Origin of the sequence: Roseovarius sp. E0-M6, from assembly GCF_037083845.1 — a bacterium.
Taxonomy (GTDB): domain Bacteria; phylum Pseudomonadota; class Alphaproteobacteria; order Rhodobacterales; family Rhodobacteraceae; genus Roseovarius.
On record NZ_JBAPLA010000007.1, the window covers coordinates 1 to 57269 of the forward strand.

Here is a 57269-nt window from a genome sequence, read left to right on the forward strand (position 1 = left end):
GCAAAGGCTGACTTCACGCCCGTTGATGTCAGCATTGCAGAGGTAATACTGGAGAAGGATTGAGGCTAAAAATCCAATCACCGCTCATCCCTCCGAGCGGCTGGTGCGTTTGATACATAAGGCCGGAAATATCCCCGCCGGAGGCATGAAAATCAGTATGCCCGCGCCTTTGTCACGCGGACGGCGCTGCATCAGGGCGCGGCCTGCTCTTCCACGCTTGACGCCACGCGGCCCCGGGGCCAACCTCGCGCCATGTTTCCGATCCGTGATCATAACCCCTCGGGGCGCACACCTTATGTGACCTGGGGTTTGATCGGGCTGAACATTGTTGTCTTTTTCCTGTATTATCCGCTTGCCCGCGATGATTACGCGCTTTTAAGCATCTATTCGGACTTCGCTCTCGTGCCGGGTTTCATCTCGGAAGGGTATCAGTTTCATACCTTCTTCACTTCGATGTTCATGCATGGCGGCTGGCTTCATCTTGCAGGCAACATGCTTTTTCTCTGGATTTTCGGAGACAACATGGAGGACGAGATGGGCCATCTGCCATATCTCTTCTTTTACCTCTCTGCGGGGCTTGGCGCGGGCGCGGTTCATTACCTCTCGGCCCCCGGCTCCATGGTGCCCACGGTTGGCGCATCGGGCGCGATCGCGGGGGTCATGGGCGGCTATCTTCTGCTTTTCCCGCGGGCGCGGGTCGACATCCTTCTCATTCTGATCATCTTCTTCAAGGTGTTCCCGGTCCCCGCATGGCTCATGCTGGGGCTGTGGTTTATCCTTCAGGTCTACAACGGCATCGGCGTAGACCCCGATATGGGCGGGGTGGCGTATTGGGCCCATGCCGGCGGATTCATCATCGGTATCCTGCTGACACTGCCACTGTTCTGGCGGCTCGGCGGCCCGGCCTTCTGGGCGCGAACAGACGGTCACCCGCCGCATCCCGAAGCGCGCTATGAGTTCGAACCATCCAATATTCCAATAGTCCGGAGACGCCGCAAATGAATGATCCCTTTCGTGATCCGGTCAAGGTCGCATGTCATTGCGGGGCGGTCGAGCTGCGCGTGACTTTGTCCGACGGGCTGGCCACCGCGCGGCGCTGCGATTGCAGCTTTTGCCGCCGCCGTGGCACGCCCGCGGTATCGGTGCCGCTTGAGGGGCTCACCGTTCTGCGTGGCGCGGACAAGCTCACGCTTTACACATGGGGCACTGGCACGGCGAAACATTACTTCTGTTCGATCTGCGGGATTTATACCCACCACCGTCGGCGCTCGAACCCGAATGAATACGGCGTCAACATGGGCGCCATCGAGGGGGTCAATCCGGCCGATCATGAACCGATCGGCTGGCACGACGGCATCAATCACCCCTCGGACCGCTGACCGCCCCGACCCGGTCTGACGCGGCTTATCGCTCAGAAGTCAAAAAGCTCGCTCAGGAAAGATTCTTTCCGACGTTTTTTGCCGCGCGACCGGTCGTCATGATCGTCGTGGCGTGGTGCGTCGCGTGGCGGCGGTGGTGGTGTTTCGCCAACTTGCCGCTCAATGATCTTGTCAAGCTCTCCCCGGTCAAGCCAGACACCGCGGCAAGCCGGGCAATAATCTATCTCGACACCGTTACGCTCGGCCATCACCAGCGTTTCGCCATCAACGGGACATTTCATGGTCGCCTCCTTGGTTGCGCACGCAATCCCGCCCGGTCAAATCTACCCAAGGTCACGGGGCCGCGTCCCCTCGATATGGGGATAAATCCATCGGGTTCAAACCCGGCGGATCGCCAAATCGTCGCACATTCGCGCACCGACGCGATACCGACGTGAATACCGACGTTCCGGTCGCTGCGTTAACCCACTCTCTCAGGCGTTGCGGATGACTTTGGCGAACTTCTCGAAAATCGGCTCGTTTGCACAGATGACCGATCCGTCTTCCAGAATGTCCCCCTCGGGGTTCATCGCTTCGATCATGCCGCCGGCCTCGCGCACGATGATCGTGCCCGCAGCCAGATCCCAAGCGTTCAACCTGCGCTCCCAGAAGCCGTCATAACGGCCCGCCGCCACATAAGCGAGATCGAGCGCCGCAGAACCCCAGCGGCGCACTCCCGCACAGGCGGGCATCAGCCGCGCCAGATCCTGAAGCGTCTGGGGCAGGTCGCTGCGCCCCCCAAAGGGAACGCCGGTGGCAAAGATCGCTTCGATCATCTTGGCCCTGCCGGACACGCGCAAGCGGCTTTCGTTCATCCAGGCGCCTTCGCCCTTCTCGGCAAAGAACATCTCGTCCTTGGCGGCGTCAAAGATAACGCCGGCGACCACTTTTCCCTTATGTTCCAATGCGATGCTGACCGCCCAATGGGGCAGGCCGTGCAGAAAGTTCGTGGTTCCGTCAAGCGGATCAACGATCCAGCGGCGGGTCGGGTCCGCGCCCTCGACTTCTCCGCCTTCCTCGGCGATCCAGCCATAGGTGGGCCGCGCGGCCATGAGCTCTTCCTTGAGAAGCGCCTCGGCAGCGATATCGGCGCGGCTCACAAAGTCGCCTGCGCCTTTCATGGAAACCTGAAGGTTCTCGACCTCGCGGAAGTCCTTGACCAGCGACCGGCCCGCCTTGCGCGCGGCTTTGATCATGATGTTGAGATTGGCGCTGCCGACCATGGCGTGAGGCTCCTTTTCGTCAAGCCGCGCGTATACGCCGGGTGGTGCCGCTTGCCAAGGGCCGATCCGGCACTGATCACCCTTCTGACGTGCGGTTTTTCGATGCGCGGCTTGCCCTCTGACCCAAGAATGCGGCGAGATGCTCGCGGGACACGAAAACCTAGAGCGAATGACTCAGCAGCAATGCCGCTTCATGCCGACGCGCGGTGCGGCGTGCGGATCGGCCATAGGCCTTTGGGCCATCTGTCTCAAGCTCGGGGAAAAGCGCGATGATTTCCGCGCGTGTCTCCTCGTCGAGCGTGGTCCACGAGGTTGCACCGGGATGAAAGCTTTCCGAAGCGATGCCAGAGGCATAGACAAGTTCGTGCTGGTCAAGAAGCAGGTGAAAATATTCGACCCGCCCGCCGGTTTCGATGATGATCGTGTCGTCGTTCACAAGGTGACGGGCAGGGATCAGGATTTCGGGTTCGCCCATGACCATCTCGGCCTGCCATCCGCGCAGAAGCATACGGTGCTGCTGTGAGACGCGCAGGTCTTGCGTATTGCCAAGCGCGTCCTTGCGTATCAGCACAGGGGCAAAATTGCCGGCCGCCGCAACCGTACGGGAGCCCGTCCAGCGCACGGGCTGAAACCCGCGATCCCGAGTCAGCACAAGGTCGCCCACCATTATCTCTTCGATCGGGCGGTTGCCGGTCTGCGTGGTGATTTCCGTGCCCCGGGTGAAACAGGTCACAAAATCCCACGATTGCCGGTCCGCTGTCGTCCCCAAGAAGGTGTTGCCTATAAGGCTGTCGAGCGTGATCGAACGGATGGGGTCGGCCTCAAGCGCGGCCTGATCCGCATTGTTCGAAAATTCGGGCGCGAGATAGGTGTTCCCGTCCACATCCTGCATCAGCACTGCGGAAATCGTCGATGTGTTTCCATCGGTATAAGTCACCGTCGCGGAATAGACCGAGGTGGCATCGAAGATCTGCGCAGGGCCGCCATCTATTGAAAAGCTCTCTGCGGGGCTGTTGTCCTGATCATAATACGATCCCGGATCGCCCACCGGTGAGAGCGTCACGAAATCGTTCACAAGCGAGTCACCCTCCCCACCAAAGGTCAGCCCGACCAAGGCGGCGGCATTCTCGGCTTGGTTATTGCCTTCAAAAGTGTCGATATCGCTGAGTTGACTCAGCGAAATCACATTAAATGTCGTCGGCACGTCAATCTCCTGCAACGGTCTGATCTGCACCCGCAGATCGACTTTGTCGAGCGGGATCAGTGATTTGTCTCTAAGCTCGCCCGAAAGCGTGTGTCACGGGGAAACTTCAAGTTGTCAAAGCACCTTGGCAATCTAAAGCCAGTTTTGCGGCGGGAATTGGAAATCAGGTGGCAACGTCCGCCGTGGCAATCTCGCGGCGTTGCAGTTTGATGGGAATGTCACGGGCAAGACGGATCAAGTGCGCCATATAGGGCTTGTTCTCGTCCTCCTCCCGGATCGCTGCGAACAAGCGTTTGGTCACGCCGGTTTCGGTCAATGGGCGCACCACGTAGTCGCCGGATTGCCGTAGCGCGCGCACCACCCAGTCGGGCAAAACCGCGACACCCCGGCCCGACGCGACAAGCAGTAGGATCACGGCCGTCAGCTCGACCTGCCGCACCGCTCGCGGTTCGACCTTGGCGGGGGTCAGAAGCTCGGTAAAGACGTCCAATCGGGAGCGGTCCACCGGATAAGTGATCAGGGTCTCGTCCCGAAAATCCTCGACCTCGACATAGGGTTTAGCGGCCATCGGGTGATCGTGTGGCGCCAGCAAGACGGGCTCATAATCGAACAAGGGTTTGAACGTGATACCTGGAAGGTTTTCGGGATCGGAGGACACGACAAGATCCACCTCTTCCTTTTGCAACGCCGGCAGCGCGTCAAAGGCAAGGCCGGGACGAATATCCACATCCACTTCGGACCAGGGCTTGCGGAACTCTTCCAGCACGGGAAACAGCCATTCGAAACAGGCATGACATTCGATGGCGATATGAAGCCGCCCGGCACTGCCCGCGCGGACGCCGCTGAATTCGGCTTCAAGGGCTTCGATCTCGGGCAGAACACGTTCTGCCACCCGCAAGAGACGATGACCCGCCGCCGACAGTTTCATTGGCTTCGACCTGCGAACGAAAAGCTCGACACCGGCCTGATCCTCCAGCCCCTTGATCTGATGGCTCAGGGCCGATTGCGTGATGTGCAAAAGCTCGGCGGCGCGGGCAAGGCCGCCGGCCTGATGGATGGCTCTTATCGTCCTCAGATGACGGAATTCGATATGCATCCCCAAGCGTGCCTCATGTTCTTAGTGAAAATTATGAATTTGTCTAACTATCGCCACCCTGCGACAAGGTACAAGACCAGTTTTGCCGAGGATAAAGCCATGACCGTTCCAAGCGTTTCCTTCGAATTCTTCCCACCCAAGACGCTTGAGGCGTCTTTCCGGCTTTGGGACACGGTGCAATCGCTTGCGCCGCTTGATCCGCGTTTCGTCTCTGTCACCTATGGGGCGGGCGGTGCCACGCGCCATCTCACGCGCGAAGCGGTTGGCGCATTGCAGGGCTCGGCCGGGCTTCGCGTCGCGGCCCATCTCACCTGTGTGGATGCAAGCCGCGACGAAACACTCGGCATCGCGCGCGAATTCGCGGCTGCGGGGGTATCCGACATCGTGGCGTTGCGGGGTGATCCGCCCAAGGGAAGCGGCGCCTTCCACCCTCATGCCGAGGGCTTTGCCGATAGCTGCGAACTGATTTCGGCACTGGCGGACGAAGGTGGCTTCAATATTCGCGTGGGCGCCTATCCCGAACGCCACCCCGAAGCGGCGGATGATCAGGCGGATATCGACTGGCTCAAGCGCAAGATCGACGCAGGCGCCACGGAGGCGATCACCCAGTTTTTCTTCGAGGCCGAAACCTTCCTGCGGTTCCGTGACCGTTGTGTTGCGGCGGGCATCGATGCGCCGATCATCCCCGGCATCCTGCCGATCGAGAACTGGCAGAACGCCAGCCGGTTCGCCACGGCGTGCGGCACAACCGTGCCTGCATGGCTCGAAGATGCGTTCACCACCGCCATTCGAGATGACCGGCATGATCTTCTGGCCACGGCCATAGCGACCGAATTGTGCAGTGATCTGCTCGACGAGGGTGTCGATACGCTCCATTTCTACACGCTGAACCGTCCTGACCTCACGCGCGATGTCTGTCATGCGCTGGGCGTCACTCCGGCGGTCGCACTGCGCGAGGTGGCCTGAGCGGCAGGAGTTGACAGCTCCGAACGCGGCTCCGATAACCGGCCCAAAGCCTTGACCGGAGCCGCGCTTGCCCGTGACCAACCCTATCGCCACCACGATTGACGACCTTCCCGATGCCGAGGCGCTTCTGTCACGGTCGGGGCTTGAGTTCATGCAGGCGGTTCTGCGCGGTGAGCTTTCCGGCCCGCCCATCGGTGAAACGCTCGGCTTTCGCCTGACCGGAGTCGAGGACGGTCAGGTCACCTTCGATGGCGCGCCGGCCTTTGCCGCAGCCAATCCGATGCGGGGTTTGCACGGTGGATGGTATGGCGCGATCCTTGATAGCTGTATGGCCTGCGCGGTGATGACCCGCGTGCCGCGTGGCGCCTATTACACGACGCTTGAATACAAAGTGAACATCACCCGCGCGATTCCCTTGGGCACCCTTGTAAGGGCCACCGGCACGGTTCAGCATTCCGGGCGAAGCACCGGCATCGCCATGGGTGAAATTCGCGGGGTGGATGATGATCGTCTCTATGCCACGGGTTCGACCACCTGTCTGATCATGCAGGCGAAATGAGCGTATTTCTTAAAGACGCAAACAGGGTCACGCACTGTCCGCATGCAATTCCGCGTTGCGCAATGCCGGGTAATCCTGGTCCCGGACGGTGTCATGAAGCCGCTCGCTCGGATCTCGTCCCACAGGTCGCGCCCGCCGCATCAGGAAAATCTTGCCCCACCCGCGCCATTTGCCCACCGATGGCGCGTCAGGATCTTGAGGATACGCGTCTTGCCAGCCCTCGGGAAGTTCAAGGCCGCAAGCCTCAGCCATTTCCAGCATCCAGACCATTGAAATGTTGGACAGGGGGCGTGCCTCGTGAAAACCGCCAAGCTGACCACCCACATCGCCATGGGTGCCCCGAAACCAGACCTGTTCGACCCGGCCGTTATGGTTCGGTGGCGTGTCCCAAATAATCGGCGTATACACGATGCGCGTCTCGTGCAGGGCAAGCGCATGAAACCCGTTGCGCACGACAGGCGCCAATTCGTGGTTATGAAACTCTTGCGCATCCTTCTGCCAGCGCCAGATCACCGGCAGACGCCAGCCCAACGCCTTGACCGTGTCCCAAACGCCGACCATCTCAACCTCTGCCGCCTCATGACAATGCGCGGCACGAAACGCGGCACAGGCTTCGGTGATCTCTTCGGCGCGATAGTGGCGATACGCAAGCCGGACGTTGCGTTCAGTCGCGTGTTCGGCTTTCAACAGCCCAACGCGATCTATCGCTCCGGCCAGAGATCGCACCGCGAAGGCCCCGCGCGAAAAGCCGAATAGGAAAATCCGGTCCCCTGCGCGATATCTGCTGGCAAGGTGCCCATAGGCGCGCCGGATCTGCCGATTGATGCCGCCGCCGGTAATGATGTCACGCGTGCTGCGCCAGTCGCACCATTGCAGCCCGGCCTCGTAATAAACCGAAAGCTCGACACCGCCGACCCGGTCCAGAAGCTTGTAGGTCAGGCCGGCGTTGCTCTCACACTCTTCGGACAGGGTGGACATCGTGCCGTCCAGAATAATGACATGCGTCATCGGTCCGCGCTGACGAATCTGTCCTCTCTGGTCTTGGCGCATTTCGGGCCGCACCAGATCGTAAACTCTTTTGAACCAGGTTTTCAGTGACATGTCAGTGGCCGGTATCCTTGTCTTCTGGCGTGGCCTTGATGTGGCACGCCATCACGCTTTTCAAGATAATGGTTTTTGCGGCGTGATGCAGTCAACGAGTTCAAACATCCCCGTGATGCGCCAAGTGAAGGCACGGCGGCTCTTAAACGACAGGGATAGGACAAAGCCCGTATTGCGGGCTCAGTAGCCGCATCTCTGACCGATTTCGCGCCGAGTGCTGGCGATCTGTGATTGGATCAGGCAGGATCGGGCGGCGACGCGCGTCACCAGGGCGGCCCGCCGCGCCGATCGTCATGGCGCAACGGTTCAGAAAAGGGAGACATGTAATGGACAAGGTCAGCTTCACCCAGATGAAGGACGGCACGAAAGAGGATTACGAATTTCTCACCGCGCACGAGATAGACCATACCAAGCACACCGCCAAACGCCTGCTCAAGGCGCTGGTCGATCTTGACGAAGGTCTGTCGGGCTATCAGATCACCCGCCTTGGCCATTCGGTGCAATCGGCCAGCCGCGCATGGCGTGACGGGGCGGACATAGACTGGGTCGTTTCGGCGCTTCTTCACGATATCGGCGATATCTATGCGCCCTATAATCATGATGAATATGCCGCCACCATCCTCAAACCCTTCGTGCGCGAACAATGCACCTGGTGCGTGGCCACACATGGCGATTTTCAGATGGTCTACTATGGTCATCACCTTGAAGGGGCGGACCCCAACAAGCGCGACCGCCATGCCGGCCATCAATATTTCGACGATTGCGCCACGTTCTGTGAGCGTTGGGATCAGGCCAGCTTTGACCCTGACTATGACGACCTTCCGCTCGAATTTTTCGCCCCGATGGTTGAACAGGTTTTTGACCGGAGGCCCTATGACCCCGAAGTGATCCGCCCCGGCACGCGCGAACCGCTGGTCAACCCCGAAGTTGCCGCCGAACGCTGATCGCCATGATCGGGACGGCGCGCTGACCTTTGGGTGTCGGTCGGAGATAAGAAACAGGGTGGCGCGCCCCGCCTCCCGGCGCGGACACTGATGCCGCAGAGCGGGCCACCCTGTGCGTGACAGTCAGCCTGAGGGTTTTTTGCCCACATCTCCGGCCCACCATGTCCGGCCGGCATGGCGATAGACGGTGACGCTCTGGCCCGGGCAAAGACCCCTGAGCGCACTGTGGGCGCGGGGCAGACTGCGGCCTGCGACACCGTCCCCGTCACGCCAGACGATCCGCGCCTGCGTGCCGCCCGGTCCCGGCATTCGCGACAGGCGAATCGCGGTCAGCCGGGCCGGGCATTGCTGCCCTTCGCGCCGTGCGCGCACTCCGGAAACGGCCCGGCCCCCAATGCGCCACAGAAGCCAGAGCGCAAGGCCCCCGAGGCCCAGTGCCGCCCGTTGCAAGCCTTGCTCATTGCCCGGTCCGGACCGGTTGGCGAGCGAAACGCGCGCCGGTGCATCGGGCAGATAACTCAGCGCGACCTTCCCCCCATGATCAAGCCGCGTGAACCGCTCGGCATCCACCCGACGCCGCACGACCACCGATTGCCCGGCGGGCGTCGCAAACAAAAGATCGACGAAATAGGTATGCGCCACCGACCCGTCCACGCGCGGCTGCGCCTGATCGACCTTTTCAACCACGCGCGCCTGCGTGCTGCGGGCTTCACCCTCGAAGCGCGCGGCCAGTTTCTCGCGGCTGTCGGCCCACAGGCTGAGGGCGGTGACCAATGCGGCAAGTACCGGCACAGACCACCCTCCCATGCGCAGGAAAAGGCGCATGGCGCTTGGCGGGGTGGGCGGAATCGGTTCTCGCATAACCTATGATGTGTCTCGGTCCGCGCGTAGGGCAAGCTCGGCCTTCCCCTTGCTCGGCACATTCGCTATTCCGGGCGCGACACCGAAATGACCGCAAGTGATGGGATCACCGCAGATGGCGATGGACAAGACTTTCAACGCAGCCGAGGCCGAGCGCCGCATTTTCGAGGCTTGGGAGCAGGCGAATGCATTCCAAGCCGGCGCCAACGCGAAACCGGGGGCCGAGTCCTTTAGCGTGATGATCCCGCCGCCCAACGTCACGGGCGTTCTGCACATGGGGCACGCGTTCAACAATACGCTTCAGGACATTCTGACCCGTTGGAAACGGATGCAGGGCTATGACACGCTCTGGCAGCCGGGCACGGACCACGCAGGGATCGCCACACAGATGGTGGTCGAACGTATGCTGGCCGAAAAAGGTGAACCGCCCCGCGCGGAAATGGGGCGCGAGAAATTCCTCGAAAAGGTCTGGGAATGGAAAGAGCAATCTGGCGGCACGATTATCCAGCAGCTCAAGCGCCTCGGCGCCTCGTGCGACTATTCGCGCACAGCGTTCACAATGGCGGGCGCGGCAGGGGACACGCGCACTGGCCATGAAAACAGCGCCAATTTCCATGACGCGGTGATCAAGGTCTTTGTCGACATGTATGAAAAAGGCCTGATTTATCGTGGCAAGCGCCTCGTCAATTGGGATCCGCATTTCGAAACCGCAATCTCGGATCTTGAGGTCGAGAATCTCGAGGTCGCGGGCCATATGTGGCATTTCAAGTATCCCTTGGCGGGCGGTGCGACATATGAGTATTTGGAGAAAGATGAAGACGGGAACGTGATCTTCCGGGAAGAGCGCGATTACATCTCGATCGCCACGACGCGCCCCGAAACGATGCTGGGCGATGGTGCGGTCGCGGTGCACCCCTCGGACGAACGCTATGCCTCGCTCGTGGGGCAGCTTTGCGAAATTCCCGTGGGCCCCAAAGAACACCGCCGCCTGATCCCGATCATTACCGATGAATATCCCGATCCCGATTTCGGCAGCGGTGCCGTCAAGATCACCGGTGCCCATGATTTCAACGACTATCAGGTTGCCAAGCGTGGCGGCATTCCGATGTACCGCCTGATGGACACACGCGGAATCATGCGTGATGACGGCGCGCCCTACGCCGAGGCGGCGGAGATCGCTTTGGCCGTCGCGCGCGGTGAGCGCGAGTTGACCGAAGCCGAGGCGGATGCCGTGAACCTCGTCCCCGACGATCTGCGCGGCCTCGACAGGTTCGAGGCGCGCGATCGCGTGGTCGATCAGATCACTGACGAAGGGTTGGCGGTGATGACCAACGCCGCCGATCCCCGGCTGGGCGGGAGCCGGGCTGAAGCCCGGCCTACGTCTGATGGCGAGAGTAGGCCGGGCTTCAGCCCGGCACCCCTCGCCCCCGAAGAGGGCGGCGAGGCGCGCACTGATGAGGAGCAACTCATCCCGCTGGTCGAATCCAAACCCATCATGCAGCCCTTCGGCGACCGCTCCAAGGTGGTGATCGAACCGATGCTGACGGATCAATGGTTCGTCGATGCCGAGAAGGTCGTCGGCCCCGCGCTTGATGCCGTGCGCAATGGCGACGTGAAGATCATGCCCGAAAGCGGCGAGAAAACCTATTTCCACTGGCTCGAGAATATCGAGCCGTGGTGCATCTCGCGGCAGCTCTGGTGGGGGCATCAGATACCGGTTTGGTATTTCCCTGTCGAAGGTGACTGGTATGCTGTCTGTGCCGCGACCGAAGAGGAGGCGTTGGAAAAAGCGCGCCGGCGCACCGCCGATGGCACGGAATTCCGCATTGTCGCGGACCAACAGGAAGCTGTGGCGATCCTTGCCGAGCAGGTCAAACTTCTTGATGTGCAGGATGAAGGTGCGATCCGCAGTTTCGATGGTCCGATGCAGGTTCCCATGTTCCGCGACCCCGACGTGCTCGACACATGGTTCTCGTCTGGTCTCTGGCCCATCGGCACGCTGGGGTGGCCCGAGGATACGCCGGAACTGCAACGCTATTTCCCCACCTCCACCCTCGTCACCGGGCAGGACATCCTCTTTTTCTGGGTGGCGCGCATGATGATGATGCAGCTTGCCGTCGTGAACGAGGTGCCGTTCGATACCGTCTATCTCCACGGCCTCGTCCGCGACGCCAAAGGCAAGAAGATGTCGAAATCCACCGGCAACGTGATCGACCCGCTCGAGGTGATCGACGAATACGGCGCCGACGCGCTGCGCTTTACCAATTGCGCCATGGCCTCGCTCGGTGGTGTTCTCAAGCTCGACATGCAACGCATCGCGGGCTATCGCAATTTCGGCACCAAGCTCTGGAACGCCGCCCGCTTCGCCGAGATGAACGGTGCCACCGGCAGCGCGGGGCAAGTGCCGCAACCGCAATCGACCGTCAACCGCTGGATCATCGGTGAGGTGGCACAGGTGCGCGAAACCGTCGATGCGGCGCTTGAAGGTTATCGCTTCAACGATGCGGCCCAAGCACTATACGCTTTCGTATGGGGCAAGGTCTGCGACTGGTATGTCGAGTTTTCCAAGCCCCTTCTGCTTGATGGCGAGGACGCGACCAAGGCCGAAACACAAGCCACGATGGCGTGGGTCATCGACCAATGTCTCATTCTGCTTCACCCCATCATGCCCTTCATCACCGAAGAGCTTTGGGACACGCTCGGCGATCGTGACAAGATGCTTGTTCACGCGGACTGGCCAACATACGGTGCCGAATTGATTGATGCCGATGCCGACCGGGAAATGAACTGGGTCATTTCCTTGATCGACGCCGTCCGCTCCGCGCGTGCGCAGATGCACGTCCCGGCGGGGGCGAAAATTCCCATGGTTGTCACATCGCTCGACATGGCCGGTCAGGCCGCGTGGGATCGCAATGAGACGATGATCAAACGCCTCACCCGCGTTGAAACACTCGACCATGTCGACAGCTTCCCGAAAGGCACCGTGACCGTGACCGTCGAGGGCGCAAACTTTGGTTTGCCGCTTGCCGATATCATCGACATCGACGAGGAAAAGGCGCGGCTCGAAAAGACACTGGGCAAGCTCGAGAAAGAACTCGGCGGGCTGCGTGGCCGGTTGAACAATCCAAAATTCGTGGCCTCCGCTCCCGAAGAGGTGGTCGAGGAAGCCCGCGACAACCTGCGCACCCGCGAAGAGGAAGAGACGAAACTGCGCGAGGCACTGGAGCGGTTGGCCGAGGTGGGGTGAGGCTATTTGGGCCTTACCTGCACTCAATCAGCGTCGTGAACTCGACCGCCCGTTCCGCAAGCGTGACGGGGCCGAGCTTTTCGCCATTGGCCGAGAGCGTGGGATCGACTCCGTGCTGCGACAGGAACAGCTTCGCGATTTCGCCACGCACGGCGAAATTGACATTCTGAGGGATGCCACCATTCGCCTCGGCGATCTTGATGGCATCAAGGCGCGAAACCACGACCCCGACGACATTGCCACGTGGCCCCATGACCGGCCCACCCGAGTTTCCGGGCTGGATCGGGGCTGTGATCTGAAACTGGGTTTCCGCCCCCGCCAAACCTTTCAGCCCCGAGACCGAACCGCGCGTCACGTTGAAACCGCCCAGAATGTCGGCATAGGGATATCCTGCCACCGTCACATCCGAATTGAGTCGGGCCGGGCCTGTCGCAAATACCGCCACCGATTTCGCGTGCGCAGCTTTTGCCTGCACCAGTGCCAGATCGAAGACGTCGGACCGGGCGATCACCTCCGCCTGTTCATTTTCAATTCGTATGTCGCGGCACCCGTCGATCACATGCGCATTGGTAAGCACGTGACCGCTCTCGGATACAAAAAACCCGGTGCCCGATCCGTTGCGCGCCGGTCCGGTCTCACCTGTTTCCGGCACCGGGGTCGAAACCGCCGCCGTACCGTCATCGTCTGACATGTCCTCGAACATCTCGAGGGTGGCCAACACGGTCCGTTCTAGGTGACCGTCTTCGGTAATGCGCAGCGGTGGCGCTTGCCCTACCGCGAGGCTTGCCGATACCGCGCTTAATAAACCCTGATCCGCCCTGTCCACCGACAGAAGAACCGTGGACCAGCTTCCATTGACGAAATTCGAACGGGCATAAAGCGTTCCGCCTGATCGGTTGCGCGCACTGGTGACCGCGAAATCGTGGCGTCGCACCGTGTACGGCGCTTCGTGCACGTCATTCCAGTCTGCAACATAGTCGTGCACGCTCTGCGCCCGCTGCCGGTCGTGCAGGCCCACAGAATAAGACAGGCTGCTGTTCCTGTGCCGCCAGTTGACGAAGGCCTCGGTTGCCGGATCGCTAACGACCGCCTTGGTCGGAAACAGGATCGTCATCCCGAGCGCGTCGAAATAACGCCGCTCCCACCCTTCGCTTTCGATCCGCCCAAGCAGGTCAAGCGCCAGCGTGGCCATATGCACATCCAAGGGTGCCATATCAAACTCGCGCTGCGAATACGCGTTGAGCGCGCGTTTGCTGCGTTGGCCCCATGCGCCATCCAGAAGGCCGTTATAATACCCTCCGAACGCCAGTGCGGTTTGTAGAAAACGGGTTTCATCCGTGGTCAGCCGACGGGCTGAAAAATCTCGAAACAACTCCTCCTGCCCCTGTGCCACCACAGAACCAGGGCCTACAATTCCGAGCAGAAACACAAGACAGAGAATTCCGGCTCGGATAATCTTCGCAAAACTTTCCATGCCAGCCAGTCTGGCAAGCAACCGGAAATTGCGCAATATCTTAACAAAGATGAATGCAAGCTCGTGTCCCGCAGAGTTCAAACCAACCGAAGGAACTCCCCATGCCCGCACCGAAAAACCGCCTCAAATCCGCTTTGCAAGACGACCGCACCCTGATTGGATGCTGGGCCGGGTTCGCTGACCCTTATCCAACCGAGGTTCTGGCGACCGCCGGCTTTGATTGGCTTGTGATCGACGGTGAGCATGCGCCGAATGATCTGCGCACGATCATGGCGCAACTCCAAGTGCTCGAAGGAACCGGGGCCAAGCCCGTGGTGCGCTTGCCCATGGTCGAACCGTGGCTGATCAAACAGGTGCTGGATATCGGGGCACAGACACTCTTGATCCCGATGGTGGAAAGCGCGGCTCAGGCGACCGACCTCGTGCGTGCTATGCGCTATCCGCCTGCGGGTATTCGCGGCTCGGGTGCGGCGCTGGCGCGCGCGTCACGCTTTTCCGGCATCTCCGATTATATCTCCACTGCCGACAATGAGATGTGCCTCATCGTTCAGGTCGAAACTCGCGCAGGTCTTGCCGCGCTGGATGACATTCTCTCGGTGGATGGAGTTGATGGCGTCTTTGTCGGGCCTTCGGACCTTGCCGCCGACATGGGGCATCAGGGCGACGCGGCACAAGAGGAGGTGCGCACCGCGATTCGTGATGCGCTGGGCCGTATCCGCGCGGCCGGAAAGGCCGCAGGTATCATCGCGGTCGATCACGCGACGGCGTGCGACTACCGCGATTGGGGGGCCAACCTTCTGGCTGTGGGCATCGACGTCGTGTTCATGGCCCGCGCCGCGCGGGAAGCGGTGGCCCGGTGGCGCGAGAATGACTGAACCGTGGCTTGTCGCGGATGTGGGCGGCACCACGACGCGACTGGGTCTTGCTGGCCCTCATGGTCTGATCCCCGAGACCACACAAAGCCTTGCCAACGACTGCGCAGCCGGTTTTGTGGAGCTTGCGAGCCGTTACCTCGCAGAGCAAGGCGCCACGCCTGCGGCCATCTGTGCCGGCGTTGCCGGGCCAGTCAAGAATGGGGCGGCGCAACTCACCAATCGTGACTGGCGAATAACTGCCAGTGCGCTTGCCGCCGCCACCGGCGCGCGGGATGTTCACCTGATCAACGACCTTCAGGCGCAGGGTTATGCGCTGAACGCGGTCTCACCACACGCGATCACGGCGCTTGCTGGGCCTCCGGCGCAGGGGGGTGCGCGTCTGGTGCTTGGCCTCGGCACCGGCTGCAACATCGCGGTGGTGCATGATCTGGGAGGCACGCTTTTTGTTCCGCCTGCCGAAGCGGGGCACAGTCGGCTGCCGTATATCCCCGCCCTTGCCGCCGCCATGGACCGGATCGACGATCCGCATTTGCCGGTCGAGGCGTTTCTCTCGGGCTCGGGGCTTGTGCGATTGCATACGGCACTGGGCGGGGCCGAGACCGACACAGGCGAAATACTCAAAGCCATCGCCGCGGGCGATCCGGTGGCCGATGCCACCATGACCGCCTTTGGTGCGGTGTTGGGTCATGTCGCGGGGAGTTTCGCGCTCATTCACATGGCCACGGGCGGGCTCTTCCTAATCGGGGGGCTCGCCCGCGCCATCGCGCCGCATCTTTCGGCGACGCCCTTCCGCGACACATTCGAGTCCAGAGGCCCCTATACCCACATCACCCGCACCATTCCCGTTTCGCTTATCTTGGATGACGATGCCGGTCTTCTGGGATGCTGGGAGGTTCTGCGCCAGAATGCCATTGGCGCAGGCCCGGCTCTTGGTCCGGTCTGACAGGCCCACGTCCCGACCTCTGCCGGGTCACGCCACGCGCGGCGCGCGAAACTCCCGGACGGGCAGGTGGACGATCGCACTGAAGGCGCCCACACCCACGCCGATCCACCACACCATCGTATAATCGCCATAGACGTCATACATCCGACCGCCCAGCCAGACCCCCATGAAACTTCCCAGTTGGTGCGAAAAGAAGACGATGCCATAAAGCGTGCCCATATAGCGCAACCCGTAAATATGGGCGATAAGCCCACTGGTCAGCGGCACGGTCGCCAGCCAGAGCGCCCCCATGCTCACCGAGAACAAGAGCACCGTTGCGGGGGTGATCGGGGTTAGGATGAACGCAGCCGCAATCAGGGTGCGCCCGGTATAGATCCCCGCCAGAAGGTATTTCTTGGAATACCGCTTGCCCAGGTAACCCGCGGTCAGGGTTCCCGCGATATTGGCAAGCCCGATCAGCGAGATCGACACGGCCCCCAGAGCGGACGTGGTGGTGATCCCGATGTTATGCAGAACCCCACCGGGCACGATCGGGCCGCACATCTCGGTCACGAAGGCCGGAAAATGCGCGGTGATAAAGGCAAGCTGATACCCGCATGAGAAAAAGCCCAGGAAAATAAGTGTGTAGGATGGATCGCGAAATGCGCGGGTCAGGAGCTGGCCCATGCTCTCCTCGATCTCCACGCGGCTCGACCCTTGTGGCGCACGCATCAGTGGCAGGCACATGAGCGAAGCGAGGACCGTGCCGGCAAAGACCAGAAACACCATCTGCCAACTCATCAGGCTCAGCAGATATTCCGCCACAGGCGCGCCGAAGACCTGACCGGCCGACCCGGCAGCGGTTGCGATGGCAAGGCTCATCGAGCGGTGCTCATCGCTGCTCGCGCGGCCGACCACGGCAAGGATCACGCCAAACCCCGTGCCGGCGATGCCGAAGCCCACGAATATCTCGTAAAGCTGATGTGCCTCGGGTGTCACCGCAAAGGACGACAGGACAAGACCTGCGGCATAGGTCAGCGCGCCCAGAATAATCGCCTTGCGATCCCCGATCTTCTCGGCCAGCGCGCCAAAGATGGGCTGCCCGATCCCCCAGGCGAGGTTCTGGATCGCGATGGCAAGGCTGAACTCGGCCCTGAGCCAGCCGAACTCTTCGGCGATGGGGATCTGAAAAACGCCAAAACTTGCGCGGATCGCAAAGGAAATCAGCATGATCACACAACCGGCAACCAAAACCGGGGTGAACAATGGTACGGATTTTTGCAAGGCGATCCCTCCTGACGGACCGCTTCACCCTAGGGGCTTCCGGCCGGGCGTCAATTTCCCAATTGTGATGGGCACAATCACACGACGCTCTGCAACGCCGTCACAAGCGCGGCCACCTCGTCGCTGGGATCGGTGGTTTTACAGATCAGTGCCGCCCCGGTCTCGACCTCACCGTCACAGGCACGCACTAGCCCCCCGTCGGTCAACGCCCGCGCCACGAGAATCCGGTGCCCCATCAGCACCCCGGCACCAAGCCGCGCCTCGTCGAGCGCCATTGCATATAGCGAATAGCGCGGCCCCTCGTCCGGGTTGGCCAAGTGGCACCCCGTGGCCTCGGACCAGCGCCGCCAGTCTCCCTCCCACGTGGCATCATGTAACCGCGTCACATGGTTCAGATCACCGGGAGATCCGATCTGCCCCGCGGTGACCGGCGCACATACAGGCAGCAATGCGTCATGGGCCAGCACTGTCTCGGTGCTGTGGCCCGTGGGGCGCCCGATGAACAAACTCAGGTCGAACATGTCCCGGCTCAGGTTCGGCGGTCGCTCCAGTGCGGTCACCGACAGGCGCAGATCGGGCAGAGCGGCGCGCAAAGCGGGAAGCCGCGGCCCAAGCCAGAGTTGCGCGACACTGGGCAGGGCGGCGATCTGAAGCACCGGATCGGGGCGCAAGGCGCGTAATCCGCGAGTCGCCTCGCCCAGACGGTCGAACGCCGCCGCAAGGCCGGGCGCGATCGCCGCCCCCGCCTGCGTCAGCCGCACGCCCTGCGCGCGCCGCTCGAAAAGAGGGATGCCGGCCCAATCCTCGACCGTCTTTATATGCTGCGAAATCGCGCCGGACGTGACGTTCAGCTCCTCGGCGGCGGCTGCAAACCCGCCAAGCCGCGCGGCAGCCTCGAATGCCCTGAGCGCATTCAGCGGTGGTCCCTTGGGGCGCGGAGGCGAGACCGACATCAGTTACCCCTAGTTTTTCTAAGCTCATTCAAAGGTAATCTCGTTTGCGCGCGGCCGCAAACCGGGTTTTCATGCCCGTGACCGAAAAGGAGATAGTCATGACCCTTGCCCGCCGTGAATGGGTGCCCGCCACCTGTGAAACCCTCGTGCAATCCATCGCGACCCGCACGCAATCCGCGGCAAGCGATACGATCCTTGACCGGCTCGACACGCTGGTTGCGGACAACCGCCGCATCCATGAATGGGATTGCTTCAACCTCAACCCCGCCACCAACGTCATGAACCCCCGCGCCGAGGCGATGCTTGCGTCCGGGCTTGGGTCGCGGCCATCGCTTGGCTATCCCGGCGACAAGTACGAAATGGGGCTCGAGGCCATCGAGGAAATCGAGGTGATCGCCGCCGACCTTTGCGCGCAGGTTTTCGATGCCCGCTTTGCGGAAATCCGGGTGCCTTCTGGCGCCATAGGCAACCTCTATGCCTTTATGGCCACCTGCAAACCGGGCGACACGATCATTGCACCCCCGGCGGATATCGGCGGCCATGTGACACACCATGACGCGGGCTGTGCCGGGCTTTATGGCCTCAACATCATGCCCGCCCCGGTGGCGCGTGATGGCTATACCGTCGACGTGGATGCGCTCCGCGATCTCGCACATCGGCGCAATCCTGCGCTTATCACCATCGGCGGAAGCCTCAACCTCACCGAACACCCGGTTTCCGACATCCGCGCCATCGCCGATGAGGTGGGCGCGAAAGTGCTTTTCGATGCAGCTCATCAATGCGGCATCATCGCCGGTCAGGCATGGCGCAACCCGTTGACCGAGGGCGCGCACATGATGACCATGAGCACTTACAAAAGCCTCGGTGGTCCTCCGGGTGGCCTCGTCCTGACCAATGACGACGATTTGGCCCGCAGGCTCGATACCATCGCCTTTCCGGGCATGACCGCCAATTTCGATGCGGCGAAATCGGCGGCACTGGCTGTCACGATGCTCGATTGGCGGGACTTCGGTGCCGAATATGCGCGCGCCATGATTGATTTGTCACAGGCGTTGGCCCACGCTCTGGCTGCCCGGGATATGCCCGTTTTCACCACATCCCACGGCGCGACCCGGTCGCATCAGTTCGCGCTTGAGGCCGCACGCTTCGGGGGCGGTCAGGCGGCGTCGAAGACCCTCCGCCGCGCGGGTTTTCTCGCCTGTGGCATCGGCCTTCCCGTTGATCCGGTTCAGGATGATATGAACGGGCTGCGCCTTGGCACACCCGAACTGGCGCGCTGGGGCGTGACCCCCGATCACGCCGAGCGTCTCGCGGACCTCATCACCGAAGCGCTTACAGGAAATGATCCCGATGCCCTCGCGCCGCGTGTCGCGGAATTTCGCGCGACATTCGACAGGCTTCATTACATCCACGGCTAAGCGCGGGCGGCGACATTCACCAATGAAGCGAAGCAAGACCATCCCCCATGGCCTTGCATTTGCTTGCGTTCCTCCGCCCTTCACGCGATCTTCTCGGGGCACAGAGGAGCCAACCCCATGCAATACCGTCCGGGTCACGATACCTGTCCGCTGCCATTCTCGCCGTTCAAAAGCTGCACGGTTCCGCGGCCCATCGGCTGGCTCTCGACCATAAGCCGCGATGGCCTTCACAACCTCGCCCCCTACAGCCAGTGGCAGAACCTGACCTTTGATCCGCCCATGGTGATGTTCGCCGCCAATCAGTATCCCGACGGGCGGCGCAAGGACACCGTGCTCAACGCCGAGGAAACCGGCTGGTTCACTTGGAACATGGCCACTTGGGATCTGCGCGAGGCGGTCAATATCTCGGCCATGGCGCTCGCCCCCGATGAGGACGAGTTCGACCGGGCCGGTGTCGACCGCGCGCCTTGTAGCATCGCGCCCGGCGCGCGTGTGGCCCAAAGCCCGGCGCATTTTGAATGCCGCTATCTCTCAACCCACCGTCTTCCCGGCAACAGCCCTGTGGGCACCGTTGATGTGGTCTTCGGACAGGTCGAAATGATCCATGTCGAGGATCGCGTGATCTCCTCCGATGGCAAACTCGACATCCCCGCGATTCAGCCGATCGCGCGAATGGGATATTACGATTACACGGTCATCCGCGACGTGTTCGAAATGCGTATACCGGGGGCCAGCGCGGACGAGGCGGCAGGTCTCGAAGGCAAGACGTGATCGGCGCGCAGTAACCTTTCGTCAAGAGGTATGAACAATGCCCGACCGCGCGGCGCCTTAACCTGCGGTCTGAGCCGTCATGCACCGACGTGATACCGACGTGAATGCCGACGTGGATGCCGACATCCCAAACTCCTGTTTTTCATGGCGTTAACCGTCGTCTTCACGAAAAAACCCCGCATGGCTGCGCACGCGGGGTTAAGTAATCTTGGACTATGCGCCGGTCAGATCGCTTTCTTGCGGCCTTCTTCAAGGTAAATCTCGCGCAACCTCTTGGCCACCGGTCCCGGTGTCCCGTCACCCAGCGTCGCACCGTCAACCTCGATCACGGGCATGACAAAGGTGCTGGCCGAGGTGACGAAAGCCTCGTCCGCCTCTTGTGCCTCGGCGATGGTGAAATTGCGCTCGACGACCTCCATCTGTGCCTCCTTGGCACACCGCAGAACCGCCGCGCGGGTGATCCCGTGCAGGATATCATTCGACAGCGCCCGCGTGATGATCTTGCCGTCCTTGACGATATAGGCATTGTTCGAGGTGCCCTCGGTCACATGGCCATCCTCGACCATCCAGGCGTCGTCTGCCCCGGCGGCCTTGGCCATCATCTTGCCCATCGACGGATAGAGAAGCTGCACCGTCTTGATATCCCTGCGGCCCCAGCGGATATCGTCTATGGATACGACACGAATACCTTTTTTCGCGGCCGGAGACTCCGCCAGCCCCGGTTTTTGCTGGGTGAACATCACAAGGCTGGGCTCGGTTGTCGCAGGGTCGGGAAAGACGAAATCGCGGTCGCCATCGCTGCCCCGTGTCACCTGAAGGTAAACCAGCCCCTCGTCGATCTCGTTCACGCGCACCAGCTCGCGGTGAATGTCCAGAAGATCGTCAAAGGCGTCGGGCTTCTTCATGTCCAACTCGGTCAACGATCGTTCAAGGCGCTTTGCATGACCTTCGAAATCGATGAGCTTTCCGTCCAGAACGCTTGTTACCTCATAGACCCCGTCGGCCATAAGGAACCCCCGGTCGAAGATCGAGATCTTCGCCTCGGTTTCCGGCAGGTATTCCCCGTTCACATAGACTGTGCGCATGTCCTTATCCCCAAAGTTCGGGCGCGGGGGGATGCACCCCGGCCTCGTCGAATGTCAGCGGCGTTTCACGGTCTTCGGCCAGAAGGAGCGGGCCGTCAAGATCCGTGACCATCGCTCCCTGCGCCACAAGCGTGGCGGGCGCCATGGCAAGGCTCGACCCAACCATACAGCCAACCATGACCTTGTAACCACCTGACAGGGCGTCTTTTTTAAGTTCAAGCGCCTCGGTCAGGCCGCCGGTTTTATCAAGCTTGATGTTGATGACGTCGTATTTGCCCTTCAGCGCCGCGAGGCTCCGGCGGTCGTGACAGGACTCGTCGGCGCAGACCGGCACGGGGCGCTCCATGCCGCGCAATGCCTCGTCGTCTCCCGCCGGCAGGGGCTGCTCCACGAGCGCCACACCAAGGCGCAGGAGATGCGGCGCAAGATCGGCATAGACATCCGCGGTCCAACCCTCGTTGGCGTCTACGATGATCTTTGCTGCAGGCGCGCCCGCGCGCACAGCCTCAAGGCGGGCCATGTCGTCGGGCGTGCCAAGCTTGATCTTGAGAAGCGGGCGATGGGCGTGTTTCACGGCCTGTTCGCGCATCTTCTCAGGTGTGTCGAGCGACAGGGTATAGGCGGTGATCTCGGGGCCCGGCACCGGCAGACCGGCAATCTCCCAGACCCTCTTGCCCGCTCGCTTGGCCTCAAGATCCCAACGCGCGCAATCGATGGCATTGCGGGCCGCGCCCGCCGGTAAGAGATCGTAAAGACTTGCCCGGGTAATCTCACCGGAAAGCGTTTCGATCTGGGCCGCGACATTCTCAAGCGTCTCGTCGTAACGGGCATAGGGCACACACTCACCACGGCCCACATGCACTCCGTCGCGCAGGGTCACGGTCAGAACCTTTGCATCGGTCCGCGACCCCCGCGAGATCGTGAAGACCTGCGCCAGCTTGAACACATCGCGCGTAACGGAAATTTCCATGCTATTTTGTCCCGGATGGGTTCCGGGACCTCCTGTTCGATTGCTTTGCCCCGGCTTTGCCGCCGGGCGCATTTGGTCAAATAGACGCCAGCGCGTCCACCAGCTTGCCCGAGCCGAAACGATACGGGTCCGTCGCCGGAATTCCCATCTCCTCCTCGACGCGGGCGAGATAGGACTTGGCGTCCTCTTCACTCATGTTCTGCGTGTTGACCGAAATACCGACGACCTTGCAATCGGGGTTCGCAACCTGCGCAAGGGGCAGGGCGGTGTCGCGCAAAGTTTCAAGCGAAGGGAGCGTGTATTCAGGCAGACCGCGCATGTGGTCGCGTGTCGGCTCATGGCTCAGGATCAGCGCGTCAGGCTGCCCGCCATGAATGAGCGCCATTGTCACACCGGAATACGAAACATGAAACAGGCTGCCTTGCCCTTCGATCAGATCCCAGTGATCGGCGTCATTATCCGGCGTAAGATACTCGACCGAACCGGCCATGAAGTCCGCAATCACCGCATCAAGCGGGACACCATGCCCGGTGATCAGTATCCCGGTCTGGCCCGTGGCGCGGAACGTGGCTTTCATGCCCCGTTCCTTCATCTCGGCCTCCATCGCCATCGCGGTATACATCTTGCCGACCGAACAGTCGGTGCCCACGGCAAGACAGCGTTTGCCGCTGCGTTTCCTGCCGTTCGCAATGGGGTAGCCGACCGTCGGAACGCGCACATCATGAAGCGTGCCGCCGTGGGTCTGTGCGGCAGCCACCAGATCACCTTCGTCACGCAGCAGATTATGCAGGCCCGACGCAATGTCATACCCCATATCAAGCGCCTCGATCAGAAGATCTTTCCACGCTTGGCTGATCACCCCGCCGCGATTTGCCACGCCGATGACAAGGGTTTTTGCGCCCGCCTCGCGCGCCTCGGCAAGGGTCATTTCCGTAAGGCCCAGATCGGCGCCACAGCCCGGAAGGCTTATCTGCCCGACCGCATGTTCGGGGCGCCAGTCGCGGATGCCGATGGCCACTTTGGCGGCCAGCATGTCGGGCGCATCACCCAGAAAAAGTAGATATGGCGTCTCGATCATCATTGCACCCCCAAGCCAGAATCGCAGTCACGGCACTATCCTATGAAACCGGTGCATAATACTATTGAACTTACCAGGAAATCCAGATCACGCCGAATATTCCCCCGAAAAGCGACGTAGGTGGGAAAGATCATTGCGCGCTTTCATCGCCTTCATCGCTTTCGCCTTCGTCGCTCTCTTCAGCCTCTTCCGCCGTGTATTCGGCCTGAAACATGCCGGGCTGCGCAATGCCAAGCACAGCTGTGGGCACCGCTTCGCCGGTGTCTTCGGGCGCCTTGCTGCTGACGCGCCGTGCGATCGCGATCATCACAACGGCCAATGCGATCACCACGATCAGCGCGGGCAGGCCGCGACCATTGACGAGGGCGACCATGTTCGGCCCGAGGAAAAGCCCGAACACCTGTCCGAACTGCATCAAGAAGGCCATCGTGCCCGAAGCGGGGACCACCTGACCGGGTTGCAACTGATCGTTGGCGTGGGCTGCAAGGATCGAATAGATCGGCAGGCTTGCCGCGCCGATGATCGCGAAGCCGATAAAGATATGCGTCAGCGTCTGGTCCAGAACCATCCACATCGCCGCCATGGCCGTGACAAGGCTCAGACCGATGACCACATAACGACGGTCGGTGTGATCCGAAATCCAGCCGACCGGATATTGCGAGACGCCCGCCGCGGTCATCGCCACAACCAACAGACCCGACGCCGTGGCATCCGAAAATCCAAGGCTAAGCGCGTAGAGCGGTAACCCGATGAACCAAGCCGAGACACCGGCGGCCATGACAACGATCCCAATCACGGCCATAGGCGAAACGCGATATAGGCGCGAGACGCTCATGCGGTCGGGCACCGAATATTCCGGCGCGCGATTGTTCGACAGCAGCAGCGGCACGATTGCCACCGATAGCAGGATCGAGGCAAGACCGAAGAGAACACTACCCGTAGGGTCGGGCAGGCCGACAAGTGCCGTTCCGATCGCGGGGCCGACCGTCTGGATGATGAAGTAAATCGACAGGACCTGAGCGCGTATACGGTTCTCGCTTTTTGCATTGAGCCAGCTTTCCGTCACCACGTAGAGGCCCGGAAAACATACGCCGGCAAGGAAGCGCATCGCGCTCCAGCTCCAGGGATCGGTGGTCAGAAGGTGGGCGATGGCCGCCACCGAAACCATCGAAGCGAAGGCCGAGAACACCCTGATATGACCCACTTTTTCAATCAAATAGGGCGCGCTTATCGTTCCGATCAACGCCCCAAGCGGATAGCAGGCCTGCATAAGCGAAATGGTGAGCGGGCTGAATCCAAGCGCCGCACCGCGAAGCGACAGAAGCGTGACAAGAAGGCCGTTCGCCACCATCAGGCCGAGCATTCCAAGAAACAGTGCCCAATTGTCCAGAAGTGCGCGTCTCATGCAAAATCCCTGCCGTTCGGTTCGCCGCCCGTGACCCAATCCTGTCTGAATCGCAATGGGGTCGAACCTTTTGAATCCGACAAGGGAGTCGTTTTCCGCTTATGCTGCAGGTGCAAAATCGCCTTGCTGAACTGGGCGCAATTTCATATCGGTTGAAGGGAACGCGACGCAATTTTCTGAAATGACCGGAGGATCACCTCATGAGTTTCCGCCTGCAACCCGCCCCACCCGCACGTCCGAACCGCTGTCAGCTTTTCGGTCCGGCGTCCAACACCAAACTGTTCGAGAAAATGGCCGGCAGCGCGGCGGACGTGATCAACATCGACCTTGAGGATAGCGTGGCCCCGACCGACAAAGACGCGGCGCGCCACAATGCCATCGAGGCGATCAATTCGATCGACTGGGGGAGCAAGACGCTGAGCGTTCGGATCAATGGTCTCGATACCGGATGGTGGTATCGCGACGTTGTCGATCTGCTCGAGCAATGCGGCGACCGGCTGGATCAGATCATGATCCCCAAGGTGGGCTGCGCCGCCGATATCTATGCCGTCGATGCGCTGGTGACCGGGATCGAGCGCGCGAAAGGACGTGAGAAGCCGATCTCGTTCGAGGTGATCATCGAAAGTGCCGCCGGCATCGCACATGTCGAAGAGATTGCGGCGGCAAGCCCGCGGATGCAGGCCATGAGCCTCGGCGCGGCCGATTTCGCGGCATCGATGGGTATGTCCACCACTGGCATCGGCGGCACGCAGGAAAACTACTACATGGTTCGTGATGGTCAGAACTACTGGCCCGACCCGTGGCATTGGGCGACCGCCGCGATCGTGGCGGCCTGCCGGACGCACGGCGTCCTGCCCGTGGATGGGCCCTTTGGCGACTTCTCGGATGACGAGGGCTTTCGGGCACAGGCGCGTCGTGCGGCCACGCTGGGCATGGTTGGCAAATGGGCCATTCACCCCAAACAGATCGCTCTGGCAAACGAGGTATTCACCCCGTCGGACGACGCCGTGGCCGAAGCGCGCGAAATCCTTGCCGCGATGGAAGAGGCCAAGGCCAAGGGCGAAGGTGCAACGGTTTACAAGGGACGTCTGGTTGATATCGCATCAATCAAGCAGGCCGAAGGCATCGTGAAACAGGCCGAGATGATCGCGGGCGACTAATCCTAATCCGGGCGCGGGCGCATTGCGCCCGGCCTTCCTGCTTGAAGCTGGCCTGGCGCCTCCGCATATAGCGGCAAACCCCAAAGGAGCGCCCCTATGTCCCACCGAGCCTGGCTGAGCGATTTTCTGGACCGTCCGTATATCCGCCAACTCATCATTGGGGTCATCCTTTTCAATGCGGTGATCCTCGGGCTTGAGACATCGCAGACCGTCATGGCCCGCGCGGGCGAATTGCTTTTCGCTTTGGATACGGCCTGTCTTGTCTTCTTCGTGGCCGAGATCGCGGCCAAGCTTTATGCCCGTGGCGCACGGTTCTTTCGTGACGGGTGGAATATCTTCGATCTTGCCATTGTCGGCGTGTCTCTGTTGCCGGCGACCGAGGGCCTTTCGGCGCTCAGGGCGCTGCGAATCCTGCGGGTGTTGCGCGTTATCTCTGTCGCGCCCCGTCTGAGGCGCGTGGTCGAGGGGTTTGTCACCGCGCTGCCGGGCATGGCGTCGGTTTTCGTGCTTATGGCGATCATTTTCTACATCGGCGCCGTGATAGCGACCAAGCTTTTCGGAACGGCCTTTCCGCAGTGGTTCGGCACGCTTGGCCGGTCCGGGTATACGCTTTTTCAGATCATGACACTCGAATCATGGTCCATGGGCATCGTGCGCCCGGTGATGGAGGTATACGAATGGGCCTGGGCCTTTTTCGTGCCCTTCATCATGGTGACGACCTTTGCCGTGGTGAACCTTCTTGTCGGTCTCATCGTCAATTCGATGCAAGCGGCTCATGGCGAAGAGGATGCCGCGAATACCGATGCCTACCGCGACGAAGTGCTTGCGCGGCTGGACGCGATGGAAGCCAAGCTGGATGCTGTCATGCGACAGGACGATGACCACCGCCGCGAGACTGATCCCGATCAGCCCGCCGAGGACGAGACCACCCTTTCCAGTGTATAGCGATAGGGGCTGGCATCGGCAGGGCAGGTTCGCCCGGTGCGCCCGCCACAGACCCGCCGCCGCTCGACCTCGAGTATATAGCTCCGCCCGGTTTCGTGCGTAAAACCAGCGATTGAATCGTAAAAGAGGTCTCCGTCCACCACGAGGCATTCTCCCGGCGCAAGGCCGACACAGGGAGCTTTCTGCGGTGCGACGGTGATGATCTGGGTCACAGCCTCGGTGTCGTCTGCGGGGCCGCAGCCGATAACCGAAGTCAAAATAACGATCAGTGGCATTATGCGCATATGGCACCTCCGGGGATCGAGCGTATCGCGCTAGGCTTTGGTTTTTTCGTGGCTCAGTCAACCACCCGCAGCGTCAGGTTGATCCGTCCACCCTGAGATAAAAGAGGGGATGTGCCAAACTTGATCCGATCGATACCATGATACACCAGCCGCGCCGCGCCCCCCATGACCACCACGTCGCCTGAGCGGAGCCAGATGGATTGGGTTTTGCCGCCGCGCTCGGTGCCGCCTACCCGAAAAAGCGCCTCATCCCCCAGCGAGATCGACAACACGGGCCAACCGAAATCGGCTTCGTCCCGGTCTTGGTGAAGGCCCATTTTCGCGGTTTCTCCATAGAAGTTGATCAGGCAGCAATCAGGTTCGCGTTCCTTACTGGCAAGCGCACGCCAGATGCCGAGGATGCGCTTGGGGATCGGGGGCCAGGACGTGCCCGAAGGGTGCGCGTCGATATAGCGATAGCCGCACGCATCGGTGAACCAGCCATATCGCCCGGCGGACGTCATGCGCACCGACATCTCTTTTCCAAAGCGCGTTTTCGGCGCAAAAAGAGGAGCCTGCGCCACCACGTCGCGAAGGTCCGAGACCAGTGCCTCCTGTGTGTCCCGGTCGAGATATCCTTCGAATATCTCAACTCCGGCAAGCGTTGTGGTGGGAACAGGGCGCGGCATGGTTTCCATCGTCGGTGTTTCACGACAGACTGCCTCCGTGGATCAGGAAATGCAAAGGGGGTTCCGATGATCAGATACCGACCGTGTGACGATGTTGGCCCGCTTGAAGATTGGGCCTTCGACAATCCCGCTAGCAACTATCGAATCCTGTCGGGTGCGCCGCGCCCGTCCGGGCGGATCGATGTCGGCGGGCCGGGGCAGGTGACGCGCAGCGGCATCTGGCGCTGCACCGAAGGCGCCTTCGAATGCACTGAGCAGGGTGACGAATTGATGACGATTCTTTCCGGGCGCTGCCGTCTCACATTGAACGAGACGGGCGCAGCCTATGAACTTGGTCCCGGAGACAGCCTGTTTGTGCGGGACCGGAGCCGCGTGACTTGGGAGATGTCAGAGACGGTTACAAAGGTGTTTTTCGGCTATAAATCCGAAGGATACTGACGGACGCCGCCCCATCCTGTGAAAATTGTGGCAAATTTGCATGATCCCCGCGCATCGCCCGGTTGCAGGGCTCAGAACCCCTCCCTATATACGCCGAGACGCGTGAAAGAGGTGTTGCACCTCGGCACGCATAACACCATCGGTGCCGGGATGCCGCAACGGGTCCGGGCCCCGGCACATCGCCTTGAAGACAGAAGGGATCGAAAACATGTCGAAAGTAATCGGGATTGACCTCGGGACCACCAACTCCTGTGTTGCCATCATGGACGGCAGCCAGGCTCGTGTGATCGAAAACTCGGAAGGGACGCGCACCACGCCGTCCATCGTCGCCTTTACGGATGACGAGCGCCTCGTCGGCCAGCCTGCCAAGCGTCAGGCCGTCACCAACCCTGAAAATACCATTTTCGGTGTCAAGCGCCTGATCGGTCGTCGCGAAGACGATCCGGATCTCGCCAAGGACAAGAAGAACATGCCGTTCACCGTGATCGACGGTGGCAACGGCGACGCGTGGGTCAAGGCCAAGGGCGAGAAATACAGCCCCTCGCAGATCAGCGCGTTCATTCTGGGTAAAATGAAGGAAACCGCCGAGAGCTATCTTGGCGAAGAGGTGACGCAGGCCGTCATCACCGTGCCCGCCTACTTCAACGACGCGCAGCGTCAGGCCACCAAGGACGCCGGCAAAATCGCGGGCCTCGAAGTGCTGCGGATCATCAACGAGCCCACAGCCGCTGCGCTCGCCTATGGTCTGGACAAGGACGAAACGCACACCATCGCGGTCTATGACCTTGGCGGTGGCACGTTCGACGTGACCATCCTCGAAATCGACGAAGGTCTCTTTGAAGTGAAATCGACCAACGGGGACACTTTCCTTGGTGGTGAAGATTTCGACATGCGGATCGTGAATTACCTCGCCGAGGAGTTCAAGAAAGAGCATGGCGTCGACCTGACCAAAGACAAGATGGCGCTTCAGCGTCTCAAGGAAGCCGCCGAAAAGGCCAAGATCGAGCTTTCCTCGTCCTCGCAGACCGAGATCAACCAGCCGTTCATCTCGATGGGGTCCGACGGCTCGCCGCTGCACATGGTCATGAAGCTCACCCGTGCCAAACTCGAGAGCCTTGTGGGCGACCTGATTAAGCAGTCGATCAAGCCGTGCAAGGATGCGCTCAAGGATGCTGGCATCTCGGCGAGCGACATTGATGAGGTCGTTCTCGTTGGTGGTATGACCCGTATGCCGAAAGTCATCGAAGAGGTGACCAAGTTCTTCGGGAAAGAGCCGCACAAGGGCGTCAACCCCGACGAGGTTGTGGCCATGGGCGCCGCCATTCAGGCCGGTGTTCTGCAAGGCGACGTGAAGGACGTGGTCCTTCTTGACGTCACGCCGCTCTCGCTCGGGATCGAAACGCTGGGTGGCGTGTTCACCCGTCTTATCGACCGCAACACGACCATTCCCACGAACAAGAGTCAGGTCTTTTCGACTGCCGAGGACAACCAGAGCGCGGTGACGATCCGCGTGTTCCAAGGTGAACGTGAGATGGCCTCAGACAACAAGATGCTCGGTCAGTTCAATCTTGAGGACATTCCACCGGCTCCGCGCGGCATGCCGCAGATCGAAGTGACCTTCGACATCGACGCCAACGGCATCGTCAACGTCAGTGCCAAGGACAAGGGCACCGGCAAAGAGCACAAGATCACTATTCAGGCTTCCGGTGGCCTCTCGGAAGAGGACATCGAAAAGATGGTCAAGGACGCCGAGGAGAATGCCGAGTCCGACAAGGAACGCCGCGAATTGGTCGAAGCGCGCAACCAGGCCGAGAGCCTCATCAACTCGACCGAGAAATCGCTCGAGGAGCATGGTGACAAGGTTGATCCGACCACGGTCGAGGCGATCGAACTGGCCATCGCCGCGCTCAAGGATGATCTTGAGAAGGACGATGCCACCGCCGAGAAGATCAAGTCCGGCATCCAGAACGTGACCGAATCGGCCATGAAGCTGGGCGAGGCGATCTACAAGTCGAGCCAAGAAGAGGCATCGGACGAGCCACAAGGCGCGGATGAACAGCGCGGTGAGTCGGGCGACGACGATATCGTCGATGCCGATTTCGAGGACCTCGATGGCGACAAGCGCGCCTGAGATGTAATCAGGGACAAACGGGGGCCGGGCCAAGCGACCGGCCCCCGATACGTCCCTAGAGAGGAATGCGCGCATGGCCAAACGTGATTACTATGAGGTGTTGGGCCTGTCCCGGGGTGCTTCCGCTGAGGAGGTCAAGAAAGCCTACCGCAAGAAGGCGAAAGAGCTTCATCCCGACCGCAACAAGGACAACCCAGACGCCGAAACCCAGTTCAAGGAAGCAGGCGAGGCATATGACGTCCTGAAGGATGCCGACAAGAAGGCGGCCTATGACCGTTTCGGTCACGCTGCGTTCGAAAACGGTATGGGAGCCGGCGGCGGCGGCGGTCCGCGCCCCGGAGCCGGCGGTCAGGGCGATTTCGCCAGCGCCTTCTCGGACGTGTTCGACGATCTTTTCGGAGATTTCATGGGCGGGCGCGGCGGAGCGGCCGGTGGCCGGCAACGGGCCTCTCGTGGCTCGGATTTGCGCTATAACCTGCGGGTAACACTCGAAGAAGCCTATTCAGGTCTTCAGAAAAGCATCACCGTGCCGACCTCAGTTCAGTGCGGTTCCTGCGAGGGAACCGGCGCTGAGGGCGGCGCGGAGCCGACCACTTGCCCGACCTGTTCGGGCATGGGCAAGGTGCGGGCGCAGCAGGGCTTTTTCACAGTCGAACGCACCTGCCCAACATGTTCCGGCATGGGACAGACGATCAAGAACCCGTGTCGCACCTGTGGTGGTGCCGGCCGGGTTGAAAAGGACCGCGCCCTGAGCGTGAACATTCCCGCCGGTGTCGAGACGGGCACCCGGATCCGTCTGTCGGGCGAAGGCGAGGCCGGCCTGAGGGGCGGGCCTGCGGGCGATCTTTATATCTTCATAGAGGTGGCCAAGCATCCGCTCTTTGAACGCGACGAGGTGAACCTGTTCTGCCACGTTCCCGTGTCGATGACCACGGCGGCACTCGGTGGTGACATCGAGGTGCCGACGATCGACGGCGGGCGTGCTCGGGTCAAGATCCCGGCAGGTAGTCAGGCAGGGCGCCAGATGCGCCTGCGGAGCAAGGGTATGCCCGCTCTTCGCGGTTCCGGCCAGGGCGACATGTTCATTGAACTTGCGGTCGAAACGCCGGTCAACCTGACCAGCCGCCAGAAAGAGTTGCTTCGCGAATTCGACGGTCTTTCCGAAGATAACAACCCCGAAAGCAAAAGCTTTTTCTCGTCGGTCAAGAAGTTCTGGGACAGCATGAAAAGCTGATCATTATCTTCGAGTTTGTCGTGACGGGCCGCGCCAATGGGCGCGGCCCGTTCTGTTTGCGGCGCCAACTTTGCGGCCGGAGTCGGTCCAGACCGCTGGCCTGAAGACGCATAAACTGACCGGACCTGAACCGTTCTGAGTGGTTCAATTCCACAATCCTGTGGGCGTCTCAGCGAGGGTCGACTGTGGCTGTCTTGCTTGGCGGCACCGGATTGCGAGACAAGTTCGGTGCCATGCTCTTTCATATTGCAATCCTGCAGGATACTATGCGCGAAACGCCCCGCTTCGAGGGCGTGGGGCAAGGGATCACGGCACATGGCGCATATCATCGTCGTCGGAAACGAGAAGGGCGGCGCAGGCAAATCGACAATGTCGATGCATGTGGCGACGGCGCTTGCGCGCTTGGGTCACACGGTCAGCGCCCTTGATCTGGACCTGCGCCAGAAGACCTTCGGGCGCTATGCGGCCAACCGATCGGCCTTCCTCAAGAAATCCGGGCTCGAGTTACCATCGCCGCACTATCACGATTTGCCCGAGGTCGATCCCGAAAGCCTTGGTCCGGGCGAAAACGTGTATGACCGCCGCTTGTCCGAGGCCGTGGCCATGCTGGAGCCCGATAGTGATTTCATCGTCATAGATTGCCCCGGCTCGCACACGCGGCTGAGCCAAGTGGCGCATAGCCTTGCTGACACATTAGTTACGCCGCTTAATGACAGTTTCGTGGATTTCGACCTTCTTGCTCATGTGGATGATGACGGGAAAAAGATTCTCGGCCCATCGGTCTATTCCGAGATGGTCTGGAACGCGCGGCAACTTCGCGCTCAGGCCGGGCTGGCGCCCATCGACTGGATCGTGCTGCGCAACCGAATGGGCGCGCAACAGATGGTCAACAAAGAGAAGATGGGCCGCGCTCTCGAACTTTTGGCAAAGCGCATCGGCTTTCGCACCGCACCCGGTTTCAACGAGAGGGTTATCTTTCGCGAATTGTTTCCGCGGGGGCTCACGCTTCTTGATCTCAAGGATGTGGGTGTCAAACAGCTCAATATCTCGAACGTGGCCGCGCGACAGGAACTCCGCGATCTGATCAAGTCACTCAGGCTGCCGGGTGTCGAGGTGACTTTTTAAAGCGTTTCGCGAAACGCCTGAATCACAGATTTCGCGAAACGCTTTAAAGACCCTCTAACATGCTCTCGGCGCGCGTCTCCGCGACAGGGCGATAAGGTTCGAGACAAGCAGGGCGCTGATCACCACTGCGCCGCCGACAAGTGCCCAACGGCCCGGATCCTCACCGATCACTGCCCAGACCACGAGCGGGGCCAGCACCGATTCGAGCAGGATAAGCAGGGCCACTTCAGCCGAACTGATATAGCGCGGACCCAGTGTCAGGAAGCATGTCGCGACGGCGATGAAAAGGCCATGTCCCAGAAAGAGGTGCCACTGACCCTCCAGTGGCACGAGCGGGTTCACAAATGGCGTAAGAACGATTGCCGCTCCGATATAGCCAATGGGAATTGCCGGGATCATCGACACGTTTCGCACCTTGCGCACCGCGGTCAGCGCGGCGGAATAGGAAAAGGCGACGCCAAGGGCGATAAGGTCACCCTGCCACGACGCAAGCTCGTTTTCCTTTGAGCCATAGGCGATGATCGCAAGACCGATCATCACAACCAGCATCGTCATCACCATCCGGCGGCTAACAGGTTCCTTCAGGAATACCCGCCCAAGAACGGCGGAAATCACAGGCATCGACGCGAATATGAAGACGACATTGGCCACGCTGGTAAGCGTGATCGCCATGACAAAGCCAGGCGCGGTCGCGCCGATCAGGATAATATAGATGGCACCCGGCCACCCGGTGCCAAGCGTCGCGCGGACGGCACTCGGCCCTTGCAAAGCAAGAACACCCACAAGGATCACCACCCCCGCCGTCAGCCCCCGCCAATAGGCGACGACAAGCGGGTCCGCCTCGATCAGGCGCACGAAGAGAGAATCCGGCACGACGAAAAGAACGCCAAGCGCCGTGATCAGTATACCTTTGAGGTGGTCATTCATGAATGCTTCATCCTGATCATCTGCCGCATCATATCGCCCCTTGCCAATCGCGTATGGCATCGACCGGGTAGAGAAGCATCAACACATTGAGCACCAGCCCGTCGCGGATGATAAATGCGGTCAGTATCTCGAAGCCGATGACAATGACCACACTTAGCCAGACCGGAAGGCGCATCGAGAGCCAGAACCCGATAAACATCGCGACAATGTCGGAGACCGAATTGAGAACGCTGTCTCCATAGTAATCAAGCGCGATTGTCACCTCACGGTATCTTTCGATGACAGCATTGCTGTTCTCCACGATTTCCCAGCCGCACTCTACCAGTGTCGCGACAAGAAGCCGCCAGCCGATCGGCACGGGCCGCGCCACAAGCCAGAGGGCAGCATAAAAAAGAAAGCCATGAATAAGATGGCTGGGCGTGTACCAGTCAAGAAGTTGCTGAGAGCCTTCTTCCGTGCCCGTCGCGCCCCACAGATCGACGTAGCCACAAGGGCAAATCGGGTTGCGCCCCATCATCAAAAGCACGGCCACGGTCGCCAGAACCGTTAATGCCGTGAGAAGGAGTGGAAATGCCGGGTTGCGCTGCATCGGCACAAGAGAGCAGAAGCCGCCATGGCTGTCCAGAAGGGTGCGCATGAAAATACCGCCGCGCGGTTTCCCGGCGCGGCGGTTACTCGTACCCGGCCATAAAGGCCATACTGATTAATCCAGATCGAGGCGGTTGACGAACTCGACGGCATAGGCGCCGATCAACGCATTATAGAAGTCTTCTTCGGAGGGCGGCCCCGAAACCCAACCTTCAGGCACCGCGCCGCCGTCACCAGTCATGGCCGTGACTATCAGCGGAGACGCTTGGATCACGTCGGGCTCCCGGTCATCCACGGCCTTCTCAACCGTGGCATCGACGCTCGCATGCACGACGACCTGACCTTCGATGAGGTTGATCTCTCCGCTATCGGGCAGAGCGGTATCACCATCTATGGCAATCTTGTTGAGTTCGACCTTGATCACGGGCATCTCGCCGTTGCCAAACTCGACAAGAGAACTGATCGCGGCACCAAGACCCTCTTCAAGAGAGGGCCAAACCTCCACGACATTACTTCTTTTATAGGCGCTGTAATCGGCGTCGACCTCAACGTCCGAGATGACAGGCGTGTCCGCAGACGCCGTGACGCCCATTGCAGACATGGTCAGGGCGAGGGCAGTGGTGCGCAAGTATTTCATCACTCGACTCCTTTCCTCATTGCCCTTCGGGTCGGAAGGAGAGGCGTCGCAACATGGCTCTTCCCGGTTATGTCTCTACAACCAACGTTTCAGATAATATGTTCCTGATAACTTTCAGAAGGGTGACCGAGGGCCGCAAACCATAAGCTGGGCGGGATCGATGATATGCGTTCCTGGCCAAACTTTCTTGTCTTTGCATGCGCCCCTAAACGCGCGCGACCTGCGCCACAATCTGACTGCGGTCCCGGAATTTTTCACTACCTGGAAGAAAAGATTTGATTAAAGGGGGCATACTCCCTATAAATGAAAATCAAAGATAAACAGCGGGCCGCGGCACCACTATGCGCCAGCGGACGGATCGCCGGACGGGTTGCCGGCGAAGATGACGGGAAAAGGAGAAGACAGATGGCCGACATGAGCGTGGATTTCTGCGGGGTCAAGTTCAAGAATCCTCTCATCATCGCTTCGCTGGAGACGACCAACAGCCCGGACCTGATGCGCCAGTGTTTTGACTACGGCGCGTCGGGCGCGATCATCAAGACGCTGACCGATATCGAGGACATGGCGCGGCTTACGCAGAACTCGAAATACTGCGTGATGAATTCCAAGGGCGACATCATTCGCGGGAAGGCGGCGCGTGACTTCGTTTTCTACAGCCGCTCGGGCTATTCCAGCACCTATTACAAGGATTGGATTCCCGACCTGATCGAGACCCAGAAGTATGCCGCCGAGCGTGGTGCGCACCTGATCGGTAGCGCTGGCGCCAAGGATGTGAACGGTTGGAAGGATATCTGCCGCACGATCGAAGATTGCGGCCTGCCGATGGTCGAGCTGAATTTCGGCTGTCCGCATCCGGCGATGATGCCCGGAGTGCATGGCGGCTCGATGATCGGGCAGGAGCCCGAAGTCGCCTTCGAAGTGACGCGGCAGGTTTGTGAAGCGGTGGACATTCCTGTGGTGGTCAAGCTGACGCCGGATCAGGCCAAGCCCCTGGAGGTGGCCGAGGCTGCAAAGAATGCCGGGGCCGCCGCCGTCACCGCGATAAATCGCTACACCGGCTTTGTCGTGGACATCGACACCGGCCAGCCGCGCATCGGCGGACCCGCCGGGATCGGCGGCACATGGGTCAAGCCGCTGTCGTTGCGCTGGGTCCACCGTATCCACGAAGAGCTTGGCATCCCGATCAGTGGGTCGAACGGCATTTTCGATCATCGCGACGTTATCGAGTTCATCATGGCCGGCGCGAATGTCGTTCAGGTTGGGTCGATCCTGATGGTCAAGGGCCTGAAATGGCTGCCCAAGATGATCGACGGTGTCGAGGCTTTCATGGACGAGCACGGCTATGAGACGGTCGAGGATATGATCGGCCTTGCTTCAAAGAAGTCGGTCAAGGATTACTCCGAACAGTTCTCCAAGAACCGTATCCATGCCGTCGTCAACGACGAAAAGTGCAAGAATCCGACCTGCAACATCTGTATTCAGGTCTGTTTCTACGAGGCGTTGTCACAGACTCAGAACGGCACGGTCGAGGTTCACGAGAATAACTGCATCGGCTGTGAGCTCTGCCTTGATGTCTGCCCCTTCGACGCGATCACCATGAACGAGACGTCGCCGCAACAGCTGGACGCCGGGTTCTTCAACATCCCCGAAGATGTCTTCGAGAAAGACAAGTTTCAGACCGCCCGGAACAATATGGAAACGATCCGCGAGAATAGCCCGAAGTTTAACAAGGAACCGGCAGAGTAACGCCAACAAAAACCAACAGATCAAGGAGACGTAAAGATGGCCGTGAATAAGGAACACCGCGAGTTCTACCAGCTTGACATGGATACGGGCTGGGAGACGCCCAAGGGCTATCCCTCGGGGATCAAGCAGAAGATCATGTCGGGTACGCTGGACATGGAGAACCGCAAGGGCGGGCATACGCGCCTGCTGAAATTCGAGCCGGGCACGTACACCACCGTTCCCTTCGAGCACGATTACTGGGAAGAGGTGTTTGTCCTTGAAGGAGACATGTGGGTTGGCAATGACGGGCCCACGGGCGGAGAGCGTTTCGGGCCCTTCACCTATTGCGTCCGTCCCCCGCACGTGCCGCATGGGCCGTTCCGCACCGAGACGGGCTGCCTCCTGCTGGAGCAGCATTACTACGAGCCGCAGTAAAACCGCCCGTAATGGGTTCCATCGGGCCGCGCCCCGGGCGCGGTCTGCCTTGACGGGTGTCCGAATGATCCAGAACATCACCGACCTCGGCCGCAAACTGCGCGCCGCCAAGCTGACTAGCACGGCCCTCGTGGGCGAAGCTTTCGAACGGCTGGATGCGACCGGAGGCGAGGCGGGAAAGATATTCCTGAAGACCTACCGCGATGAAGCGCGGACCATGTCCGAATGGCTGGATGACGGGCGCTCGCGGGGTGTCGCGCTGCCTCGGCTGGCGGGTGTTCCCGTCAGCATCAAGGATCTCTTTGACGTCAAAGGAGAGGTCACGCGTGCCGGATCGCAGGTGCTGGATGCAAACGCCCCCGCTGCCGAAGATGCCGAGATCGTCCGCCGCCTGCGCCGTGCCGGTATGGTCGTGGTGGGCAAGACCAACATGACCGAGTTCGCCTATTCCGGCCTTGGCGTGAACGCGCATTTCGGCACGCCGATCAATCCGCATGACACCGAAACGGACCGAGTGCCGGGCGGATCGTCCTCCGGCGCTGCCGTGGCGGTGGCACGGGGCATCGTGCCGGCGTCTATCGGCACGGATACCGGCGGCTCTTGCCGCATCCCTGCTGCGTTTTGCGGTATCGTTGGGTTCAAGCCCACGTCGACCCGCGTACCCCGTCAGGGCTCTGTGCCGTTGTCGCACACGCTCGACTGCGTCGGGCCCTTCGCCAATGATGTCTCGTCCGTCGCGGTCATGGATTCCCTCCTTTCGGGCGGTGACGGCGACGATGTCGAGTCCTTCCCCGAGGGTGGCATCCGCTTGGGCGTGCTCGAAGGGTATGTCACCGAAGAGATGGACGAGGGCGTGTCGCGCGCCTGGCAGGCGGTGCTCACGCGGTTGTCGCAGCGCGGGGTGCGGCTGACCCCGGTGTCGATTCCGCAACTGTCCGAGTTGCCGCGGATCAACGCCAAGGGCGGATATGTGGGCGCCGATGCCTATGCCTGGCATCGAAAATATCTCGAGACGCGGGGCGAATTCTACGACCCTTGGGTCCGCGCCCGGTTCGAGGCTGGCCAGTCACAAAGCGTCGATGAATATATACGTCTGGCCGACGAGCGCGCCCGCCTACGCGCCGTTGTGGCCGAGAAACATGCTCTTTTTGATGCACTTATCCTGCCCACGGTGCAGATCGTTCCGCCGAAGCTCGTCGATCTAGAAGATCCCGAGGTGTCGCGGCCCACGAACCTTCTTTGCCTACGCAACGCCGCCGTCGGCAACTTTCTCGATCTTCCGGCGATCTCGGTGCCTTGTCATGAAGCGGAGACCCTGCCGGTGGGTGCGATGCTGTTCGGAATGACCGGTGAGGACCGCCGCCTTCTGTCCGTGGCGCGCGGATTGGAACAGGCCATACGCGGCCGCTGACAACAGGAGAGACCATGCCAGCTCAAGTTACATTCACCGCTCGTTTTACCACCAAGGAGGGCAGCGAGGAACGCCCCGTTACCCTGACCCGTGCCATCGTCGGCGGTTGGACCGGTCGCGACAAGGCGGCGTTGCAGCACCATATCGACGAACTTGCCAAGATCGGTGTCACGCCGCCCACCTCGACCCCTGTCTTTTACCGCGTTGGCGTCTCGCGTCTGACCAGGGCGGACGAGATCGAGGTGATCGGGGACGGCTCCAGCGGTGAGGTTGAATATGCCCTGATCCGTGAGGGCGGGCGCATCTGGGTCGGTGCCGCGTCGGACCATACTGACCGGGTCTACGAGCACATGGGCATCACCGTTGCGAAACAGCTTTGCGATAAGCCCTTCGCCGCCGAGTTTTGGCCGCTTGACGAGGTCAGCGACCATTGGGACCAGCTTCAGATCCGATCCCATATCCGGGAAGACGGGGCCGAGGTGGTTTATCAGGACGGAAAAGTCTCGGGCCTCTTGTCGCCCGAGGAGTTGCTTGCATGCCTGCGTGAGGCCGGAGACGATCTGAAGGACGGGACCTTTCTTTTCGGTGGGACCTGCGGCGCTGAAGGCGGCGTGCGCTACAGCGAGATGTTTCGCTTCGCCTTGATAGACCCAGTTCTGGGACGCGAGATCAACCAAACCTACAAGGTTACGCCGATCCCGATCGAGGGCTGAACGAGACCCGGAAACAATAGGGCTTTCATTCCGATTTAATACGGAGTATACTTCCTAAAAGAGGGTGACGCATGACCTATATCGTGACCGAGAACTGCATCAACTGCAAATTTCAGGACTGTGTGACGGTCTGTCCGGTGGATTGCTTCTACGAAGGAGAGAATTTCCTCGTGATCCATCCCGAGGAATGCATCGATTGCGGCGTGTGCGAGCCCGAATGCCCCGCGGATGCGATCAAACCTGACACCGAGCCGGGGTTGGATGATTGGCTGGTGATCAACACCAAATATTCAGAGATATGGCCAAACATCGTCGAGGTGGGTGACGTGCCCGCCGACGCGGAGGAATGGAATGGCAAGCCCGACAAAGCCGCGCTGCTGATCACCGGGCAAGAGCCGTCGGAACCCGACGCGCGAAAACCCCTCTACAGTCCCGGCGATGCCCCCTCGGATGAGACCGAACACGGTTTCGAGATGGAGGGTGGCAAGTTCGCCTATCCCGAGCCCAGCGAAGGGTCTGAACCTGTTGTCCTGCAGGAACACGAGTTCCGCGAGGAGGACGGCATCGAGATAGAGGGCCTGCGGATCGCAACCGACAAGAAGGGCTGAGGCGCGCGGCGCTCGCCCCCCGCGAACAAGGAGAGAATACGATGAATGCAATCGACAAGGTCACCGCCACGCTACCTGACGCTCAGGAGGTTCTGAGCGTTCGACATTGGGACGACCGGTTATTCTCGTTCCGCGTGGCGCGGCCTGCCAGCTTCCGCTTTCGCTCGGGCGAATTCGTGATGATCGGTCTGCCGGGCGATCCGGACCCGAAGACCGGAAAGCAGAAGCCGATCCTGCGCGCCTATTCCATCGCCTCGCCGTTCTGGGACGAGGAGCTGGAATTCTACTCGATCAAGGTGCCGGATGGCCCGCTGACCTCGCGCTTGCAGGAGATTGCCCCCGGTGAACACGTCATCGTCAAGACAAAGCCGACGGGCACACTGGTGCTGGACGCGCTCTTGCCGGGCAAGCGGCTCTGGATGATCTCGACGGGCACTGGTGTCGCCCCCTTCGCGAGCCTGATGCGTGAGCCCGAGACATACGAAAAGTTCGAGCAAGTGATCCTGACGCAAACTTGCCGGTTGAACAGCGAACTGGCCTATGGCGCTGATCTGGAACGCCGCCTGATGGAAGATCCGCTGGTGGGGGAGGAGGCGGCGGCCAAGTTCACCCGCTACGCCACCACCACGCGCGAGACATCCGACCGGATGGGCCGCATCACCGACCTGATCGCGAGCGGTAAGCTTGTCTCGGATCTCGGCTTGAGGGATTTCGATCCTGCCGAGGACCGGGTGATGATCTGCGGATCAATGGGGTTGAACAAGGATCTCAAGACCCTGCTCGAGGCGCGCGGCCTGTCCGAGGGCGCCAACAGCAAGCCGGGCGAATACGTTGTGGAACGGGCGTTCGTCGACTGATTGATTGCCTTTTCCGGTGGCTACGGCTCGTCTCGGCGAGCCGTTTCACCTTTTGCGAAAGACCGACGCGAAGATCCCGCGCATCATCGACCAGCCCAAGGCAAAGACACCGATGCGGTGCGACGCGGTGGCGGTGCCGCCGGCCAAAACCGCGCGGCAATTGGCGATGAACCGGCGGAGGATGAAATCCACGAAGCCGGTCACCAGTTCCGGCCTGTTAAACTGCGCCAGCATCCCCTCGATCTGGAATCGGAATATGACATCGACGCGGGTTTCTTGGGCGGATTCCGCAGCCAGTGTGTAGTGCAACTCGCCGCGCAGGTTGGATTGGCCGCCCTTGTCCTCACCGCGCCCTGTCAGAGCGCCTCGGTGATCCGTGTCGTCTATCTCGTAGGTGCCACGGCCCTTGAACCGGGCACTGATCGGCCCGAAGCGCACTTCGACAAGGCCCGAGAAACTGTCCTCGGTCACGTCCGATAGCGCGGCGCCCGGAACGCAACTTGCCACTTTTTCCACGTCCGAGAAGAGTGCCCATACGTTGTCGACGGCGTGATCCAACACGAAGCTGCGCTCGACGATCGTCCAGTTGCCTTCGGCCCTGACGCTGCCCTTCGCCTCTGCCGGTGCAGTCTCCGGCGGAGTTTCCTCGACCGGCGTGAAGGGGGTGAATGTGGCGGGTGCGGCGGCATTGCGGGGGGGTGATGTCTTGGGCACGCTGCGGTCGAGGTCCTCCTGTGCCGCCACGTCCTGAATGGCGCGAACGATACCCACGTAACCCGTGCAGCGGCAGAGGTTACCGCTCAGTTCGGTGCGGATCGTGCGCTCGTCGGGGTCGGAATGCCGGGCGAGGATATCACGGCCCGTGGCCAGCATCCCCGGTGTGCAGAAGCCGCATTGCAGCGCATGGTGGTGCGAGAACGCCTCGCGCAGGCGGTCCATCACCGGATCGTCGCGGTGGCCCTCAACAGTCTCGATCCGGGCGCCGTCGCAGCCATTGATAAAGGTGATGCAGGACCGCACCGGCCGACCGTCCAGCATCACCGTGCAGGCACCGCAGACGCCTTGTTCACAGCCCAAATGCGTGCCCGTCAGATCCAGCATGTCGCGTAGCACCTCGGCCAGTTGCGTCCGGGGCGGAGCAGAGACGTGATGCGTCTCGCCGTTGACGATCAGGGAAATCCGGTCAGTCATTGGGCATGGCCTCCGCAAGGCAGCGCGCGTAAGCAACGGCAAGCTGATGGCACTTTATGGAGTCGAGTGCGGGATCGAGAGTCAGCAGGGCGTCTTTTACCTCGTCCTGCGGTGCGGCGCTTCCTGTCTCGGCCAAGCTCAGCGCCAGATCACGCGCCACGAGCGGCGCGCCGGACGCCGCGCCGAAGACCACCCGGCAATAGCGGCGTTCGGGGTCGATCACCGTGGCGGCGATGGCGTCGGCAAATTCGCCCACCTTGCGGCATATCTTGTAATAGCCCCAGCGGGCATCCGCACCGCATTTCGGGATGCGGATCGTGCAGAGCACCTCGCCCGGCTCAAGCGACGTGCGGTAGGCGCCTTCCATGAAACGGGTCATCGGCACCTCGCGCGTGGACCCGTCCTGTCCCGCGATCACAAGCGTCGCGTCGAGCGCGGTCATCGCGCTGACCCAATCGGCGGCCGGGTCGGCGTGGCAGAGGCTGCCACCTATGGTGCCCTTGTTGCGCACCGCCCGATAGGCGATGCCCCCCGCGACATGGCGCAGCATGCCGGGGATCGGGTCAGGCACTGCGCCGTCCTCGATCTCGGCATGGCGGATCGTGGCGCCGATTTCGACATGACTGCCGGTATCGGCAATGCGGCGCAGATCGTTCAGCGCAGCGACATCCACCAACGCCTCGGGACGCGCCAGCCGCAGATTGAGCATCGGTCCCAGAGATTGCCCGCCGCCGATGATCTTGACATCGACCCCGCCAGCCGCGAGGCGCGTCGCCTCGACGACGCTATCGGGCAAGGTATGGGAAAAGGCGACCGGCTTCATGATGCAGTTCCTTCGGCGGCGCGCGCCTTGAGCACAGCGCCCAGAACACGTGCCGGCGTTGCGGGAATCTGATTCAGCTCAACCTCGAGGGGGCGCAGCGCATCGTTGACTGCGTTTATAATGGCACCGCCCGGGGCGATGGCCCCGCCTTCGCCCACCCCTTTCATACCGTGGCGCGTATAAGGCGACAGCGTCTCCTTGTGCGACAGACGAAAATTCGGCAGTTCCGCTGGGCCGGGCAGGATGTAGTCAGCCAGTGTCGAGGTCAGCGGTTGGCCGTTGGCGTCGTAGAGCACTTCCTCAAAGAGGGCGGTGCCGATCCCCTGCGCCGCACCGCCGTAAGTCTGCCCTTCGAGGATCATTGGGTTCACGCGCCGGCCGCAATCCTCGAACACCACGTAATCCAGGATTTCAACGTGGCCCGTGTCGATGTCCACCTCGACGATGGCGGCATGGGTGGCATAGGTGAAGACGCCCGAGTCGATCTCGGGCTTGTAGCCTTCGGTCACCTCCAACCCGGCCGTGTCCACGTCATCGGGAAGCTGATCGGGGCGCAGATACCAAGCCCGGCCGATATCGGCAAAACTCACACTGGCGGCGCCGGCATGGGCGTGCCCATCTTTCAGTGTCACATCGTCCGGCTGACATTGCAGCAGATGCGCGGCGTGTTTGCGGATGCGCCCCGCCAGCACCTCGGCAGCCTTGGACACCGCGCCGCCGGCCATCACCATCCCGCGCGAGGCATAGGCGCCAGTGGAATACGGCGTCATGCCCGTATCACCCATCGTCACTGCGATCCGCTCCACGGGCACGGTCAACCATTCGCTTGCCACTTGTGCCAGCGTCGTTTCCAACCCTTGGCCGAAACTGTGGTTGCCCGACCGAACTTCGACCGAGCCCGAGGGGGTCAGCTTGACCATCGCCTGTTCGTAGCCGGGCACCAAGGGCAGGCCCCAAGCGGCAAAAACCTTGGTGCCGTGCGCGGATTGCTCGGTGAAGGTGGAAAATCCGATGCCCAGATACTTGCCCTCTGCCAGCGCTTGCTCTTGGCGCGGGCGGAAGGCGGCGAGGTCAATGGCCTTCTGGGCCTCGGTGACGCTTCCTGGATAGTCGCCGCTGTCGTAAAATTTCTTGGTGACGTTGGTGAAGGGCATAGCCTCCGCCGGCACCAGGTTCTCCTTGCGCACTTCTGCTGGTTCACGGTCGACCGCGCGCGCGACGGCGTCGATGGTCAGTTCCATTGCGAAACAGACGCCGGGCCGCGCCACCCCGCGATATGGAGTAAAGGGCGGCTTGTTGGTGGCGACGGAATAGGTGGTGCAGCGATAGCCGGGGAACGCATAGGGGCCGGGCAGATTGCCACCAGCCTGAGCCGCTTCGAGGCAGGCGGTGAAAGGCCAGACCGAAAAAGCGCCGACGTCCACCGTGATGTCCGCATCGACGCCCAGGATGCGACCGCGTTTGTCGGCGTAGGCGGTGATGCGGTAGTGATGCTGGCGTGTATTGGCGCCAGCGACGAGATGCTCGCGCCTGTCCTCGGTCCAACGGATCGGGCGCCCGGTTTTGCGTGCCACCCAGGACACTGACAATTCCTCAGGCTGAAGCACGCATTTATAACCGAAACCGCCGCCCACATCGGGTGCGATCACGCGCACCTCCCCCTGATCGATTTGCAGGAACTGGGAAATGCCCGAGCGGATCAGGTGCGGCACCTGCGTCGAGGTGTAGACGACCAGTTGCCCCGTTTTATCGTCCCAGTATGAGAGCGTGCCCTTGCCCTCCATCGGGGTCATGCATTGCCGGGCAGTACTGTATTCGCGTTCGATCACCACATCGGCGGCGGCGCGCGCCGCGTCGATACCTTCGTTGAAATGCGTGGTCACAAAGAGATTATCGCCCCAATTTTCATGCAGAAGCGTCGAATCCGGGTCGCGTGCAAGGATCGCATCCATAACCGGCGGTAGCGGATCAAGATCGAGCGCCACGCGCTCGGCGATGTCTTCGGCCTCGGCGCGGGTGGGGGCGATGCAGATGGCCACGCATTCGCCCACGAAACGCACCTTGTCGCGGGCCAGTGGGTAAAAGTCGGACCCCTTGTAACCGGGCAGCGAAGACTCCGCCTGAATCGGCAGAACATCCGCGAGGTCTGCGGCGGTAAAGACGCGGTCGGTGGCATCGTCGGGCTTGGTTACGGCGCGGATGCGACCGTGGGCGATGGGGCTGCGGACAAAGGCCGCCTCCCATTGGCGCGGGAATTTCAGGTCGCCCACGAACTTGGCCTGACCATTCAGCAGGCGCTTGTCCTCCTTGCGCGGGACGCGCTCCCCGATCCCTGTGCTCACTGATGCGCCTCCCTGCATCGCCGCTCCGCGCCGGAGCGGAAATTCTTGTTTTATCCGATTAAGGGAGTATACATCCTAAGTAAGTCAAGGCAACTGTGGATTTCAGGGCAGGAGCCGGGCCTGGCGCTTTCGTTATGGAACAAAACTGAGTTGAGGCGTTAAAAAGGTCAGGAGTAACTGTCAGGTGAAACGGAATGAACGAACAAAACCCGTTGGATGATAATAAGGCACCGCGCTCTGGCAAGGTCAAGAGTCGAAAATACCGCGAGTTGTGGAACCGACCGGGTTACCTTATCCGCAGGCTACATCAAATCCACGTGGGCCTTTTCGTAGAGGAATGTGGCGGAGAGGACATTACGCCTGTCCAGTTTGGCATGTTGTCCGTCCTTCAGGGCGGAGAGGAGATGGATCAGTTGACGCTGTCCACGTCGGTCGGGGTCGACCGGACCAGCGGCGCCGACGTGATTCGGCGGTTGGAACGTCGCGGCCTTCTGGTGCGCACGCCGTCGGAAAGAGATCGCCGTGCCAAGCTGATCCGTATCACCGAGGCAGGAGTCGCCTATGTCAAGCGCGTGCGCCCGATGATGGCACGGGCCCAAGAGCGTTTCGTCGAGCCTTTGACCGACACGGAGCGCGAAGAGTTCTATCGCCTCATCAATAAAATGGTCGACGCCAACAATACCGCCAGCCGCGCCCCGATGGGTGCGATTTAATCCGCAGCGCAAGAAGGCTGATCGCGCCGTGCCAGAAAACGGTTGCTTTTGCCGGTAAACGAAGCATACTCCCTAAATAAAGAGATAGGGAGTCAGATATGCAAACCTGCACCACCTTGGACATGCCAGGCCAAGACGCGACATGACGCTTCTGGCCCAATATTTCGTCACCGGCATCGTCACCGGCTGTTTTCTCATTCTCGCCACGATCGGGTTCTCGCTGACGCGGCGGGTGGAGGGGTTTCTCAACATTGCCCATGCTGAATTGCTTGGTGTCTCGGCTTTCACCACTTGGGGGCTGAACGTCGGACTTGGCTGGCCCTTCATCCCGAGCGCACTGGTCGGCATCGTTTTCACCGCCTTTCTGGGCCTGTTCATTGGCCGCGTCGTCTATGACCCGATCCGCAGGCTGGGTCCGGCGGTTCTGCTGATCTCGTCGGTTGGGGTGGCCTATGTGATTGGTGGCGCGGTGGATGGTGTGATCGGGACGGGCATCCGGACGTTGGATATCCCGCTGGCCACGACCTATCGCTTCTGGGGCGTGCGGATCACCGATTACCAGATGATCGTCGTGGCGCTGGCGGCGCTCACGGGTGTCTCGCTCGCGCTCTTTCTCAACAAAACCAAGACGGGACTCGCGATTCGGGCCATGTCCGCCAACCCCGAGCTTGCGGCCTCGCGCGGAATTGACGTGCGGCAGACTTCTCGAGCGACATGGTTGATCGCCTCGGGTCTTGCCGGTCTTGCGGGCGTTATGCTGGCGATGATCGCAACCCTGTCGACCGACATAGCTTTTCGCCAAATTCTCCAGATCCTCGCCGTGGCGATCCTGGCCGGACTGGGCTCGCTCTATAGCGTTCTGCTGTCCGGGCTGATCGTGGGAATCGCTATGGACATGTCTGTCTACTGGATTCCCGCTGGTTACAGGCCGCTGATCGCCTTCGCCGTCGTCATTATCGTGCTTCTCTTCCGCCCGCAGGGTTTGTCGGGGAGGAAACCGTCATGAACGTGGAACAACTGCTGCTGACGGTCCTGACCTATGGCTGCCTCTTCTCGGTTCTGACGTTATCTCTGAACCTGCAATACGCCCGTGGCGGTATGATCAATTTTGGCACAGTGGCCTATTTCGCGGCCGGGGCCTATGCCTATGCGATCTTCACGCAGGACCCGCCGAGCGGTCTGGACCAATACATGTTCGGCTTTGGTGCGCCTTGGTGGGTGGGCTTTCTTGCCGCCGGAGTGGCCTCGTTGATCTTTGCCGTGGTGACGGGTTGGCCCACGCTTCGGTTGCGAGGCGAATACTTGGCGCTGACCACCTTCGCCTTTGCCGAGGTACTGCATTCATTCCTGCTCAATGAGCGCCGCATCGGCAACGGCAGCGTCGGACTGTCCAACATTGAGCGGCCGGAGATGAATTGGATGGGTTTGGGCGAGAACTATACTTTCGCCCTGTCGGCGATCCTGCTCATGGGCCTGACCATGCTGTTGTATCGCCGGATCCTCGCCGCCCCTTATGGTCGCGCTATTGATGCGGTGCGCGACGATGAGGTCGCGGCCGAAGCCGTTGGCAAGGATATCAAGCGACTGCGGTTCGAGGTCTTCGTCGTCTCGGCGGTGCCGATAGGCTTTGCCGGGGCGCTCTACGCGATGATCACCACGCTTGTTAGTCCCGATCTCTTCACTGCCGAGATCACCTTCTTCGTGTGGATCGCGCTTGTGTTGGGGGGCGAGCGCACGATCGTGGGCGCTATTCTTGGCACGATGGCTCTCGTCACCTTCGAGGAGGTGGTTCGCTCGATGCATTTCGAGACGGTCCGCGCTGCCGAGATCGCGGCCTCTACGGAGGAAATCCTGACCGGCGTTATCTTTATCATGATCCTGCGCTGGCAGCCCTTCGAGAAATTTGGACGCAAGGGAGAGAGGGCATGACACAGGATCTTCTGGTCGTCGACAAGGTGATCAAACGCTTCGGCGGTCTCAAGGCCGTGGGCGGAGATACCGGCCTCAGCTTCACGGTGCCCCAAGGCGCCTTTCTGGGGCTGATCGGCCCCAACGGGGCGGGCAAGTCCACTACATTCAACCTGATCTCGGGCGTGTTGAAGCCCAATTCGGGGTCTGTGCGGCTGGACGGTAAGGATTTGGCACAGGTTCGCCCGCACGAAATCGCGTCATTGGGTCTTGGTCGCACATTTCAGACACCGCGGTCGTTCCCGTCGCTCAGCGTTCTCGGCAACGTGCTCGTGGGGGCCAACAACGCCGGCGAACATCTGCCCTCGGTCGCCTCTGGGAACTGGCGCACCGATGAGGCCGCGCTACAGGACAAGGCGCGGGTCGTTTTGGAACGCGTGGGCCTTGGGCCGCGTATCGGTGACGTGGTCACGAACCTTTCGGGCGGTGAAATGCGAATGCTCGAAGTGGCCCGCCAATTGATTCGCGAGCCACGTATCCTGCTGCTGGACGAGCCAACGGCGGGCGTCGATCCCAGCCTACAGAAGAAGCTCAGCGATATACTGGTCGACCTGCACCGCGAGGGTTGCACCCTCGTCGTCGTCGAACACAACTTGCACTTCCTGCTCAGCATCGCCGACAGCGTCGTGGTGCTACAGAACGGAGAGCTTCTCGCCAAGGGATCGCCACAAGAGATACGCAGCAATGCGGACGTGATCGCCGCCTATCTGGGAGACGAACATGCAGCTTGAAGTGCGCGGCCTGAAATCCGGTTACGGCAAGGTGCAGATCCTGCACGGCATCGACTTTACCGTGAAGCCCGGTGAGATCACGACAGTCCTCGGCGCGAACGGCGCGGGCAAAAGCACGCTGATGAAGACCGTCGCGGGGCACTTGCCGGTCATGGAGGGCGAGATCCACTACAAGGGTAATTCGCTAAACGGGCATAGCGCGCTGAGTATCTGCAAACTTGGCATCGGCTATGTGCCCCAAAGCAGCAATGTCTTTGCCGAACTCTCGGTGCGCGATAACCTTGCGGCCGCATCGCTGGCCTTCGAGGGTGCGGATGAGCGTGTGCGCGACGTGCTACGCCGCTTTCCTATTCTTGAGGAACGCGCGAACCAGGATGCCTCGACTCTTTCGGGCGGTGAACGCCAGACATTGGCCATCGGGACGGCCTTGGTGGCCGCACCCGACATTCTAATCCTCGACGAACCGACAGCGGGTCTCGCCCCGATTTTCGTCGACCGCATCGTGGACTGGGTGCGCGAATTGTCCCGAGAGGGGGTCGGTGTTGTCTGGGTTGTCGAACAGAACCCCGAGAAAATCCTCGGCATCTCGGAAACCGCCTATGTCATCGACGCAGGCCGGAATTCCGAGACAGTCGAGGCAAAGTCGCTTCTGGAACCGGGTCGTCTGGAAGAAGTGCTGTTGCAGGCCCACGTATGAGAAAAAAATTAATGCCAACAGGGAGATCAACATGAAAACCATATTTGCAGGACGGGGCGCGGCCCTGAAAACCGGGGTCGCCGCCTGCGCCCTGGCGGCGATGGGCGCGACGTCTCAAGCCGAAGAAGTCACGGTCGGGGTGCTTGTGCCGCTGACCGGCGAACTGGGCGAATTTGGCAAGATCGTTGCCAATGCGGTCGAAATGGGCGCTGCCGAAATCAACGCGGCGGGGGGCACGTCATGCGGCATGATCCGCACCGTCGTTGCCGATACCGGCGGCAATCCCCAGAACGGCATCCGCGAAGCCTCGAAGATGATCGAGTCCGAAGGTGCTGTTGCCATCCTTGGGCCAACTTCGGGCGTGATGGTGGCTTTGGTGGATCTCGCCAAACGGACCAAGACAGTGCTGATGTCGCCCTATGCGGGCACGATTACGCTGAATGAATTGGGTGGCGACTATGTCTATCGCACCGTGTCCTCAGATCTGGGTGACGGCGCGGCGGCGGGTCTTTGGCTCACTGAAAAAGGCTACAAGACGGTGGCCTTCCTTGTGCAGAACGAGGAATCGACGATCTCGCCGGCGCAGGTCGCGCGGCAGCGTGTCGAAGAGGCGGGCATCACCCTGACTGACTATATCATCTACAACCCCGGTCAGCCCTCCTATCAGGCCGAGCTGATCTCGGTTCTGGCGCAGGAGCCGGATGCGATCTACCTGGCGGGTGGGCAGGAATCCGGGGTCACCGTCATCAAAGAGGCCACGGCGGGTGGCTTCCAAGGTGAATGGCTCTTTACCGCAGACTTGGCCGTGCCCGAGATATTCGAGGCTGTCGGAGCAGACTTGATCAACGGACGTGCCTATGTCGAGGTGGCCGAGGCCGATAGTTCATTGCCGGAATTCCAGGCGTTCAAGGACATGCACAACGAAAAGACCGGCAAGGCGCCCGGCCCCTTCGCGGCCAACTCCTTCGACATGGTGATGTTGGCGGCGCTGGCGCTAGAGGCGAGTGACGCATGCACGGGAGAGTCGATGAATTCCAAAATCCGCGACGTGACCGACGGGGGTGAGAAGGTATCCTCCTTCGCAGCCGGCAAAGAGGCGCTCGCCGCAGGCAAGGACATCGACTATGAAGGCGCGTCTGGCCCGCTTGTGCTCGACGAGAGTGGCACGCCTGCTGGTTCCTACGCTGTCCAGAAGGCGACCGACGGCGCGTGGGCGGCCGAGACCTTCTATCCGGCCAGCGCCTTCGAGTGATCCGCCGGACCATCGCACGACAAACCCGGTCGCCGCTGGCGACCGGGATTTTTTGTCGCCAAGGATCAGTAGAACAGCGCCGGCAATCCGAGGGCGAGGCCCGGAAACGCGATCAGCAGACCGACCATTACCATCAGGGCCAGCACGAAGGGGAGCGCGCCGAGAATCACATCGTCGACGTTTCCGGAACTGCGCACCCCTTGGATCACATACAGGTTGAGGCCCACAGGTGGCGTGATCAACGCGGTCTCGATCAGTAGCATGAGCATGATGCCGAACCAGACCGGATCGTAGCCCAAGGCAAAGACCACTGGCGCGATGATCGGGATCGTCGTGATCATCAAGGTCAGCGTCTCAAGAAAGAGTCCCAGCACGAGGTAAAGCGTGACGATGATCAGCAGCGTCACCGTGGCCGAAAACAGCAGTGCCAGTACGGCACCGGGGACGATTCCGGCGAGGTAAAGCTCTGGGATCGAGGTGTCGGTCAGGGTGCCGTAGATAATGATGTTGATCGATGGCGGAATGAGGATGCCCAGCGTTCCGCCAGAGGCGAGCGTGCCGAGGAAGAGTTTGCGGTTATAGCCGTTCCGCTCCATCTATGGGATGGCGACGATGCCGATTGTGGCGGCGTTAGCCGCGGTTGACCCCGAGATCGCCGCGAAGGACGCGCAGGCACTGATGTTGGAGTGCATCAGCCCACCGGGCAGCTACGTCAGCCAAGTGGAGACACGGAATCTGCGATGCCCGAGCGCAACAGAATCTCACCCATCGCCACGAGCGGGCAAGGCTTGGGATTGCATAAGCAATACTCAAGAAAATCATGGGCATAATCGGCCGGAAGGATCACAATATTGGGTTGTTAGCTACCGGAGAGCAGGCCGGCGGTCTGGCCGGTATATGCGCCGCTGCTGATCCGAGTGCGGATCTCTGTCATGGAATTTGGTCTTTTTGCCGATACTTTACTATATAAGAAGTGCGCGTCTTAATTGGGCGCAGTTCAATATGCTCATCCGCCGGTCGCCAGCGCAGTCAGAATGTGCCTGACCAGCCTTTCACCTTCGCGCTCCCCGTCAAAGAGAGTATGTTAATCGCAATCGCAGTGCATTGCGCCATTTTCCTCACATCCTCAGGCCGATCTCCTCCGCATCGCTCAGATAGGGGTTCTCGGCGCGGCTGTCAGCATAGTCTTGTGGTGCGATTTCGGCATAAAGGAGCGCGTCGCCGGTTTCGGGTGCAGCAGTGAGCAGAGCACCGTCGGGGGCCGCGATGGACGAACAGCCCTGATAGGTAAAGGTGTCGTCGCTGTCGGCGTGGTTGGCATAGGCCACGAACACTTGGTTTTCAAACGCGCGCGTGCGGATCACATGGGTCGAAATGAACGCGCCGGACGCACCACGAGGCAGCGCCGTAGGCACCGCGATCAATTGCGCCCCGGCGTGGGCGAGGCGGCGGGCATTCTCCGGAAACTCGATATCGTAGCAGATCAGCACCCCAACCCGCAGCCCGGCCAGATCGACGATCACCGTCGAGGGGCCGGGGCCGTGAAAATGCTGCTTTTCATAATCACCATAGAGACATGCCTTGCGATAGATCGAGGCTGGCGCGGTGCCCTGTGCGTCTACGATCAGCGCGCTGATGTGACGGTTGTCGCCCCGCGTCTCGGGAAAGCCCACGATCAGGCTGATGCCAAGGCGCCGTGCGGTCGCAGTCAGCCGTTCGGCCCAGTCGCCTCGCGCCGTTTGTGCGCTGGCCGCAAAGGCCGCACCGCGCCCATAGCCAGAAAGCGCCAGTTCGGGCGCCACCAGCAATGTCGCGCCGTTTTGCGCGGCCTCCTGCATCGCGGCTTCGATTCGGTCCGGGCGCATCGCATCATTTCCAATCGCGGACATCTGAAAAATGGCGAGTTTCAAGTTGCCGCCTCCCGCGCCGTCATAGCGCAAAGTCAATACAGAGCCGTCCGGCAACCTCGCCGCGCTTGAGCTGGTCGAGCGCGGTGTTCACGTCTGCGAGCGGCAAGGCCTGAACCTCGATCGGGAGTGGATGAAGCGCGGCGAAATCGAGAAAGTCGATCATTTGCTGCCGCGTCCCCACCGAAGAGCCGAAGACGCGGTGCCCGCCGTCGATCAGCCACATCATCGAAAGGTCCACCGGGGTGTGGACCATCGCCACGGCGACAACCGCGCTCACCGGGTTTACCGCATCGCGAATGGTGTCCCACACGGCAGGGCTGGGCGCGAAGTTGACTGTGACATCCGCGCCGCCCAAGGCCTTGACCGCCGCGCCTGCGTTGGGCCCGGCTTCGATCGCGTGATCCGCGCCCAGCGTCATCGCTGTTGCAAGCTTGTCCGGGTCGGTATCCACCACAAAGACCCGCGCGCCGCGCGCCTTGGCGATCATCACGCCATACTGCCCGAGCCCACCCGCGCCGATGATCAGCACGTGTTGGCCGGGCGTGACCTCGGCCCGTGCCAAAGCGGACCATGCCGTAAGCCCGGCGCAGAGCAGCGGCGCGCCCTTGACCGGATCAATGGCCTCGGGGATGGGAATGGTAAAAGCAGTGGGAGACAGCGCATATTCGGCAAAGGCGCCGTTGTGCTGCACGCCGCGTGCCGTCTGGCCCGTGCAAAATGTCTCCCAGCCGCTCCGACAGGGTTTACAGGCAAGGCAGGTATCATAGAGCCATGGTAGTCCCACTCGCCTGCCGACCGCGGGCGCATCCGGCGTGTCCGGCCCGACTTGCACGACCCGACCGATCCCCTCGTGGCCAAAGATGACGGGATAGGCTTCATCAGGCAGGTTTTCCTGCCCGTCGCGCAAGTGCAGGTCCGAATGGCACATACCGCAGCCCTCCAGCCGAACGAGCACCTCGCCGGGGCCGGGTTTCGGTGTGTCAACCTCGCGCAGCGTCAGCGCCGCGCCGGGTCCATCGCAGATCGCGGCCATCATCCGGGATGGGGGCATTTCGGTCATCGGAAGGGTCCTTTGCGGGCAGGGTTTTGGCGCAGTCTAGACCCACCGAGCATGCAGGCATATACGTCATTGCAATTCGATACATTTGTTGATCTCAATGAATCGATGAAGTTGACTGGTTCCGATATCCATCTGCTGAGTGTTTTCGACAGTGTCGTGCGCAACAATGGGTTTTCCGCGGCCCAAGTCGAGTTGGGCCTCAGTCAGCCCACAATTTCAAATCATATCACCGCGCTCGAAGAGCGGCTGGGCGTCAAGCTCTGTCAGCGCGGGCGGCGCGGTTTCATGCTGACCGAGAAAGGCCGGATGGTGCATGAGATTGGCAAGGGGCTTCTGGACGGCCTGAACACCCATGGTGCGCATCTGGCCGAGCTGAAGGGTAAGTTGGTTGGACATCTCAACATCGCAATGGTGGATGCTATAACCACAGACGCCGATTGCAAATTGCCCGAGGCGATCCGCCGCTTCACCGAAGCGGCGCCGGCGGTGCGTATTAATCTGTCTATCTCCAATCCACAGGATATCATGGTCGGACTACTGGATGGCAGTTGTCACATCGGCTTCGGCAGCTTTGACAACATGGTGAACGGGCTGCATGTGGTCGACCTCTATGTGGAGCCACATGCGCTCTATTGCGCGCGGGAACATCCGTTCTTTACCCGCGCGGATGCCGATCTGGATGATGCCCGGATCGAGGGGGCGCCGTGGGTGCATCGCGGATACTGGAGTCAGCAACGCCAAAAGTCTTTTGCCCTGTCAGATGAAGACCGCATCGTGCAGCAGATCGAGTCCCAGTTGATCATGGTGCTCAGCGGCGGCTATCTGGGCCTTTTGCCCGAACATCTGGCCGCACCGTTCGAGGCTGAGGGACGGTTGCGCCGCATGGCGTTCGACAAGAATAATTTCGGCTGCCAAATGCAGCTGATCCGTCGATCCGGCGCGGCGCCAAAGGTGATCGACCTGTTTTGGCAAGCCATGCAAGATTGCTATGCGTGATGTTACATTGGGAAATGCAAATGTAACATTTGAGCAATCGATATTCTTGCGCCGGGTAGGTTCCTCTAGGGTCTGTGCGGTCAGCCCCGATGTGGGGCCAATTGGAGTGACAGATGTCTGACGATAGCAGCCCGCCCCGCTACAATCAGCCGCTTGGCGGCAACGAGATGCCCCGGTTCGGCGGCGAGAGCACGATGATGCGGTTGCCATCGCAAAGTTCGGCCGAGGGGCTGGACGCCTGTTTTGTTGGCATTCCGATGGATATCGGCGTGTCGAACCGGTCGGGCACACGCCACGGCCCCCGTGCGATCCGCGCCGAAAGTTGCATGATGCGCCCCTTCAACATGGCCACCGGCGCCGCGCCTTTTGCAAAAATGCAAGTAGCCGATATCGGCGATGTGGCGATCAACACCTTTGATCTGAAGAAGACGGTGGATATCATCACCGCCGCTTACGATCAGATCCTACAACATGACACGGTGCCGCTGACGCTAGGGGGCGATCACACACTGACTTATCCTGTTTTGCGCAGCATCGCGCGCAAGCACGGCCCGGTCGCGCTGATTCAGATCGACGCCCATGCCGACACGAATGACGAGATGTTCGGAGAAAAGATTGCCCACGGCACTCCCTTCCGGCGCGCCGTCGATGATGGTCTTCTTCAGACCGACAAGGTGTTTCAGATAGGTCTGCGTGGCACCGGTTATGCGCCGGATGATTTCGACTGGGGCCGCAATCAAGGTTTTACTGTGGTCCCGGCCGAGGCGTGCTGGCACAAATCCATGACGCCGCTGATGGACGATATTCGCGCCCGTATTGGCGACACACCGGTCTACCTGACTTATGATATCGACAGCCTCGATCCCGCCTTCGCTCCTGGAACGGGGACCATGGAAATAGGTGGGCTGACTACCATGCAGGCGCTCGAGATCGTGCGCGGTTGCAAGGGTATGAATTTGGTGGGCTGTGATCTGGTCGAAGTGTCGCCGCCCTACGATACCACCGGGGCCACTGCTATGATCGGGGCGAACCTGCTCTATGAAATGCTTTGCGTCCTGCCCAAGGTCTGGGCCTGACCAATTCCAACAAGGAGAGAAAAAATGAAAACCACCTTCACACGTCGTCACTTTTTGGGCACCGCCGCCGCCTCCGGTGCGACAGCGCTGAGCGCGCCGTCGATCTTGCGCGCCGCGGGCGAGCCGATCAAGGTCGGCACCTATGGCGGATTCTTCGAGGAAAGCTTCAAGGAGTTCATCTTTCCCGAATTCACGGCCGCGACCGGGATCGAGGTCAATTCGATGGCCGTACCCACGGGCGAAACCTGGCTGGTGCAGATCAAGAACGCCGCCCGTGCGGGCGTCGCGCCTGCCGACGTATCTCTGATGGCGGGCACGCCACGCAACGAAGGCGGGCGGCAAAAGGTATTCCGCCCGATGGACGAGTCCAAGATCCCGAACCTCGCTAACCTCAACGGTCGGTTTCAGGATCGCTACGAGGATGGTGGCCTCTACGGTGTCGGCGCCCTGTCGTGGTACATCACGCTGGTCACCAATTCGGACGAGATTCCCGAGGCCCCGACCAGTTGGGCCGCTCTGTGGGACGAACAGTACAAGGATCAGATCGGTGTGCTTGGCCTCGCGACCAACTCGTTCATGCTGGAAGTGACCGCAGCCACCTTCTTTGGTGGTACTGATATCCTCAGCACCAAGGACGGCATTCAACAATGCTTCGACAAAATGGCAGAAATGGTGCCCAACGTGCGCCTGTGGTATAAGGACGAGGGCGCTTTCCAGCAGGCGTTGCAGGATGGCGAAATCCCGATGGGCCAGTATTACCATGACGTCGCGGGGCTTGCCGCCGCCGAGGGGTTCCCGGTTGTGTCGACCTTCCCAAAGGAGGGTGGCATCCTGGACAGCGGCTACTGGATCGTGCCAGAGCATGTAAAACCGCTGGATGAGGTCCACGAGTTCATCAACTTCATGACCGCCCCCGAAACGCAGGCGCTGCTTGCTCGTAAGGTTGGAACGGCCCCGGTCGTCGATCCCGCATTGACCGACCTGAGCGAGGCTGAGCTGGCGGCCGTTAGCAGCCCCAAAGAGCCGATCATCCCGCGCTATGACATCTACCGCGACCACGCGGACTGGATTTCGGACACTTGGAACAAAGTTATCTCGGGCTGATAACCTGCAACGACACTCTGGCCCGCCTTGTGACAAGGGGCGGGCCTGCTTCAATCCGGCAGGAGGCCGCGCATGTCAGGTCTGACCATCGAGGGCGTCACCAAGAAGTTCGACAATATCACCGCCGTCGAGGACGTGAACCTGCATTTCAAGACCGGTGAGATGACCTGCTTTCTGGGCCCTTCAGGGTGCGGGAAGACCACGCTCTTGCGGATGATCGCCGGACTAGAGGTGCCGACCACCGGCAAGATCAGTCTCGAAGGGTGCGACCTGACGCGCGTTCCGGTCCATCAGCGCGATATCGGTATGGTGTTCCAATCTTTCGCCCTGTTCCCGCATCTGAGCGTGGGAGAGAATATCACCTACTCCATGCGTATCCGCGGCCATTCGCGGTCGGACCGCGAAGATCGCGCGCGTGAATTGCTGGATATGATGCATCTGCCCGGCGTCGAAGACCGGCGCATTTCCCAGTTGTCGGGCGGACAACGACAGCGCGTGGCGATCGCGCGGGCGCTGGCGATCAATCCGCAGGTCTTTCTGCTGGATGAACCGATGTCGGCGCTGGACGCCAACCTGCGCGAGGCGATGCAGATTGAGCTGCGCAAGTTGCAACAGGAATTGGGCATCACCACGGTCGTCGTCACCCATGACCAGACCGAGGCGATG

The 57269-nt window shown here is 60.9% G+C and carries 54 protein-coding genes and 2 pseudogenes (1 of these 56 running past the window's edge); 32 read left to right on the forward strand and 24 right to left on the reverse strand.

Going from position 1 to position 57269, the window contains the following annotated elements:
- The first annotated feature begins 252 nt into the window (after positions 1 to 252).
- Positions 253 to 1002: a rhomboid family intramembrane serine protease gene (locus V8359_RS15325; protein ID WP_336429939.1), complete on the forward strand. Its 750-nt coding sequence runs from the start codon at positions 253 to 255 to the stop codon at positions 1000 to 1002.
- Complete coding sequence (locus tag V8359_RS15330) at positions 999 to 1379, forward strand: GFA family protein (protein WP_336429940.1); 381 nt, start codon at positions 999 to 1001, stop codon at positions 1377 to 1379. The genes V8359_RS15325 and V8359_RS15330 overlap by 4 nt, the downstream gene beginning before the upstream one ends.
- Before the next feature lie 32 nt (positions 1380 to 1411).
- On the opposite strand, the gene V8359_RS15335 is transcribed toward V8359_RS15330, so the two are convergent.
- From V8359_RS15335 to V8359_RS15350, 4 genes are all read right to left on the reverse strand, one after another.
- A complete protein-coding gene (locus V8359_RS15335) occupies positions 1412 to 1660 on the reverse strand; it encodes a TFIIB-type zinc ribbon-containing protein (RefSeq protein ID WP_336429941.1) in 249 nt (82 codons plus the stop codon).
- Positions 1661 to 1852: 192 nt separating this feature from the next.
- Positions 1853 to 2641 (reverse strand): inositol monophosphatase family protein, encoded by a 789-nt coding sequence (locus V8359_RS15340; RefSeq protein ID WP_336429942.1) that lies wholly within the window; start codon positions 2639 to 2641, stop codon positions 1853 to 1855.
- 160 nt (positions 2642 to 2801) lie between these two features.
- A complete protein-coding gene (locus V8359_RS15345; RefSeq protein ID WP_336429943.1) occupies positions 2802 to 3845 on the reverse strand; it encodes a Hint domain-containing protein in 1044 nt (347 codons plus the stop codon).
- A 163-nt stretch (positions 3846 to 4008) separates the two neighbouring features.
- The gene (locus V8359_RS15350) at positions 4009 to 4941 is read right to left on the reverse strand and encodes a LysR family transcriptional regulator (protein WP_336429945.1); all 933 of its coding nucleotides are present in this window, start codon (positions 4939 to 4941) and stop codon (positions 4009 to 4011) included.
- Positions 4942 to 5040: 99 nt separating this feature from the next.
- Between V8359_RS15350 and metF the strand changes: the two genes are divergently transcribed.
- Both metF and V8359_RS15360 read left to right on the forward strand, forming a co-directional pair.
- Complete coding sequence (metF, locus tag V8359_RS15355; RefSeq protein ID WP_336429946.1) at positions 5041 to 5907, forward strand: methylenetetrahydrofolate reductase [NAD(P)H]; 867 nt, start codon at positions 5041 to 5043, stop codon at positions 5905 to 5907.
- Positions 5908 to 5980: 73 nt separating this feature from the next.
- Positions 5981 to 6466, forward strand: coding sequence for a PaaI family thioesterase (locus V8359_RS15360; protein WP_336429947.1), 486 nt, complete (start codon positions 5981 to 5983; stop codon positions 6464 to 6466).
- A gap of 27 nt (positions 6467 to 6493) precedes the next feature.
- Here V8359_RS15360 and V8359_RS15365 read toward each other — a convergent pair whose 3' ends face one another.
- Positions 6494 to 7567, reverse strand: a complete 1074-nt coding sequence (locus tag V8359_RS15365; RefSeq protein ID WP_336429948.1) for a DUF2235 domain-containing protein — start codon at positions 7565 to 7567, stop codon at positions 6494 to 6496.
- A gap of 326 nt (positions 7568 to 7893) precedes the next feature.
- Here V8359_RS15365 and V8359_RS15370 point away from each other — a divergent pair, with 326 nt between their 5' ends.
- On the forward strand, positions 7894 to 8511 hold the full coding sequence (locus V8359_RS15370) for an HD domain-containing protein (RefSeq protein WP_336429949.1): 618 nt from the start codon (positions 7894 to 7896) through the stop codon (positions 8509 to 8511).
- A gap of 123 nt (positions 8512 to 8634) precedes the next feature.
- Here the strand turns inward: V8359_RS15370 and V8359_RS15375 are convergent, their stop codons facing one another.
- Complete coding sequence (locus tag V8359_RS15375; RefSeq protein ID WP_336429950.1) at positions 8635 to 9303, reverse strand: DUF3592 domain-containing protein; 669 nt, start codon at positions 9301 to 9303, stop codon at positions 8635 to 8637.
- 184 nt (positions 9304 to 9487) lie between these two features.
- Here V8359_RS15375 and V8359_RS15380 point away from each other — a divergent pair, with 184 nt between their 5' ends.
- The gene (locus V8359_RS15380) at positions 9488 to 12619 is read left to right on the forward strand and encodes a valine--tRNA ligase (protein ID WP_336429952.1); all 3132 of its coding nucleotides are present in this window, start codon (positions 9488 to 9490) and stop codon (positions 12617 to 12619) included.
- A 13-nt stretch (positions 12620 to 12632) separates the two neighbouring features.
- On the opposite strand, the gene V8359_RS15385 is transcribed toward V8359_RS15380, so the two are convergent.
- The gene (locus tag V8359_RS15385) at positions 12633 to 13991 is read right to left on the reverse strand and encodes a trypsin-like peptidase domain-containing protein (protein ID WP_336429953.1); all 1359 of its coding nucleotides are present in this window, start codon (positions 13989 to 13991) and stop codon (positions 12633 to 12635) included.
- 203 nt (positions 13992 to 14194) lie between these two features.
- Between V8359_RS15385 and V8359_RS15390 the strand changes: the two genes are divergently transcribed.
- Both V8359_RS15390 and V8359_RS15395 read left to right on the forward strand, forming a co-directional pair.
- Positions 14195 to 14968: an HpcH/HpaI aldolase family protein gene (locus V8359_RS15390; protein ID WP_336429954.1), complete on the forward strand. Its 774-nt coding sequence runs from the start codon at positions 14195 to 14197 to the stop codon at positions 14966 to 14968.
- Entirely contained in the window at positions 14961 to 15911 is a 951-nt protein-coding gene (locus V8359_RS15395; protein WP_336429956.1) for a glucokinase, read from the forward strand. Before V8359_RS15390 ends, V8359_RS15395 begins: the two co-directional genes overlap by 8 nt.
- Positions 15912 to 15938: 27 nt before the next feature.
- Here V8359_RS15395 and V8359_RS15400 read toward each other — a convergent pair whose 3' ends face one another.
- On the reverse strand, positions 15939 to 17174 hold the full coding sequence (locus tag V8359_RS15400; RefSeq protein WP_336429957.1) for an MFS transporter: 1236 nt from the start codon (positions 17172 to 17174) through the stop codon (positions 15939 to 15941).
- A gap of 77 nt (positions 17175 to 17251) precedes the next feature.
- Positions 17252 to 18127 carry a LysR family transcriptional regulator gene (locus V8359_RS15405; RefSeq protein ID WP_336429958.1) on the reverse strand — a complete coding sequence of 292 codons (876 nt, stop codon included), beginning with the start codon at positions 18125 to 18127 and terminating at the stop codon, positions 17252 to 17254.
- Between the two features lie 98 nt (positions 18128 to 18225).
- On the opposite strand from V8359_RS15405, the gene glyA reads away from it, so the two are divergent.
- Together glyA and V8359_RS15415 are read left to right on the forward strand one after the other, a co-directional pair.
- Entirely contained in the window at positions 18226 to 19545 is a 1320-nt protein-coding gene (gene glyA / locus V8359_RS15410; RefSeq protein ID WP_336429959.1) for a serine hydroxymethyltransferase, read from the forward strand.
- A gap of 117 nt (positions 19546 to 19662) precedes the next feature.
- Entirely contained in the window at positions 19663 to 20316 is a 654-nt protein-coding gene (locus tag V8359_RS15415; protein ID WP_336429960.1) for a flavin reductase family protein, read from the forward strand.
- A gap of 224 nt (positions 20317 to 20540) precedes the next feature.
- On the opposite strand, the gene V8359_RS15420 is transcribed toward V8359_RS15415, so the two are convergent.
- From V8359_RS15420 to V8359_RS15435, 4 genes are all read right to left on the reverse strand, one after another.
- The gene (locus V8359_RS15420; protein ID WP_336429961.1) at positions 20541 to 21401 is read right to left on the reverse strand and encodes a D-amino-acid transaminase; all 861 of its coding nucleotides are present in this window, start codon (positions 21399 to 21401) and stop codon (positions 20541 to 20543) included.
- Between the two features lie 4 nt (positions 21402 to 21405).
- On the reverse strand, positions 21406 to 22371 hold the full coding sequence (dgcA, locus tag V8359_RS15425) for an N-acetyl-D-Glu racemase DgcA (protein WP_336429962.1): 966 nt from the start codon (positions 22369 to 22371) through the stop codon (positions 21406 to 21408).
- Between the two features lie 76 nt (positions 22372 to 22447).
- Complete coding sequence (gene dgcN, locus V8359_RS15430; protein ID WP_336429963.1) at positions 22448 to 23449, reverse strand: N-acetyltransferase DgcN; 1002 nt, start codon at positions 23447 to 23449, stop codon at positions 22448 to 22450.
- A gap of 130 nt (positions 23450 to 23579) precedes the next feature.
- Positions 23580 to 24854: an MFS transporter gene (locus tag V8359_RS15435; protein ID WP_336429964.1), complete on the reverse strand. Its 1275-nt coding sequence runs from the start codon at positions 24852 to 24854 to the stop codon at positions 23580 to 23582.
- A 200-nt stretch (positions 24855 to 25054) separates the two neighbouring features.
- Between V8359_RS15435 and V8359_RS15440 the strand changes: the two genes are divergently transcribed.
- Both V8359_RS15440 and V8359_RS15445 read left to right on the forward strand, forming a co-directional pair.
- The gene (locus V8359_RS15440) at positions 25055 to 26014 is read left to right on the forward strand and encodes an L-malyl-CoA/beta-methylmalyl-CoA lyase (protein ID WP_336429965.1); all 960 of its coding nucleotides are present in this window, start codon (positions 25055 to 25057) and stop codon (positions 26012 to 26014) included.
- A 96-nt stretch (positions 26015 to 26110) separates the two neighbouring features.
- Positions 26111 to 26959, forward strand: a complete 849-nt coding sequence (locus tag V8359_RS15445; RefSeq protein ID WP_336429966.1) for an ion transporter — start codon at positions 26111 to 26113, stop codon at positions 26957 to 26959.
- Here the strand turns inward: V8359_RS15445 and V8359_RS15450 are convergent.
- Both V8359_RS15450 and V8359_RS15455 read right to left on the reverse strand, forming a co-directional pair.
- Positions 26920 to 27243 carry a DUF4377 domain-containing protein gene (locus V8359_RS15450; RefSeq protein WP_336429968.1) on the reverse strand — a complete coding sequence of 108 codons (324 nt, stop codon included), beginning with the start codon at positions 27241 to 27243 and terminating at the stop codon, positions 26920 to 26922. The genes V8359_RS15445 and V8359_RS15450 overlap by 40 nt on opposite strands.
- A gap of 53 nt (positions 27244 to 27296) precedes the next feature.
- A complete protein-coding gene (locus V8359_RS15455) occupies positions 27297 to 27911 on the reverse strand; it encodes an alpha-ketoglutarate-dependent dioxygenase AlkB family protein (RefSeq protein ID WP_336429969.1) in 615 nt (204 codons plus the stop codon).
- A gap of 66 nt (positions 27912 to 27977) precedes the next feature.
- On the opposite strand from V8359_RS15455, the gene V8359_RS15460 reads away from it, so the two are divergent.
- From V8359_RS15460 to V8359_RS15475, 4 genes are all read left to right on the forward strand, one after another.
- Positions 27978 to 28349, forward strand: coding sequence for a cupin domain-containing protein (locus V8359_RS15460; protein WP_336429970.1), 372 nt, complete (start codon positions 27978 to 27980; stop codon positions 28347 to 28349).
- A gap of 208 nt (positions 28350 to 28557) precedes the next feature.
- On the forward strand, positions 28558 to 30480 hold the full coding sequence (dnaK, locus tag V8359_RS15465) for a molecular chaperone DnaK (RefSeq protein ID WP_336429971.1): 1923 nt from the start codon (positions 28558 to 28560) through the stop codon (positions 30478 to 30480).
- Positions 30481 to 30553: 73 nt separating this feature from the next.
- Positions 30554 to 31714, forward strand: a complete 1161-nt coding sequence (dnaJ, locus tag V8359_RS15470; RefSeq protein WP_336429972.1) for a molecular chaperone DnaJ — start codon at positions 30554 to 30556, stop codon at positions 31712 to 31714.
- 315 nt (positions 31715 to 32029) lie between these two features.
- Entirely contained in the window at positions 32030 to 32839 is an 810-nt protein-coding gene (locus V8359_RS15475) for a division plane positioning ATPase MipZ (RefSeq protein WP_336429973.1), read from the forward strand.
- A gap of 54 nt (positions 32840 to 32893) precedes the next feature.
- On the opposite strand, the gene V8359_RS15480 is transcribed toward V8359_RS15475, so the two are convergent.
- From V8359_RS15480 to V8359_RS15490, 3 genes are all read right to left on the reverse strand, one after another.
- On the reverse strand, positions 32894 to 33766 hold the full coding sequence (locus V8359_RS15480) for a DMT family transporter (RefSeq protein WP_336429974.1): 873 nt from the start codon (positions 33764 to 33766) through the stop codon (positions 32894 to 32896).
- Positions 33767 to 33794: 28 nt separating this feature from the next.
- Entirely contained in the window at positions 33795 to 34355 is a 561-nt protein-coding gene (locus V8359_RS15485; RefSeq protein WP_336430160.1) for a DUF2585 domain-containing protein, read from the reverse strand.
- Between the two features lie 114 nt (positions 34356 to 34469).
- On the reverse strand, positions 34470 to 34991 hold the full coding sequence (locus V8359_RS15490; protein WP_336429975.1) for a hypothetical protein: 522 nt from the start codon (positions 34989 to 34991) through the stop codon (positions 34470 to 34472).
- A gap of 405 nt (positions 34992 to 35396) precedes the next feature.
- Here V8359_RS15490 and V8359_RS15495 point away from each other — a divergent pair, with 405 nt between their 5' ends.
- The 6 genes and pseudogenes from V8359_RS15495 (at position 35397) to V8359_RS15520 (ending at position 40740) form a co-directional block, all read left to right on the forward strand.
- Complete coding sequence (locus V8359_RS15495) at positions 35397 to 36737, forward strand: 4Fe-4S dicluster-binding protein (RefSeq protein WP_336429976.1); 1341 nt, start codon at positions 35397 to 35399, stop codon at positions 36735 to 36737.
- A 36-nt stretch (positions 36738 to 36773) separates the two neighbouring features.
- Positions 36774 to 37151 carry a cupin domain-containing protein gene (locus V8359_RS15500; protein ID WP_336429977.1) on the forward strand — a complete coding sequence of 126 codons (378 nt, stop codon included), beginning with the start codon at positions 36774 to 36776 and terminating at the stop codon, positions 37149 to 37151.
- A gap of 64 nt (positions 37152 to 37215) precedes the next feature.
- Positions 37216 to 38562, forward strand: coding sequence for an amidase (locus V8359_RS15505; protein ID WP_336429978.1), 1347 nt, complete (start codon positions 37216 to 37218; stop codon positions 38560 to 38562).
- Positions 38563 to 38576: 14 nt separating this feature from the next.
- A complete protein-coding gene (locus tag V8359_RS15510; RefSeq protein ID WP_336429979.1) occupies positions 38577 to 39275 on the forward strand; it encodes a DUF2848 domain-containing protein in 699 nt (232 codons plus the stop codon).
- 71 nt (positions 39276 to 39346) lie between these two features.
- Positions 39347 to 39652, forward strand: a pseudogene (fdxA, locus tag V8359_RS15515) (ferredoxin FdxA); the annotation flags it as partial.
- Positions 39653 to 39924: 272 nt separating this feature from the next.
- Positions 39925 to 40740: a ferredoxin--NADP reductase gene (locus tag V8359_RS15520; RefSeq protein ID WP_336429980.1), complete on the forward strand. Its 816-nt coding sequence runs from the start codon at positions 39925 to 39927 to the stop codon at positions 40738 to 40740.
- Between the two features lie 45 nt (positions 40741 to 40785).
- On the opposite strand, the gene V8359_RS15525 is transcribed toward V8359_RS15520, so the two are convergent.
- From V8359_RS15525 to V8359_RS15535, 3 genes are read right to left on the reverse strand one after another with little or no spacing between them, the layout of a single operon-like run.
- Positions 40786 to 41931, reverse strand: a complete 1146-nt coding sequence (locus V8359_RS15525; RefSeq protein ID WP_336429981.1) for a xanthine dehydrogenase family Fe-S subunit — start codon at positions 41929 to 41931, stop codon at positions 40786 to 40788.
- Positions 41924 to 42754 (reverse strand): FAD binding domain-containing protein, encoded by an 831-nt coding sequence (locus tag V8359_RS15530; protein WP_336429982.1) that lies wholly within the window; start codon positions 42752 to 42754, stop codon positions 41924 to 41926. Before V8359_RS15530 ends, V8359_RS15525 begins: the two co-directional genes overlap by 8 nt.
- Entirely contained in the window at positions 42751 to 45096 is a 2346-nt protein-coding gene (locus tag V8359_RS15535; RefSeq protein WP_336429983.1) for a xanthine dehydrogenase family protein molybdopterin-binding subunit, read from the reverse strand. Before V8359_RS15535 ends, V8359_RS15530 begins: the two co-directional genes overlap by 4 nt.
- A 194-nt stretch (positions 45097 to 45290) precedes the next feature.
- Here V8359_RS15535 and V8359_RS15540 point away from each other — a divergent pair, with 194 nt between their 5' ends.
- The 6 genes from V8359_RS15540 (at position 45291) to V8359_RS15565 (ending at position 50457) form a co-directional block, all read left to right on the forward strand.
- Positions 45291 to 45809 (forward strand): MarR family winged helix-turn-helix transcriptional regulator, encoded by a 519-nt coding sequence (locus V8359_RS15540; protein WP_336429984.1) that lies wholly within the window; start codon positions 45291 to 45293, stop codon positions 45807 to 45809.
- A gap of 142 nt (positions 45810 to 45951) precedes the next feature.
- A complete protein-coding gene (locus V8359_RS15545; protein ID WP_336429985.1) occupies positions 45952 to 46815 on the forward strand; it encodes a branched-chain amino acid ABC transporter permease in 864 nt (287 codons plus the stop codon).
- Positions 46812 to 47738, forward strand: coding sequence for a branched-chain amino acid ABC transporter permease (locus tag V8359_RS15550; RefSeq protein ID WP_336429986.1), 927 nt, complete (start codon positions 46812 to 46814; stop codon positions 47736 to 47738). Before V8359_RS15545 ends, V8359_RS15550 begins: the two co-directional genes overlap by 4 nt.
- The gene (locus V8359_RS15555) at positions 47735 to 48508 is read left to right on the forward strand and encodes an ABC transporter ATP-binding protein (protein ID WP_336429987.1); all 774 of its coding nucleotides are present in this window, start codon (positions 47735 to 47737) and stop codon (positions 48506 to 48508) included. The genes V8359_RS15550 and V8359_RS15555 overlap by 4 nt, the downstream gene beginning before the upstream one ends.
- The gene (locus tag V8359_RS15560; protein WP_336429988.1) at positions 48498 to 49205 is read left to right on the forward strand and encodes an ABC transporter ATP-binding protein; all 708 of its coding nucleotides are present in this window, start codon (positions 48498 to 48500) and stop codon (positions 49203 to 49205) included. The genes V8359_RS15555 and V8359_RS15560 overlap by 11 nt, the downstream gene beginning before the upstream one ends.
- Positions 49206 to 49236: 31 nt before the next feature.
- Positions 49237 to 50457 carry an ABC transporter substrate-binding protein gene (locus V8359_RS15565; protein WP_336429989.1) on the forward strand — a complete coding sequence of 407 codons (1221 nt, stop codon included), beginning with the start codon at positions 49237 to 49239 and terminating at the stop codon, positions 50455 to 50457.
- 65 nt (positions 50458 to 50522) lie between these two features.
- Here V8359_RS15565 and V8359_RS19350 read toward each other — a convergent pair.
- From V8359_RS19350 to V8359_RS15585, 3 genes and pseudogenes are all read right to left on the reverse strand, one after another.
- A pseudogene (locus tag V8359_RS19350) lies at positions 50523 to 51232 on the reverse strand (TRAP transporter large permease subunit); the annotation flags it as partial.
- 343 nt (positions 51233 to 51575) lie between these two features.
- Positions 51576 to 52367 (reverse strand): carbon-nitrogen hydrolase family protein, encoded by a 792-nt coding sequence (locus tag V8359_RS15580; RefSeq protein WP_336429990.1) that lies wholly within the window; start codon positions 52365 to 52367, stop codon positions 51576 to 51578.
- Positions 52368 to 52386: 19 nt separating this feature from the next.
- Complete coding sequence (locus tag V8359_RS15585; RefSeq protein WP_336429992.1) at positions 52387 to 53427, reverse strand: alcohol dehydrogenase catalytic domain-containing protein; 1041 nt, start codon at positions 53425 to 53427, stop codon at positions 52387 to 52389.
- A 111-nt stretch (positions 53428 to 53538) separates the two neighbouring features.
- Here V8359_RS15585 and V8359_RS15590 point away from each other — a divergent pair, with 111 nt between their 5' ends.
- The 4 genes from V8359_RS15590 to V8359_RS15605 form a co-directional block, all read left to right on the forward strand.
- Positions 53539 to 54423 (forward strand): LysR family transcriptional regulator, encoded by an 885-nt coding sequence (locus tag V8359_RS15590; protein WP_336429993.1) that lies wholly within the window; start codon positions 53539 to 53541, stop codon positions 54421 to 54423.
- Between the two features lie 113 nt (positions 54424 to 54536).
- Complete coding sequence (gene speB, locus V8359_RS15595; RefSeq protein WP_336429994.1) at positions 54537 to 55499, forward strand: agmatinase; 963 nt, start codon at positions 54537 to 54539, stop codon at positions 55497 to 55499.
- 24 nt (positions 55500 to 55523) lie between these two features.
- The gene (locus V8359_RS15600; protein ID WP_336429995.1) at positions 55524 to 56603 is read left to right on the forward strand and encodes an ABC transporter substrate-binding protein; all 1080 of its coding nucleotides are present in this window, start codon (positions 55524 to 55526) and stop codon (positions 56601 to 56603) included.
- 72 nt (positions 56604 to 56675) lie between these two features.
- Positions 56676 to 57269: the 5' portion of an ABC transporter ATP-binding protein gene (locus tag V8359_RS15605; RefSeq protein ID WP_336429996.1), read on the forward strand. The gene runs 468 nt beyond the window's last position; 594 of the gene's 1062 nt are visible here — the first part of the coding sequence; the start codon lies at positions 56676 to 56678; its stop codon lies off the right edge, out of view.

Coding starts and splice junctions, on each gene's coding strand:
- V8359_RS15415 (WP_336429960.1), top strand. CDS start 19,663: ATGCAATACCGTCCGGGTCACGATACCTGTCCGCTGCCATTCTCGCCG.
- V8359_RS15510 (WP_336429979.1), top strand. CDS start 38,577: ATGCCAGCTCAAGTTACATTCACCGCTCGTTTTACCACCAAGGAGGGC.
- V8359_RS15325 (WP_336429939.1), top strand. CDS start 253: ATGTTTCCGATCCGTGATCATAACCCCTCGGGGCGCACACCTTATGTG.
- V8359_RS15545 (WP_336429985.1), top strand. CDS start 45,952: ATGACGCTTCTGGCCCAATATTTCGTCACCGGCATCGTCACCGGCTGT.
- V8359_RS15370 (WP_336429949.1), top strand. CDS start 7,894: ATGGACAAGGTCAGCTTCACCCAGATGAAGGACGGCACGAAAGAGGAT.
- V8359_RS15480 (WP_336429974.1), bottom strand. CDS start 33,766: ATGAATGACCACCTCAAAGGTATACTGATCACGGCGCTTGGCGTTCTT.
- V8359_RS15450 (WP_336429968.1), bottom strand. CDS start 27,243: ATGCGCATAATGCCACTGATCGTTATTTTGACTTCGGTTATCGGCTGC.
- V8359_RS15520 (WP_336429980.1), top strand. CDS start 39,925: ATGAATGCAATCGACAAGGTCACCGCCACGCTACCTGACGCTCAGGAG.
- dnaK (WP_336429971.1), top strand. CDS start 28,558: ATGTCGAAAGTAATCGGGATTGACCTCGGGACCACCAACTCCTGTGTT.
- V8359_RS15435 (WP_336429964.1), bottom strand. CDS start 24,854: ATGAGACGCGCACTTCTGGACAATTGGGCACTGTTTCTTGGAATGCTC.
- V8359_RS15485 (WP_336430160.1), bottom strand. CDS start 34,355: ATGCAGCGCAACCCGGCATTTCCACTCCTTCTCACGGCATTAACGGTT.
- V8359_RS15380 (WP_336429952.1), top strand. CDS start 9,488: ATGGCGATGGACAAGACTTTCAACGCAGCCGAGGCCGAGCGCCGCATT.
- dgcN (WP_336429963.1), bottom strand. CDS start 23,449: ATGATCGAGACGCCATATCTACTTTTTCTGGGTGATGCGCCCGACATG.
- V8359_RS15395 (WP_336429956.1), top strand. CDS start 14,961: ATGACTGAACCGTGGCTTGTCGCGGATGTGGGCGGCACCACGACGCGA.
- V8359_RS15365 (WP_336429948.1), bottom strand. CDS start 7,567: ATGTCACTGAAAACCTGGTTCAAAAGAGTTTACGATCTGGTGCGGCCC.
- V8359_RS15555 (WP_336429987.1), top strand. CDS start 47,735: ATGACACAGGATCTTCTGGTCGTCGACAAGGTGATCAAACGCTTCGGC.
- V8359_RS15335 (WP_336429941.1), bottom strand. CDS start 1,660: ATGAAATGTCCCGTTGATGGCGAAACGCTGGTGATGGCCGAGCGTAAC.
- V8359_RS15330 (WP_336429940.1), top strand. CDS start 999: ATGAATGATCCCTTTCGTGATCCGGTCAAGGTCGCATGTCATTGCGGG.
- V8359_RS15440 (WP_336429965.1), top strand. CDS start 25,055: ATGAGTTTCCGCCTGCAACCCGCCCCACCCGCACGTCCGAACCGCTGT.
- V8359_RS15390 (WP_336429954.1), top strand. CDS start 14,195: ATGCCCGCACCGAAAAACCGCCTCAAATCCGCTTTGCAAGACGACCGC.
- metF (WP_336429946.1), top strand. CDS start 5,041: ATGACCGTTCCAAGCGTTTCCTTCGAATTCTTCCCACCCAAGACGCTT.
- V8359_RS15530 (WP_336429982.1), bottom strand. CDS start 42,754: ATGAAGCCGGTCGCCTTTTCCCATACCTTGCCCGATAGCGTCGTCGAG.
- V8359_RS15550 (WP_336429986.1), top strand. CDS start 46,812: ATGAACGTGGAACAACTGCTGCTGACGGTCCTGACCTATGGCTGCCTC.
- V8359_RS15350 (WP_336429945.1), bottom strand. CDS start 4,941: ATGCATATCGAATTCCGTCATCTGAGGACGATAAGAGCCATCCATCAG.
- V8359_RS15340 (WP_336429942.1), bottom strand. CDS start 2,641: ATGGTCGGCAGCGCCAATCTCAACATCATGATCAAAGCCGCGCGCAAG.
- V8359_RS15495 (WP_336429976.1), top strand. CDS start 35,397: ATGGCCGACATGAGCGTGGATTTCTGCGGGGTCAAGTTCAAGAATCCT.
- V8359_RS15445 (WP_336429966.1), top strand. CDS start 26,111: ATGTCCCACCGAGCCTGGCTGAGCGATTTTCTGGACCGTCCGTATATC.
- V8359_RS15420 (WP_336429961.1), bottom strand. CDS start 21,401: ATGCGCACAGTCTATGTGAACGGGGAATACCTGCCGGAAACCGAGGCG.
- dnaJ (WP_336429972.1), top strand. CDS start 30,554: ATGGCCAAACGTGATTACTATGAGGTGTTGGGCCTGTCCCGGGGTGCT.
- V8359_RS15505 (WP_336429978.1), top strand. CDS start 37,216: ATGATCCAGAACATCACCGACCTCGGCCGCAAACTGCGCGCCGCCAAG.
- V8359_RS15460 (WP_336429970.1), top strand. CDS start 27,978: ATGATCAGATACCGACCGTGTGACGATGTTGGCCCGCTTGAAGATTGG.
- V8359_RS15455 (WP_336429969.1), bottom strand. CDS start 27,911: ATGCCGCGCCCTGTTCCCACCACAACGCTTGCCGGAGTTGAGATATTC.
- V8359_RS15600 (WP_336429995.1), top strand. CDS start 55,524: ATGAAAACCACCTTCACACGTCGTCACTTTTTGGGCACCGCCGCCGCC.
- glyA (WP_336429959.1), top strand. CDS start 18,226: ATGACCCTTGCCCGCCGTGAATGGGTGCCCGCCACCTGTGAAACCCTC.
- V8359_RS15525 (WP_336429981.1), bottom strand. CDS start 41,931: ATGACTGACCGGATTTCCCTGATCGTCAACGGCGAGACGCATCACGTC.
- V8359_RS15475 (WP_336429973.1), top strand. CDS start 32,030: ATGGCGCATATCATCGTCGTCGGAAACGAGAAGGGCGGCGCAGGCAAA.
- speB (WP_336429994.1), top strand. CDS start 54,537: ATGTCTGACGATAGCAGCCCGCCCCGCTACAATCAGCCGCTTGGCGGC.
- V8359_RS15560 (WP_336429988.1), top strand. CDS start 48,498: ATGCAGCTTGAAGTGCGCGGCCTGAAATCCGGTTACGGCAAGGTGCAG.
- dgcA (WP_336429962.1), bottom strand. CDS start 22,371: ATGGAAATTTCCGTTACGCGCGATGTGTTCAAGCTGGCGCAGGTCTTC.
- V8359_RS15565 (WP_336429989.1), top strand. CDS start 49,237: ATGAAAACCATATTTGCAGGACGGGGCGCGGCCCTGAAAACCGGGGTC.
- V8359_RS15540 (WP_336429984.1), top strand. CDS start 45,291: ATGAACGAACAAAACCCGTTGGATGATAATAAGGCACCGCGCTCTGGC.
- V8359_RS15500 (WP_336429977.1), top strand. CDS start 36,774: ATGGCCGTGAATAAGGAACACCGCGAGTTCTACCAGCTTGACATGGAT.
- V8359_RS15405 (WP_336429958.1), bottom strand. CDS start 18,127: ATGTCGGTCTCGCCTCCGCGCCCCAAGGGACCACCGCTGAATGCGCTC.
- V8359_RS15585 (WP_336429992.1), bottom strand. CDS start 53,427: ATGACCGAAATGCCCCCATCCCGGATGATGGCCGCGATCTGCGATGGA.
- V8359_RS15490 (WP_336429975.1), bottom strand. CDS start 34,991: ATGAAATACTTGCGCACCACTGCCCTCGCCCTGACCATGTCTGCAATG.